General features: G+C 70.6%; 46 protein-coding genes and 1 pseudogene. 19 read left to right on the top strand and 28 right to left on the bottom strand.

Annotated features, from left to right (window positions below):
* Window positions 1-627, top strand: a 627-nt coding sequence (locus tag E1202_RS23600; RefSeq protein ID WP_328591015.1) for a C39 family peptidase, incomplete at its 5' end; no start/stop codon positions are given.
* Between the two features lie 189 nt (window positions 628-816).
* On the opposite strand, the gene E1202_RS23595 is transcribed toward E1202_RS23600, so the two are convergent.
* A complete protein-coding gene (locus tag E1202_RS23595; protein ID WP_132685318.1) occupies window positions 817-1422 on the bottom strand; it encodes a glycoside hydrolase family 25 protein in 606 nt (201 codons plus the stop codon).
* 323 nt (window positions 1423-1745) lie between these two features.
* On the opposite strand from E1202_RS23595, the gene E1202_RS23590 reads away from it, so the two are divergent.
* Together E1202_RS23590 and E1202_RS23585 are read left to right on the top strand one after the other, a co-directional pair.
* Entirely contained in the window at window positions 1746-2552 is an 807-nt protein-coding gene (locus E1202_RS23590; RefSeq protein ID WP_132685317.1) for an SAM-dependent methyltransferase, read from the top strand.
* A 48-nt stretch (window positions 2553-2600) separates the two neighbouring features.
* A complete protein-coding gene (locus tag E1202_RS23585) occupies window positions 2601-3251 on the top strand; it encodes a GNAT family N-acetyltransferase (RefSeq protein ID WP_132685316.1) in 651 nt (216 codons plus the stop codon).
* A 1-nt stretch (window position 3252) separates the two neighbouring features.
* Here the strand turns inward: E1202_RS23585 and E1202_RS23580 are convergent, their stop codons facing one another.
* Window positions 3253-4206 (bottom strand): hypothetical protein, encoded by a 954-nt coding sequence (locus E1202_RS23580; protein ID WP_235878943.1) that lies wholly within the window; start codon window positions 4204-4206, stop codon window positions 3253-3255.
* Between the two features lie 219 nt (window positions 4207-4425).
* Between E1202_RS23580 and E1202_RS23575 the strand changes: the two genes are divergently transcribed.
* Window positions 4426-5187: an SGNH/GDSL hydrolase family protein gene (locus tag E1202_RS23575; RefSeq protein ID WP_132685315.1), complete on the top strand. Its 762-nt coding sequence runs from the start codon at window positions 4426-4428 to the stop codon at window positions 5185-5187.
* A 49-nt stretch (window positions 5188-5236) separates the two neighbouring features.
* Here E1202_RS23575 and E1202_RS23570 read toward each other — a convergent pair whose 3' ends face one another.
* The 13 genes and pseudogenes from E1202_RS23570 to sbnA all read right to left on the bottom strand — a co-directional run bounded on the left by E1202_RS23570 (window position 5237) and on the right by sbnA (window position 19478).
* Window positions 5237-6088, bottom strand: a complete 852-nt coding sequence (locus E1202_RS23570) for an SAM-dependent methyltransferase (RefSeq protein WP_132685314.1) — start codon at window positions 6086-6088, stop codon at window positions 5237-5239.
* A gap of 186 nt (window positions 6089-6274) precedes the next feature.
* A pseudogene (locus E1202_RS32335) lies at window positions 6275-6595 on the bottom strand (hypothetical protein); the annotation flags it as partial.
* Between the two features lie 30 nt (window positions 6596-6625).
* Window positions 6626-6949, bottom strand: coding sequence for a Rossmann-fold NAD(P)-binding domain-containing protein (locus E1202_RS32330; RefSeq protein WP_328591014.1), 324 nt, complete (start codon window positions 6947-6949; stop codon window positions 6626-6628).
* Between the two features lie 77 nt (window positions 6950-7026).
* Window positions 7027-8496: a sulfatase family protein gene (locus E1202_RS23560; RefSeq protein WP_235878941.1), complete on the bottom strand. Its 1470-nt coding sequence runs from the start codon at window positions 8494-8496 to the stop codon at window positions 7027-7029.
* A 124-nt stretch (window positions 8497-8620) separates the two neighbouring features.
* Window positions 8621-9223, bottom strand: coding sequence for a class I SAM-dependent methyltransferase (locus tag E1202_RS23555; RefSeq protein WP_132685312.1), 603 nt, complete (start codon window positions 9221-9223; stop codon window positions 8621-8623).
* 124 nt (window positions 9224-9347) lie between these two features.
* Window positions 9348-10526, bottom strand: a complete 1179-nt coding sequence (locus tag E1202_RS23550) for a type III PLP-dependent enzyme (RefSeq protein ID WP_132685311.1) — start codon at window positions 10524-10526, stop codon at window positions 9348-9350.
* Window positions 10519-11292 (bottom strand): HpcH/HpaI aldolase family protein, encoded by a 774-nt coding sequence (locus E1202_RS23545; protein WP_132685310.1) that lies wholly within the window; start codon window positions 11290-11292, stop codon window positions 10519-10521. Before E1202_RS23545 ends, E1202_RS23550 begins: the two co-directional genes overlap by 8 nt.
* A complete protein-coding gene (locus tag E1202_RS23540) occupies window positions 11286-13034 on the bottom strand; it encodes an IucA/IucC family protein (RefSeq protein ID WP_132685309.1) in 1749 nt (582 codons plus the stop codon). Before E1202_RS23540 ends, E1202_RS23545 begins: the two co-directional genes overlap by 7 nt.
* Window positions 13031-14623, bottom strand: coding sequence for an IucA/IucC family protein (locus tag E1202_RS23535; protein ID WP_132685308.1), 1593 nt, complete (start codon window positions 14621-14623; stop codon window positions 13031-13033). The genes E1202_RS23540 and E1202_RS23535 overlap by 4 nt, the downstream gene beginning before the upstream one ends.
* Entirely contained in the window at window positions 14620-15843 is a 1224-nt protein-coding gene (locus E1202_RS23530) for an MFS transporter (RefSeq protein WP_132685323.1), read from the bottom strand. Before E1202_RS23530 ends, E1202_RS23535 begins: the two co-directional genes overlap by 4 nt.
* Window positions 15843-17495 (bottom strand): IucA/IucC family protein, encoded by a 1653-nt coding sequence (locus E1202_RS23525; RefSeq protein WP_132685307.1) that lies wholly within the window; start codon window positions 17493-17495, stop codon window positions 15843-15845. The genes E1202_RS23530 and E1202_RS23525 overlap by 1 nt, the downstream gene beginning before the upstream one ends.
* On the bottom strand, window positions 17495-18514 hold the full coding sequence (sbnB, locus tag E1202_RS23520) for a 2,3-diaminopropionate biosynthesis protein SbnB (protein ID WP_328591013.1): 1020 nt from the start codon (window positions 18512-18514) through the stop codon (window positions 17495-17497). The genes E1202_RS23525 and sbnB overlap by 1 nt, the downstream gene beginning before the upstream one ends.
* 31 nt (window positions 18515-18545) lie before the next feature.
* Window positions 18546-19478, bottom strand: a complete 933-nt coding sequence (gene sbnA / locus E1202_RS23515) for a 2,3-diaminopropionate biosynthesis protein SbnA (protein ID WP_268952359.1) — start codon at window positions 19476-19478, stop codon at window positions 18546-18548.
* A 420-nt stretch (window positions 19479-19898) separates the two neighbouring features.
* Here sbnA and larA point away from each other — a divergent pair, with 420 nt between their 5' ends.
* A complete protein-coding gene (gene larA / locus E1202_RS23510) occupies window positions 19899-21182 on the top strand; it encodes a nickel-dependent lactate racemase (RefSeq protein ID WP_132685305.1) in 1284 nt (427 codons plus the stop codon).
* A gap of 5 nt (window positions 21183-21187) precedes the next feature.
* Here larA and E1202_RS23505 read toward each other — a convergent pair whose 3' ends face one another.
* Window positions 21188-22345: an acyl-CoA dehydrogenase family protein gene (locus tag E1202_RS23505; protein ID WP_235878939.1), complete on the bottom strand. Its 1158-nt coding sequence runs from the start codon at window positions 22343-22345 to the stop codon at window positions 21188-21190.
* A 164-nt stretch (window positions 22346-22509) separates the two neighbouring features.
* On the opposite strand from E1202_RS23505, the gene ykgO reads away from it, so the two are divergent.
* The 7 genes from ykgO (at window position 22510) to E1202_RS23470 (ending at window position 29815) form a co-directional block, all read left to right on the top strand.
* Window positions 22510-22632, top strand: coding sequence for a type B 50S ribosomal protein L36 (gene ykgO, locus E1202_RS23500; protein ID WP_132685321.1), 123 nt, complete (start codon window positions 22510-22512; stop codon window positions 22630-22632).
* 13 nt (window positions 22633-22645) lie between these two features.
* Window positions 22646-23452 (top strand): class I SAM-dependent methyltransferase, encoded by an 807-nt coding sequence (locus E1202_RS23495; protein ID WP_132685303.1) that lies wholly within the window; start codon window positions 22646-22648, stop codon window positions 23450-23452.
* A 274-nt stretch (window positions 23453-23726) separates the two neighbouring features.
* The gene (locus E1202_RS23490; RefSeq protein ID WP_207918890.1) at window positions 23727-24470 is read left to right on the top strand and encodes an enoyl-CoA hydratase/isomerase family protein; all 744 of its coding nucleotides are present in this window, start codon (window positions 23727-23729) and stop codon (window positions 24468-24470) included.
* Between the two features lie 63 nt (window positions 24471-24533).
* The gene (locus tag E1202_RS23485) at window positions 24534-25790 is read left to right on the top strand and encodes an acyl-CoA dehydrogenase family protein (protein WP_132685301.1); all 1257 of its coding nucleotides are present in this window, start codon (window positions 24534-24536) and stop codon (window positions 25788-25790) included.
* Window positions 25787-27139: a phosphotransferase family protein gene (locus E1202_RS23480; RefSeq protein ID WP_132685300.1), complete on the top strand. Its 1353-nt coding sequence runs from the start codon at window positions 25787-25789 to the stop codon at window positions 27137-27139. The genes E1202_RS23485 and E1202_RS23480 overlap by 4 nt, the downstream gene beginning before the upstream one ends.
* Window positions 27132-28787 carry a class I adenylate-forming enzyme family protein gene (locus E1202_RS23475; RefSeq protein ID WP_207918889.1) on the top strand — a complete coding sequence of 552 codons (1656 nt, stop codon included), beginning with the start codon at window positions 27132-27134 and terminating at the stop codon, window positions 28785-28787. The genes E1202_RS23480 and E1202_RS23475 overlap by 8 nt, the downstream gene beginning before the upstream one ends.
* A 5-nt stretch (window positions 28788-28792) precedes the next feature.
* The gene (locus E1202_RS23470; RefSeq protein ID WP_235878938.1) at window positions 28793-29815 is read left to right on the top strand and encodes a phosphotransferase family protein; all 1023 of its coding nucleotides are present in this window, start codon (window positions 28793-28795) and stop codon (window positions 29813-29815) included.
* On the opposite strand, the gene E1202_RS23465 is transcribed toward E1202_RS23470, so the two are convergent.
* Window positions 29812-30429, bottom strand: a complete 618-nt coding sequence (locus tag E1202_RS23465) for an MOSC domain-containing protein (protein ID WP_132685298.1) — start codon at window positions 30427-30429, stop codon at window positions 29812-29814. The genes E1202_RS23470 and E1202_RS23465 overlap by 4 nt on opposite strands.
* A gap of 93 nt (window positions 30430-30522) precedes the next feature.
* Complete coding sequence (locus E1202_RS23460) at window positions 30523-31254, bottom strand: dienelactone hydrolase family protein (protein WP_132685297.1); 732 nt, start codon at window positions 31252-31254, stop codon at window positions 30523-30525.
* A gap of 376 nt (window positions 31255-31630) precedes the next feature.
* On the opposite strand from E1202_RS23460, the gene E1202_RS32325 reads away from it, so the two are divergent.
* Window positions 31631-31936 carry a helix-turn-helix domain-containing protein gene (locus tag E1202_RS32325; RefSeq protein ID WP_235878937.1) on the top strand — a complete coding sequence of 102 codons (306 nt, stop codon included), beginning with the start codon at window positions 31631-31633 and terminating at the stop codon, window positions 31934-31936.
* Window positions 31917-32735 carry a tetratricopeptide repeat protein gene (locus tag E1202_RS23455; RefSeq protein ID WP_235878936.1) on the top strand — a complete coding sequence of 273 codons (819 nt, stop codon included), beginning with the start codon at window positions 31917-31919 and terminating at the stop codon, window positions 32733-32735. Before E1202_RS32325 ends, E1202_RS23455 begins: the two co-directional genes overlap by 20 nt.
* Here E1202_RS23455 and E1202_RS23450 read toward each other — a convergent pair.
* Entirely contained in the window at window positions 32662-34119 is a 1458-nt protein-coding gene (locus E1202_RS23450) for an MDR family MFS transporter (RefSeq protein WP_235878935.1), read from the bottom strand. The two genes, E1202_RS23455 and E1202_RS23450, sit on opposite strands and share 74 nt — an antisense overlap.
* A gap of 207 nt (window positions 34120-34326) precedes the next feature.
* Between E1202_RS23450 and E1202_RS23445 the strand changes: the two genes are divergently transcribed.
* The gene (locus E1202_RS23445) at window positions 34327-34917 is read left to right on the top strand and encodes a hypothetical protein (protein ID WP_132685296.1); all 591 of its coding nucleotides are present in this window, start codon (window positions 34327-34329) and stop codon (window positions 34915-34917) included.
* Between the two features lie 55 nt (window positions 34918-34972).
* On the top strand, window positions 34973-36064 hold the full coding sequence (locus tag E1202_RS23440) for a baeRF2 domain-containing protein (RefSeq protein WP_132685295.1): 1092 nt from the start codon (window positions 34973-34975) through the stop codon (window positions 36062-36064).
* A gap of 226 nt (window positions 36065-36290) precedes the next feature.
* On the opposite strand, the gene E1202_RS23435 is transcribed toward E1202_RS23440, so the two are convergent.
* Complete coding sequence (locus E1202_RS23435) at window positions 36291-36704, bottom strand: ribonuclease domain-containing protein (protein ID WP_132685294.1); 414 nt, start codon at window positions 36702-36704, stop codon at window positions 36291-36293.
* Window positions 36705-36826: 122 nt separating this feature from the next.
* The gene (locus E1202_RS23430; RefSeq protein WP_132685293.1) at window positions 36827-37762 is read right to left on the bottom strand and encodes a hypothetical protein; all 936 of its coding nucleotides are present in this window, start codon (window positions 37760-37762) and stop codon (window positions 36827-36829) included.
* Window positions 37763-38003: 241 nt separating this feature from the next.
* On the opposite strand from E1202_RS23430, the gene E1202_RS23425 reads away from it, so the two are divergent.
* A complete protein-coding gene (locus E1202_RS23425) occupies window positions 38004-43499 on the top strand; it encodes an ATP-binding protein (protein WP_132685292.1) in 5496 nt (1831 codons plus the stop codon).
* 88 nt (window positions 43500-43587) lie between these two features.
* Here E1202_RS23425 and E1202_RS32675 read toward each other — a convergent pair whose 3' ends face one another.
* From E1202_RS32675 to E1202_RS23405, 5 genes are all read right to left on the bottom strand, one after another.
* A complete protein-coding gene (locus tag E1202_RS32675; RefSeq protein ID WP_268952358.1) occupies window positions 43588-43710 on the bottom strand; it encodes a hypothetical protein in 123 nt (40 codons plus the stop codon).
* Window positions 43711-43816: 106 nt separating this feature from the next.
* Window positions 43817-44239 (bottom strand): GreA/GreB family elongation factor, encoded by a 423-nt coding sequence (locus E1202_RS23420; RefSeq protein WP_132685291.1) that lies wholly within the window; start codon window positions 44237-44239, stop codon window positions 43817-43819.
* Between the two features lie 467 nt (window positions 44240-44706).
* Window positions 44707-46104 carry a glycerophosphodiester phosphodiesterase family protein gene (locus E1202_RS23415; protein WP_235878934.1) on the bottom strand — a complete coding sequence of 466 codons (1398 nt, stop codon included), beginning with the start codon at window positions 46102-46104 and terminating at the stop codon, window positions 44707-44709.
* Between the two features lie 131 nt (window positions 46105-46235).
* Entirely contained in the window at window positions 46236-48146 is a 1911-nt protein-coding gene (locus E1202_RS32860) for an amidohydrolase (RefSeq protein WP_132685289.1), read from the bottom strand.
* Between the two features lie 76 nt (window positions 48147-48222).
* Window positions 48223-49722, bottom strand: coding sequence for a PucR family transcriptional regulator (locus tag E1202_RS23405; RefSeq protein WP_132685288.1), 1500 nt, complete (start codon window positions 49720-49722; stop codon window positions 48223-48225).
* Between the two features lie 178 nt (window positions 49723-49900).
* Between E1202_RS23405 and E1202_RS23400 the strand changes: the two genes are divergently transcribed.
* Both E1202_RS23400 and speB read left to right on the top strand, forming a co-directional pair.
* Window positions 49901-51274: an MFS transporter gene (locus E1202_RS23400; RefSeq protein ID WP_132685287.1), complete on the top strand. Its 1374-nt coding sequence runs from the start codon at window positions 49901-49903 to the stop codon at window positions 51272-51274.
* 14 nt (window positions 51275-51288) lie between these two features.
* The gene (speB, locus tag E1202_RS23395; RefSeq protein ID WP_132685286.1) at window positions 51289-52251 is read left to right on the top strand and encodes an agmatinase; all 963 of its coding nucleotides are present in this window, start codon (window positions 51289-51291) and stop codon (window positions 52249-52251) included.
* A 43-nt stretch (window positions 52252-52294) separates the two neighbouring features.
* On the opposite strand, the gene E1202_RS23390 is transcribed toward speB, so the two are convergent.
* Both E1202_RS23390 and E1202_RS23385 read right to left on the bottom strand, forming a co-directional pair.
* On the bottom strand, window positions 52295-53806 hold the full coding sequence (locus tag E1202_RS23390; protein ID WP_132685285.1) for an acetyl-CoA hydrolase/transferase family protein: 1512 nt from the start codon (window positions 53804-53806) through the stop codon (window positions 52295-52297).
* Window positions 53807-54027: 221 nt separating this feature from the next.
* The coding region (locus E1202_RS23385; RefSeq protein ID WP_132685284.1) for a hypothetical protein at window positions 54028-54370 on the bottom strand (343 nt) is incomplete at its 5' end.

Below are 54370 nucleotides of genomic sequence, written 5' to 3'. Positions count from 1 at the left end.
GCTCTGGCCCCCGCCGCTGTCCCCGCAGCGCCGGCCGCCCCGAAGGCCGACGAGAAGGCTGAGCAGAAGGCCGAGAAGAAGTCTGCGGACGTCAAGCCGCAGGCGGTCACCAAGGAACTCCCCGTCAACTACGCGGCACAGCTGACCGGCTACTGGTGCGGCCCCGCGGCGACCCGCATCGCCATGTCGTCCAAGACCGGTGACCTGCCCTCCCAGGCCGAGCTGGCCAAGGAGCTGCGCACCACCGAGAACGGCACCGACCACGTCGGCCAGGTCGCGGACGGCCTGAACAAGCTGCTGGCCCCGACCGGCACGCACTACGTCGCCAAGGACCTCAGCAGCCGCAAGATCTCGCCGGAGATGACCAACGAGCTGTGGAACGACACGGTTCGCAACATCGACAGCGGCAAGGCCATGGTCGCCAACATCGTCGCCGAGCCCGGCAACCAGCCGCCCGGCTACCCGTCGAGCCAGACGATCTACCACTACGTGTCGGTCGTCGGCTACGACGCCGAGAAGAAGAACGTGAAGATCGCCGACCCGGCGAACTTCAGCGGCAACAAGGAGTACTGGCTGAGCCTCGACCAGCTGACCTCCCTGGTCCAGCCCCGCGGCTACGTCGCCTGATCGCAGAGCGATCACCGGCGCCCGCTTCGGGTGCTGAACGACCACTGCGGCGGTCCCTGCGGAAGGGGGCCGCCGCAGTCATCGTCGGGCGGTCCGCGGTTCCCCCGGCCCGATCTCCGCGAAAAGTCCTCGCGGGAAGCGAAAATCCCCTCGCCATCGGTTCGATGACGAGGGGATTCCCGGTGGTGCTCAGAGCGTGAAGGCCGCCCGGGTGTAGCCGCCGACGGTGGCGTTGCGGTCGACCCCGCCGGGGATGCCGGGAACCTGTCCGGCGTCGCTGTGCTGGTGCAGCGCCAGGCGCGGGTGGCCCCAGCCCGGGTTGCCCGGGTCGCCGTTGTAGCGGGCGATCCACAGCAGCACGTCGTCGCCCGCCCACAGGTTCGGGTCGACGATGTTCTGGAACCAGTTCAGGCTCGCGTACACCAGCACTCCGCGGACGCCGGTCGCGATGCGCAACAACCGGACGAACTCGGCGATGAAGGCGTTCGGATCGGGGATCTCGGGGTCCTCCATGTCGAGCATCGGCCACATGTTGCCCGGCTCCTTGAGCCCGTGCTGGCCCATCCACCAGGCGAAGTGCCCGACCTGCGGGTCGATGTCCCCGGGACGGGCGAAGTGGTAGCCGCCGGTCATGATGCCCGCGCCGCGCGCTCCGGCCACGTGGGCGCCTGCCGCGTCATCGACCCAGGTCCGGCCTTCGGTCAGCTTCATGCTCGCGAAGGTGATGTTGTTGCCGCGAACGGCGGCCCAGTCGTCGACGGCGTTGTGGTGGCTGATGTCGATTCCGTAGTCCATGGGGCCCCATCTAGTCGTGCTCGGGTTGCGCAACGCTCGCGGAGGTGGCCGTCGGCGTTCCCCAGCCGGACGCTCGGCTGAGCTGGTGATCAACCCACGCTGCGCACACGGTCTCAAGAAAAGATCGTTCTGTGGGGTGAATGACTGGAATTACCACGTTTGGAGCACCCGTACGCCGCAGTGCCGGTTGGTGCTCCTGGCCCACAGTCGCGGAAACGGGCGATCTTGTCGTGGCACGTGCGGCGTTCGTGGTCCACTGGGACGTGGACGGCCGGTTGATCTTTGGGAAGCATCGGGGGCCGTTGGCCTTCGGGAGGAGCGGCATGAGCGACGGCGTTGGGGACCTGCGCACGGACGTGGCGCACGGCGCGCGGATCTACGACTACATCCTGGGCGGCAAGGACAACTACGCCGTCGACCGCGCCGCCGCCGAGGCCTCCCAGCAGGTCTGGCCCGCGCTGCCGGTGCACATGCGCGCCAACCGCGAGTTCATGCACCGCGCAGGCCGATTCCTGGCCACCGAGTGCGGGATCGACCAGTTCCTGGACATCGGCACCGGAATCCCGACCAGGCCGAACCTGCACGAGGTCGTGCAGGAGGTGAAGTCGGAAGCCCGCGTCGTCTACACCGACAACGATCCGATCGTGCTCGCCCACGCCCGCGCGCTGATGGCGCAGAACGGGCGGGGGAGGACGGCTTACGTCGACGCCGACCTGCGCGATCCCGACACGATCCTGAACTCGCCGGAGTTCCGGGAGACCCTGGACCCGAACCGGCCGATCGGCCTGATGCTGATCGCGGTCGTGCACTTCATCGAGGACGACGACGAGGCGCTGGACGTGGTCCGCCGCATCGTCGACGTGCTGCCCTCGGGCAGCTACGTGGCGGCCACGATCGCCACCGACGAGTACGCCCCGGAGCTGCTGGCCGAGGTCCGCCGCGCCTACCGCGAGCACGGCGAAACCCTGAAGTTCCGCTCGCGCGCCACCGCGCAGCGCTTCTTCGACGGCCTCGACGTCGTCGACCCCGGGCTGGTCCAGATGCACAAGTGGCGCCCCGACGACCTCGAATCCCTCAACATCCCCGAATCCGACATCGCCATGTACGCCGCGATGGCCCGCAAACCCTGAGTCGGCGAAAAGACCGCGCCCGAGCGGCATCGGCGGCATCATGGGTGGATGTTGATCGACATCTTCCCGCCGTTCGGGCTGAGGGTGACCACGCCGAGGCTGGTGCTGCGGCTGCCCTCGCAGGACGAGCTCGGTGAGCTGGCGGAGCTGGCCGCTCGCGGGGTGCACGACCCGGGGTTCATGCCGTTCAGCGTTCCGTGGACCGATCACCCGCCCGAGCAGGTCGCGCTGAACGTGGTCCAGCACAACTGGGCGAAGCTGGCCGAGTGGAGCCCGCAGGACTGGTCGATCGGTTTCGGCGTGTTCCTGGACGGCGTCATCGTCGGGCAGCAGAGCGTCCACGGCCGGAACTTCGCCATCACGCGCGAGGTGAGCACGGGATCGTGGATCGGGCGGAGGCACCAGGGGCGGGGGATCGGGGCCGAGATGCGAGAGGCGGTGCTGCACTTCGCCTTCGTCGGCATCGGAGCCCGGCACGCCCGTTCCTCCGCCGCGGAGGGCAACGAGGCGTCGCTGCGGATCTCGCGCGGCCTCGGCTACGAGCCCGACGGCGTCCAGCGCAGCGCGCTCCGCGGCGAGCTGAGGGTCGAGCACCGGTTCAGGCTCACCCGCGAGTCCTGGGAGGCCCACCGCTCGGTTCCGGTCGAGATCGAGGGGCTGGCTGGCTGCCTGCCGATGCTGGGCGTGGAATCGCCCTGAGTCAGGTGCGTGCGGGTCGGTTGGCGAGTTGCTGGGTCGAGGGCTCCACCGGCTGGGGCGGGTTGGCATGGGCCTGCTGGGTGCGGCCGGTCTGAGACGCGTTCGGCGGGGCCGCCGGGGTGAGCTGCGTCTGCGCGGCGCTCGCCTGCGAGGCGCTGGGGGACGCGGCCGGGGTGAGCTGGGTCTGCTGCGCGGCGTGGGAAGGGCCGGGGGTGACCGCCTGGTTGAGCTGCGTCTGCTGCGTGGAGTCGGTCTGCGCGCCCTGGGCCGACGCGCTCGACAGGTTCGAGCTGACGATGCGCTGCAGGTTGCGGTGCGCGTTGTTGAGCTCGTGGCGCATGCCGTGGATCTGCTTGGTCAGCGTGTCGCCCTCGGTGAGCGTGTTGGTCTCGACCGCGCGCAGCAGCACGCCCAGCTGACCGTGCAGGCGCTGGTGCACCTCGGCGAACGTGGCGACCTGCTGCTGCATCTCCAGCGGCGGCTGGGTGCGCGAGATCGCCTTGATCATGGTGTCCTGCCAGCGCTGCCCGGCCTGGCGGTAGTGCCGGTCGGCGGCCGTCCGGTAGTGCGGGGCGACCTGCGCGTCCAGGGACATGCGGATGAGCTCGTGGCAGCTGTTGACCAGTTCGCGGGCGGCGGTGGTCAACGCGTAGGCCCACTCCCACTGCTCGGCCTGCGTGCTGGCGTGGCGCTCCTCGCGCGCTTCGTCCAGCTGGCTCCGGGACAGCTTCACCTGTTCCCAGGCGCGCTCGGCCTGCTCGGTGGCGGTCGTGGCGGCGCGGCCGGTCTTCTCCGCGTTGGCCTCGACCGCCGCGGCCAGGCGGCGCACGGTCTCGGAGCGGCGGGTGGACTCCTCAGCGGTCTTCCGAGCCGACCACAGCAGCCAGCCGGAGACGCCGGCGGCCACGAGAGCCAGGACAGCCGGGATCCACGTCACCCAAACCTCGGTCCCCATGTGCCCGACGATGACACATGAGCGGTTGCTCCGGTCGGGCGCATGAGGAAAAACTCCCGATGACTACGTGCGGTCGCGGCACGTGACTCTGCGAAATCGGAATTCACCGGGGAAGACTCTGGCGCATGCCGGTGAAAAGCGGTAGGGGCCGCCTTCTTTCGCCTCGGGATGGTTTGCTGTGCCGGGACATGGAAGTGATGTTGCAGAGCGAAGGTGGACATGTACGCGCGGTACGTGGCGATCGGGGACAGCCAGACGGAAGGCGTGGGCGACGGTGATGACGAGCGCGGCCTGCGCGGCTGGGCGGACCGGCTCGCGGAGAAGATCGCGGGCCTCGACCCGGATTTCAGCTACGCCAACCTGGCCGTGCGCGGCAGGCTGATCGGCGAGGTGCGCGCTCAGCAGCTCGGACCCGCGCTGGAGCTCAAGCCTGATCTCGTCACCGTGGTCGCGGGGCTCAACGACGTGCTGCGCAGCGAGTACGACGGTGACGCGGTCGCCGCGCAGCTGGACGAGATGATCGGTGCGCTGAGCGGATCGGGTGCGCACGTGGCCACCGTGACCTACCCCGACATCGGCGAGATCGCTCCGATCGCCCGCCGCTGGCAGCCTCGGCTCACCGAGTTCAACGCGCGCGTGCGCGAGATCGCCGCCAAGCACGGCGCCACCGTCGTCGAGGCGGACCGGCACCCGGTGTGCGCCGACCGGAGGATCTGGAGTCACGACCGGCTGCACCTCAACCCCGCGGGCCACGCGTTGCTGGCCGACGGTTTCGCGCACGCGCTGGCGCTCCCCGGAGCTGACGATGCGTGGAGCCGCCCGCTTCCGGAACGTCGAGCGCCCGGAATCCTGCGGGTGGTCTCAGGCGAGATCCGTTGGGTCGCCGTGTTCTTGGCACCGTGGCTGTGGCGGCGGATCACCGGGCGGTCGTCCGGCGACGGCCGGACCGCGAAGCGGCCGCACCTGCTGCCGATGCGCTGAGTCCGCCGGAGCGTCCGATGTGAACGCCTCGGCGCCGGGTGCTCCCGCGTCAGTTCTTGCGACCCACCACGCCGGCGATGCAGTTCTCGGCCTGGTTCAGCGGGCGCGACCTGGGGCCGTTCGGCCACCAGAGGTCGCAGAGCTCGACGTCGGCCGGGGAGTTCAGGCCGGGCGGTAGGACGTCCAGCCCCGGGAGCAGCGCGCGGATCTCGTCGCGGGTGCGGAAGCGGCCCGAACCCATCGGGCTGTGCAGGAAGAGCTCCTCCATCTTGCGGGCGAGCTCGCTGTGCTCCGGGGTCTGCGGGTCGAAGAAGTGCGCCACGACGACGTAGCTGCCCGGGGCGAGCGCGTCGATGTAGGCCCGCATCAGCTCCGGGCCGTCGTCGCCGAGGTAGTGGTGGAGGGTGCCGACCTGCAGCAGCGCGATCGGCTCGGCGAAGTCGAGGTGCCTGCGAACGGTGTCGTGGGCGAGCGCCTCGCCGGGGTTGAAGATGTCGGCGGAGGCGAAGCGGGTGTGGTCGTTCTCCTCGAGCAGCGCCTTGCCGTGCGCGATGACCACCGGGTCGTTGTCGATGTAGACGACCTCGGTCGCGGGATCGACCCGCTGCACGATCTGGTGCGTGTTCTCCGCGGTCGGCAGGCCCGAACCGCAGTCGAGGAACTGCCGGACGCCGGCCTGGTCGGCGAGGTACTGGCATGCCCTGTTCAAGAACCTGCGGTTGGACCACGCCATGTCCTTGACCTCCGGGGCCGCCCGGCCGACTTCGTGCAGGACTCGGCGGTCGACCTCGAAGTTGTCCTTGCCGTTGAGCGCGGCGTCGTAGACGCGGGCGATGCTGGCCTGGGTCGTGTCCACGCCGACGGGTGCGGAACTCGGTGCCGTCGAAGGCGTCTCGGACATGCCTGCTCCTGCTTGCTCGGTGGCCACGATCACGAAGTTACCGCACGGTTTGCCCTACGGGGCAACAGGTTTCGGCGTGCGAAACGGCGGATATCCGTCCTCTTCCCGTTTGCCCGCGACGTCCTCGTCCGGCGCGCAAATAATCTCACATGGAATCTTCTTGAAGGCAAGAGACCTTGGTGCGTGTCACCTGGACGGCGCGTCCCTTCGGCGAGTTCGAGCAGCGGGCGGATGTGGGCCGAACCGCCCCTCGCGGTCAGAGCCCGGCGCCGGCGTTCCGGTGATGTAGCGGCTGACGTCGGAGGCCAGGTGCAGGACCGTGCTGGTGACGTCCTCCGGCTCCAGGGAGGCCACCGGGAGGCGGTTGACGCCGCGGACGACCTGCTCGAAGTCCTCGCGGGTCGGGTTCTCCAGGTCGGGCCGGAAGAGGCCGTAGAGGGCATCGTTGTGGATCAGGTCGGTGCCCACGGTCGTCGGGTGCACCGTGTTGACCCGGATGCGCTGCGGTGCGAGCTCCCAGGACCTTCATCATCATGATCAGGCCGGACTTGGCCGCCGAGCAGTGCGCGGTGTTGTCGTTGACGTGCAGTGCGGCCAGCGAGCTGCGGTCTCGGCCAGCGCGGTGGAGTCCCGCACGTCGGCGTTGCGCGCGACGACGCGATGGCCGACGGCCTCCACCTGCCGGACGGTCTCGGCCAGGTCGTCGGCGGTGGCCAGCGGGTACCGGACCGATCCGACCGGGGCAGGCGCGTCGGTGGCGATGATGTCGGCGCCTTCGCTCGCCAGCCGGACGGCGTGGCTGCGGCCCTGACCGCGCCCGGCGCCGGTGATGAAAGCGACCTGGCCGTCGAGCTTGCCCATGGTTGGTCTCCCCGGTCCTCGTGTCGACCGAGCCGACGGTCTGGCGAACGATCCCGGAAGTCGTTCCGCAGCGGACTTCACCGCGCGGTGGCCGCCTCGGTGCACTGCGCTTCGCCGCGGCAGGCGGCGAGGCCGGTGAGGATGCGGTGGAGCTCGTCGCGGCGCTCGGGCGGCAGGCTCGGGTAGGTGTTGGTCAGCTGGAACGGGTCGGTCCGGGCGTCGTAGAACTCGCGCTCGCCGGTGACGTACTCGACGTAGGTGCCCTCCGGAGTCCTGATCGCGGTGTAGGTCGGCGGGATGCGGTCGGGCTTCTCCTGGCGATCGGGATCCTCCTGCGAGACGCGCGGCTCGTGGTGCTCGATCAGCGCGACGTTCCTGCCCGTTCCGGGGCCGCCGCGCAGCAGCGAAGCGAAACCGGTGCCGTCGATGTCGGGACGCCCTGGTGCGCCTGCGAGTTCGGCGAAGGTCGGGCGGAAGTCGATGTTCTGCACCGGATCCGCGATCGTCCGCCCGGCCGGGACACCCGGTCCGGTGGCGATCAGCGGGACCCGCACGTCGGTGTCGAACGCCGTCTGCTTGCCCTCGGGCAGCGCGTGCTCACCGAGGTGGAACCCGTTGTCGGAGGTGAAGAGGACGTGCGTGCGCTGTGCCTGCCCGGTCTCGGCGAGCGTGCGCCGGAAACCGCTGAGCATCTCGTCCACCGCCTGAAGCGACTGCGCTCGCTTGCGGAACTTCACGTCCGCCGCCTGCGCCTTCGCGGCGGGCAGCGGCGGAAGCGCGCGCAGCCACGCCGGTTTGTCCGAGCGGTCCGGTTCGTCGAAGGACGGAGTGCGCGGCGCGGTCAGCCCCGGGAACTCCTCGGCGTGCCGAGGAGCCGGGGTGAACGGTCCGTGCGGCGCGAACGGTGCGACCTCCAGGAAGAAGGGGGTGCCCTGGGCGGCGCTGGAGCGGATGATGTCGTTGCCGCGCTTGGCCAGCACGTCGGTCAGGTAGTCGCCGGGCCGGTGACCGTGCGACCGCACACGGCCGTTGACGTTGAGCTGGTAGTCGTACTCGTCGTAGCCGTTGCCCGCCACGGCCCACTCGTCCCAGCCCGGCGGAACGAAAGGCCGCTCGCCGCCGAGGGTTCGGCCCGGCCGGTAGCCGTTGAGGTACTTGCCCATGAAACCCGTCCGGTAGCCGGCCTGCTGCAACTGGGTACCCAGGGTGTCGCGCTCGTCGCGGCGGTGGAACACCGCGAACCCTCCGTCCGGCGGCTCGTTGGTGAACACACCGGTGTTGTGCGGGTACTTCCCCGACAGCAACGACGTGCGGGACGGGCAGCACAGCGAACCGGTGACGGTGGAGTTCGAGAACGTCACGCCCTCCCGCTGCATCCGCAGCACCTCCGGCATGAACCGCACCAGGTCCTGGTCCATGTCGTCGACCAGCACGAACACGATGTTCGGTCGCGACGGTTCAGCAGCGGGTGGCGGCGGGGGAGCGGTGCACGCGGCCAGGACCAGGCCGATGGCGGCCCCGCAGACGGCCAGCCGCGGACGCGGCATATCGATCATCCTCCAGGGGACTTCGGCGCCGCGCACAGCATGCCCGGTGATCGTCGCCCGGCCAAGCCGATGACCAGAAGTCGAACGACGCCGGGCCCGTAGAGGAATGCGGCGGAGCCGACTCCTAGCGGACGGCGGTGAAAGCCGTGAGGGAGGTCAGGTCGCGACGGGAGACGTCGGAGAAGACGCCGCGCAGCGCTCGCTCGATCCGGTCGATCTTGTCCTCGGAGAGGGCGTTGCTGCGGGTGAGCAACGACGGTTTCGTCCCGCCGTGGCAGGCGATCAGCAGCCGCCCGCCGGGGCGGGTCACCCGGTGCAGCTCGGCGACGCCCGCGTCGAGGTCCGGCCAGATGGCCACGTTGTTCACCGAGACGACGCGGTCGAAAACCGCGTCGGGGAAACCGGTGTCGGCGGCGGCGCCCAGCCGGAGATCGATCCTGCCCGCGTCGATCTCGTCGGAGTGCGGACGGCTCGCGAGGTCGCGCATCTCCGCCGAGGGGTCGACGCCGCAGATCCGCCTCGCGCGAGTCCGCGTCAGGAGGCGGATCAGTCCGCCGGGCCCGTAGCCGACTTCGAGGACCTCCGCCCCGGCCGGGACGTCGAGGAGATCGAGCACCTCCTCCTGGCGGTTCGCCCAGAGCATGAAGAGCCCGGCCATCCGGCCCCGCGCACCGCGCGGGAGCGCGAACGGCGAGCGGCTCGGTTCACCCAGGCTCCGCGACGTCATGGCTGCCACGTCCACCCTTCCGCTTCAACCCGGGTTGAAGCCCTGCACGGGAGGTCCAGGACCAACGGTACCCACGAGCGACGGACCTGGCCGGGCGGGCGAGCCAGGCCCATCGCGCGCGGGATCAGAAGAAGACGTGCTCGGGGTGCGGGTGGCTGAGGAAGTCGTGGTGCGAGATCTCCCAGCCGTAGGCTCCCGCGTGGCTGAACACCAGCACGTCACCTGCGCGGAGGCGCTCCACCGGCACGTCGCGGGCGAGGACGTCCTTCGGGGTGCACAGCTCGCCGACGACGGTGACCGGCCCGCTCACCTCCGGACGCGGCGCCGTCGTCTCCCAGCGGTCCACCGGCAGCACGGTGAAGGGGTGGCTGTGCTGCCAGGACGACGGCAGCCGGAACTGGTGGGTCCCGCCGCGCACCAGCGCGTACTGCACGCCGTGGTTGCGCTTGACGTCGAGCACCTCCACGGCGTAGCTGCCGCACTCGGCGACCAGGTAGCGCCCGCACTCGAAGTCGATCTCCCGGATGTGCGCGGGGAACTCGGCGAGCACCGAGGGCAGGCGCCGGGTGAACGTCGGCCAGTCGAACTGCCGGTCCAGCCGGGCGTAGTCGACGCCGATGCCGCCGCCGACGTTGATCACCTCGCAGCGCAGCCCGAACTCCCGCTCCCACCCCGACACCGTGCGCCCGTAGTGCGCCAGCAGCTCCAGGTGGGCGTCGGCGGAGAGGTTGTTGGACAGCGAGTGCAGGTGGAACCCGGCGAGCCGCACCCCGGGCAGCTCGCGTGCGGCGGTGACGCAGCCGGGCAGGTCCTGCTCGTCGATGCCGAACTGGGTGGGCTTGCCCGCCATCGCCAGGGTCGCGGTCGGGAACGGGCCCGAGAGGTTGACCCGCAGCAGCACCTCCGCCGTCGTGCCCAGCCGGGTCGCCGCGGCCGAAACCCGGTGCAGCTCCAGCGGGCTCTCCACGTGCAACCGCTGCACGCCCTGCTTGAGCGCCTGCTCGATCTCCGCGGGCGTCTTGGTGGGACCGCCGAAGATCACCGGGACGTCGGCGCCGACGGCGCGCGCCTTGTCCAGCTCACCGCCCGAGGCGATCTCGAACCCGGCGACCAGCGGAGCCAGCGCCCGCAGCAGCGGATCGGCGCTGTTGGCCTTCATCGCGTAGAACATCCGGCAGCGCCGCGGCAGGGTGGCCGTGATCGCGCGGACGTGATCGGTCAGCCGGTCGAGGTCGTAGGCGAACAGGCACACCGGGTCGCCGCCGACGCGTTCCCGCACGAGTCCTTCGAGTCGCTCAGTCATGGTTCTCCCGGTGTCGGTCGAGGTGGGCGCGCAGCGCGCGGGCGGCCAGGCCGCGTTCTTCGCCGAGCACGAAGGTGCGCACCCCGGCCGCGCGCCACCGCTCGTGGTCCTCGGGGGTGCGCGGGATCGCGCAGTAGGGCACTCGGTGGGCGTCGCATTCGGCGTGCACGCGGGCCAGCGCCTCCTGGACCAGGGGATGCCGCGTCTGCCACGCGACGCCGTAGGACTGCGACAGGTCCGCCGCGCCCTCCAGCACCAGGTCGACGCCGCCACCGGCCAGGATCGACGGCAGCTCGTCGACGCCCTCGGCGTCCTCGATCATCGCGATGACCATGGTCTCCTCGTTGGCCCGCCGCACGTACTCGGTGAGCTCGATGCGCCCGAACCCCGGGACCCGGCCCCCGTTGAGGCTGCGCATGCCCTCCGGTGCGTAGCGGGCGGCGCGGATCGCCGCGTCCACGTCGGCGCGGCAGCGCACGTGCGGCACCACCACGCCCAGCGCACCCGCGTCCAAGGCCTGCAGGATCGCTCCGGGGTCGGCTTCGGGGACGCGGACGAACGGGACCAGGTCGACCGCCTCGGCCGCCCGGATGAGGTTCTCCAGCTGCTGCGGGTCGACCAGGGAGTGCTCGGTGTCGAGGATGACGAAGTCGTAGCCCGCGCAGCCGATCATCTCCACCAGCGGCGGTGACGGGATGGAGCAGAACAGCCCGTAGCTCTCGCCGCCCTCGGCGAGCCGGCGCTTGACGGTGTTGGGCTTCAGCACCGCTCCACCTCCGCCAGCGGGTTGGGCACGGCGTGCAGCCGCAGCTCGGTGTCCGGGTGCAGCCTGCGGGTGGTCAGCTGCTCCACCTCGATCGCCGGGGTGAACAGGTCGAACAGCTCGAAACGCGACTCCAGCTCCGGGAACCGGCGCTGGTAGGCGCGGACCTCCTCGACCACGACCCGCCAGAAGTCCTGCTCGGCGAAGTCGTAGTGGTCGGCGAGGAAGAGGGCGAGCTCGCCGAGGTTGATGAAGAAGAACGCGTCCAGCAGGAAGTCGGTGACGAGGCTCAGCTCGTCGGTCTCGACGAACGAGTTGCGGTTCTGGTGGTGCGCGGGCGTTCCCGCCAGCTCCGGTGCGGGTTTCGCGAGGTGCTCCCGGGAGAAGCGCACGCCGTCGTGGAAGTCCTTGAGCACCACGCGTTCCGGCTTCCCGTCGACGTGCACCAGGGCCATGTTCTGCGCGTGCGACTCCAGCGCGACCCCGTGCGCGCACAGCAGGTGCACCAGCGGCAGGGCGCTGACCCGCACCACCTGGCGCACCCAGTCCTCGACCCCGGAGTCGCGCACCCACGCGTCGATCAGCGGTGTCCCGTCGCGCAGGCAGGCGGTCAGGCCGGTGAACGGGATCGCCCGCTCGCCGGTTCCCAGGTGCGGGTGCAGGCTCTCGCGCCAGATGCACGCCAGCGCGCCGTAGGTGTCGGCCTGCAGCAGATCTGCTTCCGGCGTCACCGACACGCCCAGCTCCTCGCCGAGCAGGACCGGCCGCAGCTCGCCGGACAGGTAGTCGTCGCCGGCGACGACCTCGCGCAGCCAGTCGGTGATGCGCGGGGCGTTGCGCACTGTGTGCGCGGCCAGACCGCGGCTGGTGGAGGTGTTCACCATCGACATCGACAGCTTGAGGTACGGGCGCTCGGGTGCGTCCCGGCAGGTCAGGGTGCGGATCGACTGCTGGGCGAGGAATTCGTGCGGGTCGTCGCCCAGGGGGATCAGCTCACCGCGCCCGAGCTGCTCGGAGAACGCCCGCGCGATGCGCTCCCGCCACTGCCACGGGTGCACCGGGACCAGCACGTAGTCGTCCGGGTCGCGGCCCGCGTCCTCGATCCGGCGGTGGAAGTCCTCGACCGCGGTGCCCAGCTGCTCGGTCACGTAGTCGCTTCCGAGGGACGCGGAGCCGCTGACCTCGGTGATGCCGCGGTGCGCCGCCAGCCACAGCGGGCGCAGCGGGTTGGCGAACTCCGGGCCGAAGGCGATGTCGTCGGCGACGTCGAAACCGAGGCGGGACTTGTACGTCGGGTGGTAGCGGTGGCCGTCGGTGATGGCCGATTCCAGGACGTCGTGGTCCGCAGTCGGCGGTGGGTCCTCGCGGAGGTGCTCCGACAGCGCGTCCTTGAACAACGTCTCCTCCAGCTCGCGGGCGAAGCCGGGGAGGTGGTCGGGGTCGGCGTCCAGGGACTTGCGGACCTCCGAGAGGAACCGGGTGACCGACTCGGCCTCGACGCCGTCGCGCAGCACCGGCGAGGTCAGCCCGATCCGGCCGAACCCGAACCTGCGCACCGCGCGGAAGGAGTAGCGCACGGGTTGGCCGGCGTGGTCGATCCCGGTGACGACGTGCTCGTCGCCGTCCCGGTCGGTGCGCACAGCACCTTCGTAGAGCAGGGATTCGACCAGCTGGCGGAACACGCGGCGCCGCACGTCCGGGGCGCGGGGGTCGCTCAGCGCTGCCTGCACGAGCTCGGCGGTCATCGGCTCACCTCGTGAATCGGGTTGGGGATGTCGACGTAGAGCGGGTTCTCACCGCGTTCGGCGAACCGGCTGAGCAGGTTCGCCTTGGCGGGCAGTGTCGGCGCCTCGCGCAGTTCGGCCGCGTAGCGCCCGGAAACGCCGCGCAGGAACTCGCGCACGACCTGCCACAGCACCCGCTCACCGGCGGGTGTGCACCGGCCGAGCACCGCGACCACGTGCCCGAGGTGGTTGGTGACCAGGTGGTACCGCAACCGGTGCCACGCTTCGGCGTCGTCGTAGAGCACCGGGCTGGTCGGGGGCAGGATCCCGTCCGGGACGCGATCGCGGTCGGCGCTGGTGCCTTCCATGTCGCGCACGTAGAACCGGCTGGGCCACCCCTCTTCGGTGTGCAGCAGGCTGTTCTGCACGTGGGCTTCGAAGCCGATGCCGTCCTCGGTGAACACCGACAGCAGCGGACCCAGCGAGACCCGCAGGTAGCGGCGCACCCACTCGGCGACGTGCTCGGCGGTGAGCGGGCCCGCCCGCGCGACGAGGTCCACCAGCGCCGGCCGCCCGTCGACCCGGTCCTCCAGCAGCGCGGCGAGCACGCGCGGAGCGATCTCGGTGCCCGCGAACGGGTTCCGGCGGAACAGCACGGCGAAGTCCGCCGCCAGGTCGCCGACCGCCGCCGGGTCGAGGGTGCGGTACCCGGTCTCCGGCAGCACCTCGAACCCCTCGTGGTCCCAGTGCTTTTCGAGCGCCGCCACCAACCGGCCGGCGTCGGCCGCGCGGTGCAGGTGCTCGACGGGGTTGTTGCGCACGAAGTTGGTGATGCGCACGTGCAGCGGCAGCTTCCACGCGGTCGGGAACCCCGGGTCGCAGACGGTGCGCACCGAGGACGTCGCGTACACCCGCGCTCCCACCGGGCCCAGCGGAGTCAACCGCCCCGCCTCGATCAACTCCCGCACGCGGGGCTGTTCCCGCAGGTAGGCGTCCTGCCACGGGTGCACGGGGAGAACCGAGAGGTCTTCCTGCCCGAGCCACGGACCGTCGCCGACCCGCTCCTCGAGCAGCAGCTCGGGGGCCGCGGCCCAGTGGTGCAGCCGGAACGACGCGCCGAGCTCCGGGGCGTAGCGCTCCAGGTCCTCGTCGCTGATCCCCTCCGCGCTCTTGGGCGTCGGGTGGAACGGGTGCCCCAGCAGCAGCGACTGCTCCGCCTGCCGGGTGATCTCCGCCGGACCGGTCGCGCTCGCGAACGAGGGCCGGTCCAGGTAGCGCGCCGTCCGGGCGACGCTGTTGGCGACCTGGCGCAGGAAGCGCTCCACCGCTTCCTCCGGTGCCGTCGCGCAGCGACCGGCCAGCTCCTCGGCCACCAGCGCCACGAACTCCTCGTGCTCGAGCACGACCCCATCCCGCGACACCTCCGCCCCGTAGACGTGGTGACCGATCTCGGACCGGTGCCGGACCTCCGCGCACAAGCTGCTCGGACGCCCGGACCCGGTCCGCAGCGGGATTCGCACCGAGCCGGCGCCGAACTCACCGCCGACTTCCCTGACCAGCGCGTTCAGCAGCCGTTGCCGGGCCGCCGCACGTGCCACAACGTCGTTCACCTCAACACCTTCTCGTGAGTCTCAACCGGGGCGGAGGTGCTGGTGGCAACCTCCGCCTTCGTTCGGCCGGCCAGGGCCAGCAGTGCGGCGGCGCCCAGCAGCGCGCCGATGAGGGAGAACACCGCCGGCGGCGGCAGCAGGACCGCCAGGACGGCGCCCGCGAGCGGGCCGAAGACCTGACCGAGGTCGAGCACCCCGGTGCTGAACCCGAACGCCGTGCCCGAACCGCGCTCCGGCACGTGGTGCGCGTTGACGTGCAGCACCGATTGCACGAGCGCCGCGAAGCAGAAGCCCTGCACGATCCGCAGCGGGATCAGCGCTTCCACGCTCACCAAGCCCTGCAACGCCACCGCGAGCGCGCAGCAGGCCGCCGCCACGGCGAACCCCAGCTGCGCGGGCCTGCGGTCGTTGCGTCGGCCCCACCAGGGGCTTCCCGCGCACGACGCCGCCCAGGTCAGCGCCTGCAGGGCACCGACCCACACCGTCGCGGTGGCCACCGACCCGGACATCCGCTCGACCTGCGGTGCGAAGACCACCACCAGCGCGTAGATCGCGGCCTGCGCCGCGAAACCGGCCAGCAGCATCAGACGGCTCTCCCTGCGCCTGAGCAGGAGTCCCGCGATGACGCGCGGCGAATGGCGTTCCCGCGCCTGCGCCGGTGGTTCGGCCAGCGAGCACGCGGCCAGCACGCTCGAGAGCACGAGCATCCCCGCCACCGCCGCGAACAACGGACCGAACCCGATCTCGGTGGCCAGCAACCCGCCCACCAGCGGTCCCAGCAGCGAACCCGCCGCCGTGGCGCCGAAGAGCATCCCGAGCGCGCGCCCGCGCCGGTCGGTCGAGGCCGCCGCGGTCGCGTAGGAGGCGGTCGCGCTGACCACGCCGCCGCACGCGCCCTGCAGCAACCGGCAGGCCAGGAACTCCTCCGGTGTGCTCGCCAGCGCCATCAGCGCGATCGCCAGACCCAGCCCCGCGTGGGCGCGCACCACCATCGCCTTGCGGCCGAACCGGTCACCGACCCAGCCCCACAGCGGCCCGCTGACCAGCTGGACCACCGCCGGAGCCGCCACCGAAACCGCGGTCCACCAAGGTATCTCGGCTCGGGGCGTGCCGAGCCCGGCCAGGTAGAACGGCAGCAGCGGGACGACGATCGTCAGCCCCGCGGTCGCCGCGAACTGCCCCAGGCACAGCACGGGATAGGTCCTGCCTGGCGAGAACATCACGCCTTCAACCCCCCGACCAGCGGATTCGGCACCGACCCGACACCGGCGGGCATGCTCACGCCGCTGGAGCTCCCCTGCCGCAGCAGCGGTTCCAGCACCCGTCGGCTGGGCCAGGAGTCGGCTCCCAGCAGGCACTTCCGCAGCACCTCGCGCACCTCGGCGGGCTGCGAGGGCAGGAGCCCCCGCACCGCCTGGTGCAGCTGCGCCCACAGCTCCCGCTCGTCCACTCCGAAGTGACGGCGCAGGGCGTCGGCGATCCCGTAGAGGTTGACCTGGAACCCGAGGGTCTGCAGGTAGCCGACCAGCGATTCGGCCGAGTCGAGCCGGAGCGACTGCGGCGCACCGGGTTTGATGACGTACTGCGGATCCGGCGTACCGGCCGCGCGCATCCACTCCGGGAACAACCGCAGGGTGTCGTGGTCGCGCAGCACGAACTGCTCCACCCGTCCCTCTTCCAGCCGCACCACCACGTTCTGGCCGTGCAGCTCCGGCAGCACCCCGCGGCTCAGGAAGCCGAACGCGATCTCGCAGAACGAGCGCGCCAGGTCGGCGAAGAACCGGACCGGGTCGAACCGGTCGGAGATCGCCGGTGCCAGCACGTCCCACTCGTGCGCGGCCATCGCCGCCATCGGCAGCACCAACCCGTCGAGCTCCGGGTAGATCCGGACCTGCGCGGCGAGCTGTCCGGGGCGATCCCCGAACTCGTCGTCCGGGTCGTGCCACCCGGCCCAGACCCGCTCGTCGCACAGCGCGACCCGTTCGCCCAGCGCCGGAACCCGGTCGAGCAGATCGGCCATGCAGCGCTGGGCCCGCTCGGCGTTGGCCAGGTAGCGAGGCGGCAGCAGCCGCGTCGCGCCCAGCGTGGCGACTCCGAGCGGGAGCTTGACGTGCCGGTCCGTCTCGGGTTCTGCGACCAGGGTGCGCAGCGAGGAGGTGGGGTGGAAACCGCCGAGCCCGCGAGCCAGCGGAACCACCGCCCCCTCCGCCATCTCCGCGCCGAAGGACTCCGCCAGGACGTGCTGGAACTGCCACGGGTGCACCGGGATCGGCTGGTAGTCCTCCCCGGCCTCGTCGAGCACCCGCTGCTCGGCGGAGGAGAGGACCAGCTCGGCGAGGTGGTGCGAGAGCGGGTCGGAGCCGTGGACGAGGCGGTCGCGGCGCACCGCCACCCAGTCCAGCCCCCACGGCTCACCGCGCATCGGGCCGTACCGCTCGACCTCCTCCGCGCGCCACCCCGCCGCCGCGCGGGAGGTGGGGTGGAACGGGCGGTTGCGCGTCGCCGCCAACCGCTCACCGGCCAGCAGCCGACCGTCCCGCGGAGTCAGGTCGAGGGACGCGCGCTGCTCGCGCAGCACGTCCGCGTGCTCCACCGCGGCCCGCAGGTCCGCGGCGACCTCGGACGAGTCCTCGCTCACCAGCGAGAGGAGCTCGGCCGGCGTCAGCGACCGCGTCCCCTCGAACAGGACCGGACCCCCGGCGTGGCGATGGCGCTGCAGCGCGCCGCCGGAGACGATCCGGAAGCGCACCGCGCCGGCCGCCAGCGTGATCCGGCCCCAGCCCGGCGGCTCCTCGGTGAGCTCGACGAGCTCCTCCTGCAGCAGCACGTCGATGAGGTCCCGCATGACCAGCTCGGCCGATCCGCCCTGCATCAGTACAGGTCCAGCCAGGTGCCGACGCCCTGCTCCTTGGCGCGCTCGTAGACCGCGCCCGCGCAGGCGATGTCCTCCACGGCCATGCCCATCGGGTTGAGCACGATGATCTCGTCGTCATCGGTGCGGCCCGGCCGGGTGCCCGCCAGGATCTCGCCGAGCTCGGCGTGCAGCTGCTCGCGGGAGAACGAGCCCTCCAGCACCAGCTGGTTGATGATCTTCTTCTCGCGGTTGCTCTGGTCCCAGTCGTCCACCACGACCTTGTCGGCCTTGAGGAAGACCTCCTTGTGCACGTCCATGATGGACACGTTGCACAGCAGCGCACCGGGCTTGAGCCAGTCGGAGACGATGTAGGGCTCGCTGGTGACGGTGCACGGCACGACCAGGTCACCGGCTCGCACGGCCTCTTCGGCGGTTTCGGTCACGTGGGCCTTGACCGACGGGTGCTCGCGGCCGATCCGCTCGGCCAGCGCGTGCGCGGCCTCCGGTCGCTGGTCGTGCAGGTGGACCTGCTCGATGCAGTCGAACTGCTCCAGCAGCGCCGTGATCTGGGTGCTGCCGATGAGTCCGCAGCCCACCAGCGCGACCTCGGAGAACCCGGCGCGCGCCAGGTGCCGGGCCGCCAGGCAGGTCACGCCCGCGGTGCGCCAGGCGCTGATCAGGCTTCCTTCGAGCACCGCCACCGGGTAGTTGCTCTCGGGGTCGTTGAGCACGATGACGGCGCTGGCGCGCTCCTTGCCTCGCTCGGCGGGGTTGTCGTGCTTGCTGCCGATCCACTTGATGCCGGACAGCCCGGGATCGCCGACGTGCGCGGGCATCGCGATGATCCGGTCGGCGATGTGGCCCTGCTTGCCCGCCACCCGCAGGTACGGCTTGAGCGGCTGCACGGTCTTGCCCTCGGAGTGCGCGATCAACCCGTCGTTGAGCGCTTCCACGTAGAGCTCGGACGCCGCGCCGCCGACGGCTGCGATGTCGCTGCGGCTCAGGTAGAGCATCTTCGGGGATTCCTCGGTGGTCACCGGTGTTTCTCCTTCGTGTTGCGGTGTTCGGTCAGTTCGAGCAGCGCCGGCGGGCGGCGTCGAACCAGTCGTCGTCGTAGATCAGGTCGAGGTAGCGGTCCCCGCGATCGGGGAAGACCGCCACCACCCGGCACGGGCGGGGGAGTCGCGGCAGCGTGCGCTGCACGGCGGCGACGACCGCTCCGGTGGACCCGCCGGCGAAGATCCCCTCGGTGGCGAGCAGTTCGCGGCAGCCCACGGCGGCCTCGAAGTCGTTGACGTGCACCACTTCGTCGATTTCGTCGGGGCTGAACAGCTCCGGGACCCGGCTCGCGCCGATGCCCGGCACGTCGCGCTGCCCGGGCGGGCCGCCGAAGATCACCGAGCCGACGGCGTCCACCGCGACCACCCGCATCTCGGGGAAGTCCTCCCGCAGGCGCCGCGAGCAGCCGAGCAGGCTGCCGGTGGTGCTGACCGCGCCGAACAGGTAGGTCGGCGGTCCGTCGAGCTGACGGCTCAGCTCGTCGCCGGTGCCGTGGTAGTGCGCCTGCCAGTTGCGGTCGTTGGCGTACTGGTTGATCCAGATCGCACCGGGCGAGTTCGCCACGATCTCCTGCACGCGGAGGATCCGGGTGTGCAGGTAACCGCCGGTCTCGTCCGGCTGGTCGACCATCTCCACCTCCGCGCCCAGGTGCCGGAGGATCGCGACGTTGGCGGGCACGGCCTTGGGGTCCAGCACGCACGTGAACCGCAGCCCGTGGATGCGCGCGGCGATGGCCAGCGCGATCCCGAAGTTGCCGGAGCTGCTCTCCACCAGGTGGGTTCCGCGCTGGATCGAACCGTTGCGCAAACCCGATTCGACGATGTGCCGTGCGGACCGGTCTTTCATGCTCCCGCCCGGGTTCATGAGTTCGAGCTTCGCGATCACCTCGACATCGGGTTGAGGGAAAAGCCGGTTCATCGCGACAGCAGGAGTGTTTCCCACGCATTCGAGAACCGACCCGATTACGGATTCGGTCTGGGTGTCGACGGCCACGTTTCTCCTCAGATCGACGACCGAAAGGCACAGCTACGAGCGGAAACGCTAACAAAGGCAAGGCTAACTTAACAGGATTGATCTGCGAGAGCCAGCGCACATCGGGGTGGCGCAAGCGGTTGCGGATCGTCCGTTGCGAAAAGCTCCGAACGGCCTTTTCGGCGATTCTGAGCAGCGCTGTTCCGGTGCTTGAGGCATGAAAGCGGAACAAGGTTTTCCAGATCATCGGGGAGAACTGGATTCGAATGCTCCGGATGGTTGGAGAATTCGGCGTTGACCGCGGTGGAGCCGCCCGAGGGGGCCGGGCTCCCCGCTGCGACGTTCGCTGGGTCAGGATCGGGGGAGACCCGAGTGGACCTGGAGCGATGAATGCCGGAGACGTTGTCCGTTGAACTGGCCTACGGCAGGACGGGGCTCACCGTGGAGCTGCCGTCCGAGCGCACGACCGTGGTCGCGCCCGCCCATCCGCCGGCTGCGCCCGAACCGGCGGCGGCGCTGCGCCGAGCGCTCACCGAACCGGTTGCCGGTCCGCCGTTGCGGGAGCGGGTGCGGGCCGGGCAGCGGATCGCGGTGTCGCTCTGCGACGCGACCCGGCCGCAGCCCTGCGAGGCGATGGTGCGCGCGCTGCTGGCCGAGTTGGAGGGCATCGCGACGCGGGAGGACTTCACGCTGCTCGTCGCCACCGGGACGCACCGCGGCAACACCGATTCCGAACTGCGGGCCATGCTCGGCGACGAGCTCGTCGAGACCATGCGCATCATCAACCACGACTGCCGCGACCCCGAAGTGCTCTGCCCGCTGGGTACTTTCGGCGACGGCGTGCCGGTGTCGCTCAACCGGCACTGGGTGGAGGCCGACGTCCGGATCACCACCGGCTTCGTCGAACCGCACTTCTTCGCCGGTTTCAGCGGTGGCCCCAAGCTCGTCGCCCCCGGCCTCGCCGGACTGGACACGGTGCTCACGCTGCACGACGCGGCGCGCATCGGCAGCCCGCAGGCGACCTGGGCGGTCTGCGAGGGCAACCCGGTCCACGACGACGTCCGCGCCATCGCGGCGGGCACCGGGGTGGACTTCGCCTTCGACGTGGTGCTCAACCGCGAGCAGCGGATCGTCGAGGCCTTCGGCGGAGACCTGCTCCCGATGCACGCAGCCGCCCGCGAGGTCGTGCGCGAGCTGTCGATGCGGCCCGTTCCGCAGCGCTACGACGTCGTGGTCACCACCAACTCCGGGTATCCGCTCGACCAGAACGTCTACCAGGCGGTCAAGGGCATGACCGCCGCCGCGACCGTCGTCAAGCCGGGTGGGCTGATCGTCTGCGCCGCCGACTGCAGCGACGGCTTCCCCGATCACGGCTCGTTCCGCGAAGTCCTGGCCTCCGAACCCACGCCGGAAGCGTTGCTGCGGACCATCTCCGGGAGGACCGAGACCGTCCCGGACCAGTGGCAGGTGCAGATCCTCGCCCGCGTGCTCGCCACGGCCCGCGTGGGCGTGCACACCACCAACCTCACCGACGAGCAGCTCCGCACGGCCCACCTCTACCGCGTCGACGACATCGCCACCGCGGTCGCCGAGGAACTCGCCGCGAGGGGTCCGCAGGCCCGCGTCTGCGTCCTCCCCGAAGGGCCGCAAACGATCCCGTACGTCGAGGGCTGAGCGCGTCAGATCATGTCGGTGATGTTCGGCTCGACGCCGAGCAGCGCGCGGCCGAAGACCTCCGCGCACGCCGCCGGATTGGCCACGGCGTGCCGGGACGCGGTGTGGATGTCGCGCACGAGGGCCTGCAGCGGGCTCGTCTCGGAGAACGCCGTGGCGCCGTGCGCGGTGACGAGCTCGTCGACCGCCTGCCGGCACAGCTGCGCGGCGTGCCCGGTGTGCTGGCGGATCCTGGCCCGGGTGAGGTCGTCGGGGAAGGTGCCGGCCTCGGCGTGGCCGTCGACGGCGGAGGCGGAGTTCTGCGCGATCAGCTGGGCCAGGTCGATCTTCATCGACGCGTCGGCGACGGCCAGCTGGAACGCCGTGGAGTCGCGCTGGCGCTCGTAGTGGGTGAACGCGATGCCCTTGGTGCCGGCACCCGCCACGACGTGGTCCAGCGCGGCGCAGGCCATCCCGAGGTAGGGCGCGATCATGTAGGTGACCAGCGTGGACATCAGCGCTGAGCGGTAGCGGGATTCCGCCGGACGTCCCGCGGGGTACCGGCCGCGGATGGCGGAGGAGAACCGCAGGACCCGGTGCTCGGGGACGAACAGGTCGCTCCCGACGAGCAGGTTGCTGCCGGTGGCCCGCATGCCGGTGGTGAACCAGGTGTCCTCGACGGCCAGTTCCGCCATCGGCACCAGCGCGAGGGACGCTTCGCCGTCGACGCCGGGGAACCCGATCATCGCCCACTGCGAGTGCAGGCATCCGGAGGCCGGGCCCCAGCGCCCGGTCAGCAGCCAGCCGCCGTCGACCGCTCGCGCCGTGGACTTCGGCGCGAGCACGGTGCACACGCGGGTGTCGGGACCGTCGGCGTAGAGCTCCTCCTGCGCGAGCGGCGGGAACATCCCGCTGAGGAACGCGCCGGAGCCGAGGATCATCACCACCCATCCGGCTGAGGGGTCGGCTTTCGCGACCTCGCACGTCGCCTCGATGGCGGCGCGCAGCGAGCACTCCCCGCCGCCGAAGCGCGCGGGCACCAGCGCCCGCATCACTCCGGTGCCGACGAGGCAGGAGATCGTCTCGTCGCTGAGCCTGCGCTCCCGGTCGTTGCTCTCGCGGTTGCCTTCGAGCAGCGGGCGGGCTTCGGTGACGAGACGCAGGACGTCCGTGGGTGCGGTCACGTGGTCTCCTCCGCGTGCGGCGCCGTCATGAGGTCCGAGGACGCGCTCGAAGGCCGAGGCGCACCCGGTCCAGCACGCCGCAGATGCTACCGCCTGCGTGATGACAATGGTTGTCATTGTCGTTAAGGTGGAGCGCAGTGCCCGAGGGGAAAGGTCGTGGAACGGTGAAGGTGCGCAAGTCGTTGAAGTCGTTGAAGCAGAAGCCCGGAGCTCAGGTGATCCGCCGGCACGGCAAGACCTTCGTGATCAACAAGAAGAACCCGCGCTACAAGGCCCGCCAGGGCTGAAGGAGGAACGGCCATGGCACGACAGGGCGAGGTCGGCACGCGGGACGCGTTCGACGCCGCTGCGGCGGACTTCGCCGCTCTCGGCCGTCACCTCTGGGAACCGGTGGGCGCGGACGCGGTGTCGGCCGCCGGCTCGCAGCCGGGTGAGCGGGTCCTCGACGCCTGCTGCGGGACAGGCGCCTCCGCGATTCCGTCCGCCCGGCAGGTCGGCCCCGGAGGGCTCGTCGATGCGGTCGACATCTCCGGCCCCATGGTCGCCGAGCTGCGCGAACGTTCCGCCGGGCTGTCGCAGCTGAAGGCCCACGAGGCCGACGTCACCAGCTGGGGCGGTTCCGGGTACGACCTCGTCCAGTCGGTGCTGGGCATCTTCTTCTTCCCGGACATGGAAGCCGGAACCCGGCACCTCATCGGCACGGCCAGGCCGGGAGGTCGGGTCGCGTTCACGATCTGGCGTCGCGGCGCGATGGACCCGGCGGGAAGGCAGCTCGCCCTCGCCGTCGCGGAGGCGGCCGGTGCCGAGCCACCCGGCGAGCGGCCGAAGCGTCCAGGCGACCGCATCAACCAGCCGGACACGTTCGCCACCTGGCTGAACGACCTCGGTCTGTCCGAAGTGGACGTCGCCGTCCACGAACGCACCTTGCCGATGACACCCGAGATCGCCTGGCTGCTCGTCCTCGGCTCCGGCTACCGGGGAGTCCTCGGCGACCTCGATCCGGATCATGTCGACCGAGCCCGGGACCGCTACCTCGCCCGCCTCGACGACGTGGGCCTGACCGAGCTCGACGCCACCACCCTCGTCGGCACGGGAATCGCCCGCTAGTCACAGCGCATCGCGAACCGCCCGAACCACGGCATCAGCCCTGGTCCAGGCCATGTCCGAGTGTCCCGCATCATCCAACCGCCGAACCTCGCCATGGTCCCGCGGGGCACGGCGTTTGGCCTGCGCGGACTCGTCGGTCCGGGGGGGCTTTGTGGTTGGTTACTTTTTGGTGTTCCGGGTGTTAACTTAGCGATCGATAAGTGCATCGGAGTTCGGCGGAGGGCGTGTGAGCACAGTGGACAGTGACACCGTTCTGGCGGAGCAGCGTGGGTCCGTGTTGACGTTGACGCTGAACCGGCCGCAGCGCAAGAACGCCATCGACCCGCCGACCTGGGGTGCGCTCCACGAGGCGCTGCGCGGCGCGGAGCTGGACGACGCCGTGCGGGCCGTGGTGCTGACCGGGGCCGGTGGGGACTTCTGCGCCGGCGCCGACCTCTCCGCCGACCAGGGCGGGCATCCGCTCGGCCGCATGCACCGGATCAACGACGTGGCGCTGACGCTGCACGAGCTGTCCAAGCCGGTGATCGCCAAGGTGCGCGGGGTCGCGGTGGGGGCGGGCTGGAACCTGGCGCTGGGCTGCGACCTGGTGGTCTCTGCCCCGGACGCCCGGTACTCGCAGATCTTCGCCAAGCGCGGCCTGTCGCTGGACTTCGGCGGCTCCTGGCTGCTGCCTCGCCTGGTCGGTCTGCAGCAGGCCAAGCGGCTGGCGCTGCTCGGCGAGATCATCGGCGCCGAGGAGGCCCTCGAGCTCGGGCTGGTCACCTGGGTGAAGAGCGACGACGAGCTGGACGGCTTCGTCGACGAGCTCGCCGACAGGCTCGCCGGTGGGGCCTCGGTGGCGATCTCGCAGAGCAAGGCGATGCTCAACGCCGCAGGTCAGCAGACGTTCCGCGAGGCGCTGGAATCCGAGGCGCGAGCCCAGTCGGTCAACTTCGCGACCGCCGACGCGCCCGCGGCGTTCCGGGCCTTCTCGAACAAGACCGAGCCGGAGTTCACCGGCGAGTGGTTGGTCGACTGATGCCCTCTTGTGCCAGCCGGGACGTGTGCTTAAGGTCACTGAACGGGCGCTAAGGAGGCTTGCATGGACTTCTCGATGCCCGGTGAGCTCGTCGCCCTGCTCGGTGAGCTCGACCAGTTCATCGAGTCCGAGATCGTCCCGCTCCAGCAGCAGGACGACAACGAGCGCTTCTTCGACCACCGGCGGGAGTACGCCCGCACCGATTTCGAGGCAGGTGGCACGCCCCGCCCCGAGTGGGAAGCGCTGCTGCGCGAGATGTCCCGGCGCGCCGATGCGGCAGGATGGCTTCGCTACGGGCTGCCGGTGGAGGTCGGCGGCGGTGGCGGCGGCAACTTCGAGATGGCCGTGATCCGCGAGCACCTGGCGGCGAAAGGCCTTGGTCTGCACAACGATCTGCAGAACGAGGCATCGGTGGTCGGCAACTTCCCCGTCGTGCACATGATGCTGGAGTTCGGGACCGAGGCGCAGCGGCAGGAGTTCCTGCAGCCGATGCTCACCGGCGAGGCCCGGCTCGGCTTCGGTCTCACCGAACCCGACCACGGCAGCGATGCCACCTGGCTGGAGACCACCGCGGTCTGCGACGGCGACGACTGGATCATCAACGGCGGCAAGCGCTTCAACTCCGGCATGCACTCCGCCACCCACGACGTGATCTTCGCGCGCACCTCCGGTGAACCGGGCGATGCGCGGGGCATCACCGCGTTCGTCGTTCCCACCAGCACGCCCGGTTTCTCGGTGGACTTCCACTGGTGGACCTTCAACATGCCCACCGACCACGCCGAGGTGTCGCTGCGCGACGTGCGGGTTCCCGCCTCGGCGATGTTCGGCGAGGAGGGCAGGGGGCTGGAGCTGGCGCAGTGCTTCGTGCACGAGAACCGCATCCGCCAAGCCGCTTCTGGTGTCGGGGCCGCGCAGTTCTGCATCGACCGCAGCGTCGCCTACGCCCGCGAGCGCGTCACCTTCGGCCAGCCGCTGGCCCGCAGGCAGGCCATCCAGTGGCCGCTGGTGGAGTTGCAGACCGAGGCCGAGATGGTGCGCGGGCTGGTGCGCAAGACCGCCTGGGAGATGGACCGGCGGCCGAACTTCGAGATCAGCGACAAGGTCTCGATGTGCAACTACCGGGCGAACCGGCTGGTGTGCGACGCGGCGGACCGCGCGATCCAGGTGCACGGCGGGCTCGGCTACACCCGGCACGCTCCGTTCGAGCACATCTACCGCCACCACCGGCGCTACCGGATCACCGAGGGCGCCGAAGAGGTGCAGATGCGCAAGGTCGCGGGCTACCTGTTCGGCTTCGCCGGTCCGGGAAAGCGCGCATGAGCGCTGCGGAGCTCGGCGGGCGACTGGCCCGGCGGCTGAGCGAGGTCCGAGGCCACCCGGTGCGGGTGGCGCGGTTGGAGCGGGCCAGCGGTGGGGCGAGCCGGGAGACGTGGTTCGTCGAGCTCGACACCGGCCGCCTGGTGCTGCGCCGAGACCCGCCCGGTCTGGCCCGTCCCGACGGCATGGCTCGGGAGGCGGTGACGCTCGAAGCCGCTGAGCAGGCCGGGGTTCCGGTGCCGCACGTGATCGACCACGGCACCGACGACGCGGTGCTGGGGGCGCCGTACGTGCTCACCGAGCACGTCGATGGCGAGACGATTCCCCGGCGCCTGCTGCGGGAGGACGCCTACGCCGCCGCGCGCGCCGGACTGGCCCGCGAGCTCGGCAGGGCAGCCGCGCGCATCCACCTGATCCCGGTGCCGGAGGGCTTCCCGGAGCACGACCCGCTGGAACAGCTCATCGCCGATCACGACGCCCTCGGCGATCCGATCCCGGCCGTGGAGGTCGCCTTCCGCTGGCTGCGGGAGAACCGGCCGACCGGGTCGCGGAGGTCCCTGGTGCACGGGGACTTCCGCAACGGAAACCTCATCGTCGACGAGACCGGACTGCGCGCGGTCCTGGACTGGGAGCTCGTGCACGTCGGGGACCCGATGGAGGATCTGGGCTGGCTGTGCACCAAGGCGTGGCGCTTCGGATCGCCCTTGTCGGTGGGAGGTTTCGGCTCCACGGACGACCTGTTCGACGGGTACGCCGAGATCGCGGGGAGGCGTCCCGACCCGGACATCGTGCGCTGGTGGGAGGTCTACGGCACGGCCCGGTGGGGCGTGATCTGCCGAGCCCAGGCCGAACAGCACCTCAGCGGCGCGCACCCGTCGATGGAGCTCGCCGCGATCGGCCGCAGGGTGTGCGAGCAGGAGCACGACCTGCTCACCGAGCTGGGAATCCCGGAATCAGCCGCCGAACCGCAGGCGGAATCCGAGCCCGCGGACCTGCACGGGCGGCCGACCGCCGTCGAGCTCGTCGCCGCGACGCGGGACTTCCTGCGCGACGAGGTGCTCACCACCTTCGATGGCAGGATGCGGTTCCAGTCGCTGGTGGCGGTCAACGTTCTGTCCACTGTGGAACGCGAGCTGCGGTTCGGCGCCGAGCAGCGGCGACGGCACCGCGAGCGGCTTGCAGACCTGGGATTCGCCGATCGCGCCGCGCTGGCCGCCGCGCTGCGGTCGGGCGAGGTCGACCCGTGGGACGAGGACGTCGCCGCGCTGCTGTGGTCGGAGGTGCGGGACCGGCTCGCGGTCGCCAATCCGAAGCACGCCAAGGGAACGACCAGGGGAGGCAACGGTGTCTGACGAGCTGCGCGAACGCCTGCTGGACGAACTCATCGGACCCGGCGGTGACTTCGAGATGACCGACGCCGTGGTGCGCGGAACGCCCATGCGCGTCTACGCCAAACCGCTGCGCACCCTGCGCGATGCCGCCCTGCTCAGCGCCTTCCACGGCGACAACGACTTCCTCATCTACGAGGACCAGCGCTGGACCTTCACCGAGCACCATCGGCTCGTCGCGGGACTGGCCCGAGCGCTGCGCGAGGAGTACGGGCTGACCAGCGGAGACCGCGTCGCCATCGCGATGCGCAACTTCCCGGAGTGGGTGCCGATCTTCTGGGCCGTCCAGGTCGCGGGGCTCGTCGCCGTCCCGCTCAACGCCTGGTGGTCGCGCGACGAGCTGCGCTACGGCATGACCGACAGCGGCGCGAAGCTCGTGTTCGCCGACCCCGAGCGCACGGCGCTGCTCGACCGCGACGTCCCGGTCGTCGAGGTGCGCGGCGGTGAACCGGGACCGGGCGTGCGCCCGTGGGCGGACCTGATCGCCGGGTTCCCGGACGACGTGCAGCCGCCCGCGGTCGTCATAGAGCCTGACGACGACTCCACGATCCTCTACACCTCGGGCACGACGGGACGCCCCAAGGGTGCGGTCGCCACGCACCGCAACCACGTCACGAACCTGCTCAACACCGTCGTCACCCGCAAGGTCGGTTCGGCCATCACCAACGGCGGGACCTTCCCCGAACCCGATGCGAACGACCCGCAGCCCGGGGCGCTGCTGACGTTCCCGATGTTCCACATCGCCGGCATCACCGTGCTGTGCTTCGCGACGCTCGCGGGAGCGAAGCTGGCGACGATGTACCGCTGGGACCGGGCGCAGGCCGAGGAGCTCATCCGCGACAACGGTCTGACCAGCGCCGCCGGCGTTCCCACGGTGATGCGGGACCTGGTCGAGAACAGCGATTCGGTCCGCGGCCTGGAGGGTGTCACGATGGGCGGCGCTCCGATCCCGCCCGACCTGGTGCAGCGCATCGGCGGGCTCGGCAGCAGCGCCGCCAGCGGGTACGGCCTCACCGAGACGACCTCCACGGTCGTCGGCAACTCCGGCGAGGACTACCAGGAGCACCCCGACAGCGTGGGAAAACCCATGCCGGGCGTGGAGATCCGGGTCGTCGACCCGGCGACCGGCGATGACCTCGCGGACGGCGAGATCGGCGAGCTGTGGTTCCGGGGTCCCAGCGTCGTGCGCGGCTACTGGAACCTGCCTGAGGCCACCGCGGAGTCCTTCACCGACGGTTGGTTCCACACGGGCGACCTCGGCTACGTCGACGACGGCTGGGTGTACGTCGTGGACCGGCTCAAGGACGTGGTGATCCGGGGCGGCGAGAACGTCTACTGCGCCGAGGTCGAAGCAGCGTTGCACGAGCACCCTGCGGTCGCCGACGTCGCCGTCATCGGGCTGCCGCACGCCACCCTGGGGGAAGAGGTCGCGGCCGTGGTGAACCTCAAAACCGGGGTGGACGTGGAGGAACTGCGAGCGCACGTCCGAGAACGGTTGGCGGGGTTCAAGGTGCCCGCGCACGTGGTGGTGCAGGAGGAACCGCTGCCGCGCACGCCGACGGGCAAGGTCCTCAAGCGTCGGCTCCGAGAGCAGATCGTCCAGCAGGGGTGAGCGCGGTGGAGCTGCCAGGCATCGAACACGACGCGGTCACCCGCTGGCTGGCCGAGCGCGGCGTGCCCGCGCCGGTGGAGTTCTCGCTGGTCTCGGGCGGGAGGTCCAACCTCACCTACCGGGTCACCGACGCCGAGGGCGTGGTGCGCGCCCTGCGCAGGCCGCCTACCGGGGGAGTGCTGAGCACCGCCCACGACATGAGCCGCGAGTGGCGGTTCATCTCCGCGCTGCACGGCACCGGCGTCCCCGTTCCGGAACCGATCGCGTACTGCGAGGACGTCGAGGTCACCGGCGCCGCGTTCTACGTGATGGACTTCGTCGACGGCACCGTGCTCGCCGACCGCCCCTCGGTCGCCCCGATGTCGTCCCGGGCTCGGCACAGGGCGGGGATGGCGACCGTGGAGTGCATGGCCGCGCTGCACAACCTCGACCCGGACGCCGTCGGGCTCGGCGACGCGGCCCGACGAGACGGCTACCTGCAACGTCAGCTGCGGCGCTGGCAGAAGCAGGTCCACGCCTCAGGAGCCCCGGACCTCGGCCTGCTCGACCAGGTCCACGACGCGCTCGCCGCGAACGCGCCCGAGCAGACCACCGGCATCGTGCACGGCGACTTCCGCCCCGGGAACCTCTCCTACGACCTCGACGGCGAGGTCCTCGCCGTCCTCGACTGGGAACTGGCGACCCTGGGCGAACCGCTGGCCGACCTCGGCTGGCTCATCGCCACCTGGGAAGAACCCGGCGACGACCTCCCCGCCGTCACCCCCGGCCCCACGGCCGAGGACGGCTTCCCGGCTCGCGACGACCTCATCGACCGCTACGCCGAGCTGACCCGCCGAGACCTCTCCGACCTGCCGTTCTACGTCGCCTTCCAGCGCTGGCGCTCCTGCTGCATCACGGCAGGAGTCCGAGCCCGCTACCAGGCCGGCCACATGGGCGACGACGGCTACGACGCAGGAGCCCGAGCCGACACCGAACAACGCCAAGCCCAACTCGCCTGGCAAGCCGTCAAGGATCTCGGCCTGGTCTAGTCGAGGGCTTCGCGGACCGAACGTGGAATCGACTGCAGCAGAGCAGGTTCGAGCATCATCGCGCGGAACGCGAAGGTGACCGTTGCGCTGTGGTCAGGCCGGTGGACGATTTCCACCGAGTCACCGGATCGGACGTCCCCCGGCTCGATGACGCGCAGATACGCTCCGGGTTTCGCCGCCCGCAGGAACTGCGCGACCCAGCCGCCACGCCCCATCCAGCCCTGGAACGTCGCGCAGGGGATGCGAGGGCAGGACACCTCCAGCAGGACCTCCGGGCCGATGCGCCAGCGCTCACCGATGAGCGCGCCGTTCACGTCGAGACCGCAGGTCGTCAGGTTCTCGCCGAAAGCGCCGTGGGGGAGGGGAATTCCGAGATCGGCCTGCCACTCGTCCAGGTCCTCCCGGGCGTAGGCGTAGACGGCTTGGTCGGGGCCGCCGTGGTGCTTGACGTCGTGCGCTCGATCGCCCGCGAGCCCGACCGCGCCGGTGCCCTTGGGGCCGGGTGCGCGGACGGCCACCGGTCCCGTGACGGGCCGCTTGTCGATGCCGGTGGTGCTGACCTTCTTCCAAGGGTTGGGCCGAGGTCGGCCGACGTTGACGGACAGCACCTTCATGCCCCGACCGTACGGCCGGGTCGATCTCGGAGCGACTCAATTTCGTGCGAGGGACGAGGCGGGAGGTTTGGCAGACCTCCCGCCTCGGGCGGGTTAGGCGGTTCCCCTGAGGTGCCTGGTGAAGAAGCGGTTGGCGGAATCGCCTTCCCACGGCGGGACGCCGGTGTGCCCGCCCATGTTGGCGTGCAGCGACTTCTCCTCGGAACCGAAGGCGTCGAAAAGCTCCAGCGACTGCTCCCGGTCGTTGCCCTCGTCGTCCCACTGCAACAGGACGTGCAGCGGGATCCCGACCTGCCGCGCCTCGTCGAACATGCTGCGGGGCACGAAACTCCCGGCGAAGAGCACCGCGGCCGCGATGCGCGGCTCGACCACCGCCAACCGGATCCCGATGGCCATGACGCCACCCGAATACCCCACTGGCCTGTATACCTCGGGCACCGAGAGGAGAGCGTCCAGGGTGGCCTGCCACTCCGGAACTGCCTGGTCGACGAGTGGCGAGACGAGCCGCTCGACGATCTCGTCCACGGGCTCGGCGGCCGCCAACGCCCGGCGCAGGTCGACGCGTGCCTCGTCTGCCTCGGCGGTACGCGGCCGGTCACCGCTCCCGGGAAGCTCGATGGTCGCAGCGGTGAATCCCGCCGCCACGGAATGCCGCGCCCGATCCGCGAGCCGCGGGTACATCTTGCCCACGCCACCTGGGTGGCCGATCAGGATCAGAGGACCGGAACCGGATTCGGGCGTCCACAGGATGCCGGGAATCCCGTCGAGGATGAATCCGCGCTCGGCAACACCGTCGTCGAGGCGCTGTTCTGAAGTGAATCGCATGGTCGTGCCTTTCGGAAGAGCCCACCAACGGCGCTCCCGGACGACCTACCGCCCGACCGTGACCCCGCAGAGGAGCACCCACGTCACAACATCCACGGGTACCACCTCCTCAACTCTCACACGGCTTCCCGAAAAATAGCAGCGCCCGCAGCGAACAACCAACCGATTTTCGCGTGCTCGGCATCGGCGCCGACACGAATGCCGAATGCTGAGCTCGCGGACCGGCTCGTCCGGAGGAAGATGCCGCGAGTCTGTGGAAGTAGACCAGCGGACTCAGCCCGAGTTCCTGCGTTCAGGTTCAACCGAACTTCCCTGAACACGGATGGTGATCAGTAGGCTTTGGCTGTTCACAGGGGTTCACTGCGAGGTGGAGCTGATGGCGAACGGTGCGGAGTTGCGGGCTGCGCGGGAAGCTGCGGGGCTGAGCCTGTCGCGGATGGCTCAGCGGACACATTTCGCGAAGTCGTACCTGAGCATGGTCGAAACGGGGAAACGGACAGCGGCGCAGGACGTGATCAGCGCCTACGAGCAAGTTCTCGGTGTCCGCGCACGTCCGAGCCGGTCGGCGGGTGGGGGGTCGCTGGCGGAGGAGCTCGAAGCGCGCGTCGTGGAGCTGCGGCATCTTGATGACGTGGTCAGCAGCAGGGGTTCTCCTGCCTGCCGTGGTGAAGGAGCTCGGTGAGGTCGAGGCGCTGGTGGGCTCGGGGAGCTTCTCGGAGCGCGTGGGGCGGCGGCTGTTCACGGCCTTCGGGGAGCTTGCTCAGCTCGCCGGGTGGATCGCCAGTGACGCCGGCCGTTGCGCCGACGCGCAGCGGCTGTACCTGTCGGGCGTGGAGGCCGCCGAGGTGGCGGGCGATCGCGTGCTGGGGGCGCAGCTGTTGTCCAGCCTGAGCTATCAGCTCGCCAATGTCGGGAACCCGTGTGACGCAGCCCTTGTCGCTCGGACGGCGGTTCGAGGAGCCGACGGCGCGTCGCCGGTGGTGCGCGCGCTCCTGCTGGAGCGACTGGCGTGGGCCTCGGTGAAGGCGGGAGACGTCGAGGGGACCTGGCGCGCGTTGGACGCCGTGAACGACTCGTACGACCGCCGAGGCGATGCCGGGTCCGAGCCGGAGTGGGTCTACTGGCTCAACCAGGCGGAGATCGACGTCATGGCCGGTCGGTGCATGATCGAACTGGGTCGTCCCGCTGACGCCGAGCCCCTTCTGGCCAACGCCGTCGCGAGCTACCCGGTCGAGCGCGCCAGGGAGGTGGCGCTGTACCTGTCGTGGCTGGCCGAATCGCATGCGAGGACCGGTGACCTGGACGCCGCGCGCGACGTCGTGGAGCGGGCGCAGCGCCACGCGGCCACCATGCCCTCGTCCAGGACCGAAGACCGCCTGGACTCGGTCGTGCGGATGCTCTGGCGGGTCAGACCGTCGTGGCGGCTTCGTCGGGTTCTTCGACCTGCGCGGTGTGGCGCTTCGGGTGGTCGGCGGGCATGAGGAACGCCAGGACCACGAGGGCTGCGGCGATGAGGAACAGCAGGCCGAAGACGACGTGCACCGCTGCCATCAGACCTGGTCCAGCGGGGGTGCCGTCGGGGCCCACAGTGGTGCGGGCGTTGACGATGGCGCCGCAGACCGCCACGCCCACGGCCGAGCCGAGCGAGCGGGCGAACATGTTGATGCCGGTGACGGCGCCGCGCTCGGTGAACGCGGCCGCGGACTGCGAGGCGATGAGCGTCGGCACCGCGGTCAGGCCCATGCCCAGGCCGACCACGAAGGTGAACGCCCCGATCATGAACACGGTCGAGCTCTCGCCCAGCAGCAGCGTCAGGCCGGTGCCCACGAGCACCAGGGCCGAACCGATCATCGACGTGTAGCGGAACCCGAGGTTGAGGTACACGCGCCCGGCGTTGGTGGCGGCCAGCGGCCAGCCGACCGTCATGGCGGCCAGGGCGAAGCCGGCGATCAGCGGGCCGACCCCGAGCACGCCCTGGGCGTAGATCGGCACGTAGGTGGACAGGCCCAGCACGATGACGCCCACCAGCAGCGCGACGGCCGTGGGGACGCCGATCACGCGGCGGCGCAGCAGTCGCAGGTTCAGGATCGGGTGCGCCGAGCGCAGCGCGTGCGCGGCGAAAGCCGCGAGCAGCAGCACGGCCGTCACGAAGATCAGCACCGACGGCACCGACATCCACGCCCAGCTGGTGCCGCCTTCGAGCAGGCCGAGCAGCACGAGCGTGCTGCCGCCGGTGAGCAGCGCGGCTCCGAGGTAGTCGATCGGTTCGCGGTCGCCCTCACGCGCGGACTCGTGGTACTTGAGCACCAGCATCGCCGCCGCCGCGAAGCACAGCGGCAGGTTGATCCAGAAGATCCAGCGCCAGCTGATGAACTCGCTGAACACACCGCCCAGCGTCGGGCCGACGACCGACGAGATCGCCCACACCGAGGCCAGGTAGCCCTGCGTCTTCGCACGCTCCTCGAGCGTGTAGATGTCGGCGGCGATGGTCAGCGAGACCGGCATCACCGCGCCCGCGCCCAGGCCCTGCAGCACCCGGCCGACGATCAGCGCGGGCATCGACCAGGCCGCACCGCACAGCACCGACCCGATCAGGAAGAACCCGACTCCCGCGAGCATCAGGCGCTTGCGGCCGAGCACGTCGGCGAGCCTGCCGAACAGCGGCGTGCTCACCGCCTGCGCGAGCAGGTAGGCGGAGAACAACCACGGGACCTGGGCGAAGCTGCCGAGATCGCGGGCGATCGTGGACGACGCGGTGGCGATGATCGTCGCGTCCAGCGCCACCAGGGCCGTGGACAACATCAGCGCGAGCAGGACCGGGCCGCGCTCGGAGCGCAGCCCGACACCGGAAGACGAAGCGGGCACGACTCCATAAGCTACCGGGAATCGGAATTATTCCGGGCGCCGCGAAGATTCCCGATTTCCCCGGGTTCGCGGAGATTTCTGTGAAGAGCGCAGTTCTGTTTCGGACTGTCCGGGCATGAGGGACAACGATGGAGGACGGTTCGGAGCAGCACTGTCCGACGCCGCGTCGCTTTTGCGGGCCGATGCGAGTGGCCATAGTCTTCGGCGATGGTCGTGCAGCGGTTGCAGGCAGTGGCCATGGTGGTCGGGCCGGTCGTCTTCGCCGCATCACCGTTCTTCTGGGTCGACGGCCATTACGGTGTCAACGGCGGGATGTTGATCGCGCTTTCCACGGTGCCCTGGGTTTTCGGACTGATCGGCGAGTACGAACGGTTGCGCGAACGCGTGCCGGTCGCGGCAGGGCTGTGGCTCCTGCTGTTGCTGGTCGGGATGTTCGGCACCATCGCGTTCGGATTGCAGGGCTTCTTCGAAGGCGCATTCGGCTTGCACGATCGGATCGGATTGGAGCGGTTCGCCGATTACCCACCGCAGAGCCTGCTCGTCCTGTGGCTGCCGGGACCTTCCTTCCCCGCCGCCATGTTCGCGTTCGGTGCGCTGCTGCTGTGGACCCGCATGGCCCCGTGGTGGGACGCCTCCCTGATCTGCCTGGCTGCGATCGCCTTCCCGCTCGGGCGAGTTCTCCGCTTGGAGTGGGTTGCCTACGTCGTGGACGTGCTGGTGATCATCGCTTTCGCCCACCTCGCCTGGCGGGCCTGGTTGCGGACGACGGAACCGACCGGGGATCGAGATGACACCTGACCGCCGGCGACGTTCCAATGGCAGCGAGGCGCTTGCCGAGTGAGCGAGGTGACCGATGGATCTCCAGTTCCTGCGTCCGGTGTTCGAATGCGAGGGTGATGTCGCCTCCGTGCACCTCGACACCAGCCGCGGTCCGATCGACGCGGACAAGCAGATCGAGCTCCGGTGGAAGGCCGCTCGGCGCTCGCTCGGCGAGCAAGGTGCTCCGGCCGAGACCGTGGCCGCCGTGGACGACGTGGTCGGGGGAGCGAAGGACGTGGCGGGACCGCAGGGCGAAGCGCTTTTCGCCTCCGGTGGGCGGATCCTCGCCGCCCACACCATGGCGGAACCGCCGCGCAGCGACAGCGCGGTGCACCTGCCGGTGGCCGACCCGCTTCCGCTGGCCATCGACCGGGACCACCAGCTGGCGCACGTCGTCGTCGCGGTCGACCGCGAGGGAGCTGACGTCGACGCCTACCCGGCGGCCGCTGCGGCGCCGTCCTTCCAGCGCACCTTCAACGGCTCCACGCTGCACATCAGCCGCGTGCGCGCGGGCGCCGTCTCGCACGCCGCCTACCACCGGCGCTCGGTGAACCTGTGGTCGGAGAACACCGAACAGGTCGCCGAGGACATCCGGGAGGCGGCTGCGGAGGTCGAGGCCGCGGTCATCCTGATCGCGGGAGACCCGAAGGCCATCGGCCTGCTGCGCGAACATCTCACGACGCGCCCACCCGCCGGACGGTTCGTCTACGTCGAAGGCGGGCGGACCGACCAGTCGGCTCTCGACGGGCTGCGGGCGAGCGTGGACGAGGCGATGCACCAGGCGATGCTCGAAAGCCATCAGCAGGTCCTCGACCAGCTCGACGCGCAGTTGGCCGGAGGTCAGGCCCTGCAGGGCCTGAACCCGGTGATGGAGGCGCTGTCGCAGGGCAGGGTCGAAACGTTGCTGCTGGCATCCGATCGGAACGGCGATCCGGACCTGACGGCGTCGCGACGAGACCCGCTGGCCGTGGTGAGCGATGCGGCTGCGCTGGGTGACGACGCGGCGTTCGTCGCACCCGCGAGCGCTCTGCTGCTGCGTTCGGCGGTGCACGGCAACGCGCAGTTCACCGAGCTCCTGCCCGGCACCAGCTGCGAAGACGGGGTCGCGGCGCTCGTGCGCTACTGATTCCGGGGCGGCTCCTGGCTCCTCGTTGCTCATGAGCCGTTCGAATTCGGTGATTGGTGCTGGAGGCCGTTTTGCGACTGCGCCTCGCCGTGCGCGGGAGAAGCGCGTCATGACGGAAGGGGGTTCACCGGATTCCGCAACGCGTGCTTTTCGCGTCGATGAATGCCTTGCCGCGTTCGCAGGCCGACCGTCCACCGGGTGGCCGATGGACGGTCCGGCGTGCCGGTTACAGCAGGTGGAAGGTTTCGTAGTGGTCGGGGGAGAAGTACACCTCGTTGGTGGTCGTGTCCAGGATCAGGCGGTAGGCCTGGCGCTGGGCGCCGCACTCGCGCGGCGTCACGTCGAATTCGAGGTAGCTGTGGCCCTCGGGGAGCTGTCCCTCGTAGTTGTTGTAGGTGCCGCCGGCGAAGTTGCACTGCCCGTCCGGCCAGTCCACCCAGCCGCGCTCCGACGGGTAGTTCAGCGAGGCCCAGATCTCGTTCGAGCTGCGAGCCTCGTCGCAACCGTTGACCTCGCAGGCCTGCGCGACGGCGGCCGTGGCGGTCGGGGCGATCACGGCACTGCCGCCGCCGAGCAAGCCGAGCACGGCGAAAGCGGCGATGAGCAGCTTGATCACGGGGTTGATCCGATCGTTCGTCACACGTCCTCCCGAAAAGTTGCCAGCGCCTCCGGAATCTAGAGGCGTCTTAGACTTTCGGGGCAGATCTGCGACAACTGGACAACCGGATCAAGAACACGTGAACAGCAGTGGTCCGAACCACATCAGTCCTGCCCCCGCGACGTCACGGCGTCGACCTGGGTGTGCATGAGGGCGAGGGTTTGGTCGAGGGTGAGGCCGGAGTTCACGGCGTGGTCGAGGTAGGTGAGGATGCGCTGCGCGTCCTCGCCGAGGACCGCGTTGGTGCTGTCCGCCGTGGCCGCGTCGAGGGTGCCGAGGCTCGCGCGCTGCTGGGCGCCGCGCACGGCGCGCCGGAGGATCGTGGTCTCCTGCGCGTTCGGGCGCCGGCGCTCCTCGGTGAGGCGGGCGAGGATGCGTCGCACGGTCGGGTCGTTCTTGACCGTCGCGGTCCGCGCGGCGTAGGCGGCCACCATCTGCGACCTGCGTCGATCGTCCGGAGCGCTCGGGCCGTTCTCGGCGTGGGCGGGCGGCGCGGCGACGTCGAGGGCGTCCATCGCGCGCTGCACGCGGGCGTCCCGGGCGCGCGCTCGGGCGATCGCGTCCGGACGTCCCTTGCCCGCGCGCTCGCGCACCTGCTCACGGGCCTGCCGACCGGCGGCGGACAAGCTCCGGGGCCGGGTGACCAGGCCGTCGTTGATCTGCTGCTGGCGCTTGAGCCGCAGGTGCATGTCCAGCGACTGCCCGGCCCGGGGTGGTGCCAGCCGGGCGTTGCGCTCGAAGTCGTCGTCGGAGTCGCGGAACCACTTCCGCAGCCGCCGGACCAGGAAGTCCTCCGGCGACTCCCGGTCGCCCCGCCGGGGCTGGAAGCCCTCCTGGCCCTCCGGGAGGTTGTCGAGCGCGACCTTGATCGCGTCCACGCACCAGCCCGCGTCGAACCAGCGGTTGAGGATCGCGATGGCCTCCGAGGTCACCGGGTGACCTGGGAAGAGCTCGCCGAACAGCTTCCTGGTGGCCAGCTCGACCTGCTCCCGGTCCGCCGGGATGACCCGGCCCGGCCAGGTCTGCGGGGTGAAGGCCATTCGGTTCCTCCAGGGGCTGCGTGTGCGTCACCAGTGTCCACCAACGGTTCCGGTGATCGACGCCGGATCGTGACCGCGGGCCTACCGGCGGCGTCCGCGGGGCTTCCGTTTGGTGGGTCTCGACTATTTTCGGGGTCCACCACGCCAGGCTGGCTACATATCCCTACTTCCCGGTAACCGGGAGGGTGTTCTTGAACGTCGGGAGCGCCAGCTCCCGTGAGGTGATTGGGAGGTCTTGTCGGTGTTCCGTCGTGTGGCGATCGTCAACCGCGGGGAAGCCGCGATGCGGCTGATTCATGCTGTGCGGGAGGTCGAGGCCGAGACAGGGGCCCGGATCGAGACCGTCGCCCTCCATACCGACGCGGACCGCTCGGCGGCCTTCGTGCGGGAGGCGGACCTCGGCTACGACCTCGGCGCCGCTCGGGACCGGCCCTACCTGGACCTGGGGGTGCTGGAGCGGGCGCTGGTCGAGACCGGGGCGGACGCGGCCTGGGTCGGCTGGGGCTTCGTCGCCGAGGACCCGGCGTTCGCCGAGCTCTGCGAGAAGCTCGGCGTGACCTTCATCGGCCCGAGCGCCGACGCGATGCGCAAGCTCGGCGACAAGATCGGCGCGAAGCTGATCGCCGAGGAGGTCGGTGTCCCGGTCGCGCCGTGGAGCCGAGGCGAGGTCGCCGACCTGGACGCGGCCGTCCGCAGCGCGGGTGAGATCGGCTACCCGCTGATGCTCAAGGCCACCGCGGGCGGCGGCGGACGCGGCATCCGCGTGATCCACGACGAGCGGGAACTGGCCGACGCCTACGAGCGCACCCGGCTGGAGGCCGAGCGGGCGTTCGGCAGCGGCGCGGTCTTCCTGGAGCGGCTGGTCACCGGCGCCCGGCACGTCGAGGTCCAGGTGATCGCCGACGGCCAGGGCACGGCGTGGGCGCTGGGGGTCCGCGACTGCTCGGTGCAGCGGCGCAACCAGAAGGTCATCGAGGAATCCTCCTCGCCGGTGCTCAGCGCCGAGCAGAGCGCCGAGCTCAAGGCCGCGGCCGAGCGGCTCGCGCTGGCCGTGGACTACCGGGGCGCTGGGACCGTGGAGTTCCTCTACCACCCCGGTGACCGGCTGTTCGCCTTCCTGGAGGTCAACACCCGGCTGCAGGTCGAGCACCCGATCACCGAGGCCACCACCGGCGTCGACCTGGTGAAGGCCCAGCTGCACGTGGCCGCGGGCGGCAAGCTGGAAGGGGAGCCGCCCGCCGAGTCCGGGCACGCGATCGAGGCCCGGCTCAACGCCGAGGACCCGGAACGCGACTTCGCACCGGCACCGGGCAAGATCGTCCGGCTCGACTTCCCCGCAGGACCCGGCATCCGCGTCGACACCGGGGTCGACGAGGGCGACAGCATCCCCGCCGACTTCGACTCGATGATCGCCAAGATCATCGCCGTGGGACGCGACCGGGACGAGGCGCTGGGCAGGCTGCGCCGCGCGATGGCGCAGACCACGGTGATCGTCTCCGGCGGCGCGACCAACAAGAGCTTCGTGCTCGACCTGCTCGACCGGCCCGAGGTGATCGACGGTTCCGCCGACACGGGCTGGATCGACCGGGTCCGCGCCGAAGGCGAGCTCCAGTCGCACCGGCACTCCGCGATCGCCCTGGCCGCGGCCGGCATCGAGGCGTACGAGGACGCCGAGCTCGTCGAGCGACAGCGGTTCCTGGCCGCCGCGCACGGCGGCCGGCCGCAGGCGCAGCACGAGAGCGGCAGGCCGCTGGAGTTCAAGCTGCGCGGCAACTCCTACCGCGTGCAGGTGGCTCGCATCGGGCACGAGCGGTTCCGGATCGGGATCAGCGCCGGCAACGGCGGGCCGGTCCACACCGCCGACGTCGAGGTCGAGCGCTTCGACGACCACGTCGAGCAGCTCACCGTCAACGGCGAGCGCTACCGCCTGGTCACCGACACCCACGGTCCGGTGTGCCTGGCCGAGGTGAACGGCGTGGCGCACCGCGTCAGCCGCGACGAGGGCGGCGTGCTGCGCTCGCCCGCGCCCGCGCTGGTCGTCGCGACCCCGCTGGAGATCGGCGCCGAGGTCGAGGAAGGCGCGGCGGTCCTCGTGCTGGAGAGCATGAAGATGGAGACCGTGCTGCGCGCCCCGTTCCGCGCCAAGCTGCGGGAGTGCCTGGTGCGCACGGGAAGTCAGGTCGAGACGGGCGCACCGCTGCTGCGGCTGGAGCCGCTGGGCGACGCCGACGAACCCGGCGACGAGCAGGCCGCGTCCGAGACCGCCGATCTCGAGCTGCCCCCGGGCCGGGAGGGGATCGACGCGGGCGAGCGGGCGACGCGCAGCCGGCAGGACCTGCGCAGCATGCTGCTCGGGTTCGACGTGGACCCGCAGGACGAGCGCCGGGTCCTCAACGACTACCTGCGGGCCCGCGAGGAGCTGGTCGAGGCCGGACGGCGTCCGCTGGCCGAGGAGATCGAGCTCCTCGAGGTCTTCGCCGACCTCTCCGAGCTGAGCCGCAACCGGCCGGTCGGGGAGGAGACGGCGGCGGACTCGCGGGTGCACAGCTCGCGCGAGTACTTCCACACCTACCTGCAGAGCCTCGACGTCGAGCGCGCCGGGCTGTCCGAGATGTTCCAGCGGCGCCTGGTCAAGGTGCTCGCGCACTACGGCGTCGACGAGCTGGACCGGACCCCGGAGCTGGAGGAAGCGGTCTTCCGGATCTTCCTCGCCCAGCAGCGCGCCTCCTCGGACGAGGCGGCGGTGTCGACCCTGCTGCGGCAGTGGCTCGCCGAGGCGCCGCCGTCCGGCGCGAACCGGCAGCCCGCCGGACTCGCCCTGGAACACCTGGTCGCGGCCACCCAGCTGCGGTTCCCCGCGCTGTCCGACCTCGCCCGCACGGTGGCGTTCCGCTGGTTCGCCCAGCCGATGCTGCGGCGCCACCGCGCGGAGGTCTACGCGGGCGTGCGCAAGCACCTGAGGCACCTGGACGAGAACCCGGCCGCACCGGACCGGGCCGAGCGGATCTCCGCGATGGTCTCCAGCGCCGAACCGCTGGTCCGGCTCGTCGGGCAGCGCATCGGCCGCGAGGGCACCGACCCGGCGCCGCTGCTGGAGGTGCTCGCCCGCCGCTACTACGGCAACCGGGAGCTCGACGACGTCCGCGCGGTCGAGGTCGCCGACTGCACCTTCGTCACCGCCGAGCACCGCAGCGCGGGTTCGCTCGTGGTGAGCACGGCGGTGGACTTCGCCGCGCTGCCCGACGTCGTGCGGGCGATCGGTGAGCTGGCCACCGACGGCGACCTGGTCGCCGACGTCTACCTGGTGTGGGACGGCCAGCCCGACGACACCGACGCGATGGCGGCCCGGCTCGGCGAGGTGCTCGCCGCTCAGCAGCTGCCCAGCCAGGTCAACCGGATCACCACCACGGTGGCCGGCCCCAGCGGTGCGGTGATGCACCACCACTTCACCTTCCGCCCGTCGCCGGAGGGCTTCGCGGAGGAGCGCCTGATCCGCGGGCTGCACCCGCTGCTCGCCGACCGGATGCAGCTGGAGCGGCTGCGCGAGTTCGACCTCGACCGCCTGCCCTCGGCCGACGAGGAGGTCTACCTGTTCCGGTGCGTGGCACCGCAGAACCCGGCGGACGAGCGGCTGGTGGCGCTGGCGCAGGTGCGCGACCTGACACCGCTGCGGGAGTCCGACGGCAGGCTCGTCGCGCTGCCCGCCGCGGAGGGCGTGCTCACCGCGTGCCTCGACGCGATCCGCAAGGCCCAGGCGACCAAGCCCAAGGCGAACAAGCGATCCGGGACCAACCGCATCGTCATCTACGTCTGGCCCCCGAACGAGCTGTCCATGGACGAGCTCGACGTCGTCGCGCAGCGCGTGCTGCCCACGACGGCCGGGGCCGGGCTGGAGGAAGTGCTGTTCCTGGTGCGCCAGCCCGACCCGGAGACCGGCGAGCTCGGCGAGGTCGCGGTGCGCATCGGCTACGACGCCGGGGCGGGGATGCGGTTCTCCGTCGAGCAGCCGTCGGTGGAGCCGATCCAGCCGCTGGACTCCTACCGGCAGAAGGTGCTGCGGGCGGCCAACCGCGGAACCGCGTACCCGTACGAGCTGACGAAGATGCTCGCCGGTGCGCACGGCACGTTCGTCGAGCACGACCTCGACGAGGACGGCGTGCTGGAGCCGGTGGACCGGCCGAAGGGGCAGAACTCGGCGGCGATCGTGGCGGGCGTGGTCACCACGCCCACGCGCCGGCACCCCGAGGGGATGTCGCGGGTGGTGCTGCTGGGCGACCCGACCAAGGCGCTCGGTGCTCTGTCGGAGCCGGAGTGCTCCCGCGTGATCGCCGCGCTGGACCTCGCCGAGCGGATGCAGGTGCCGCTGGAGTGGTTCGCGCTGTCCGCCGGTGCGCGGATCTCGATGTCCTCGGGCACCGAGAACATGGACTGGGTGGCCGCCGCGCTCAAGAAGATCGTCACCTTCACCCAGGGCGGTGGTGAGGTCAACGTCGTGGTGGCGGGCATCAACGTCGGTGCGCAGCCGTACTGGAACGCCGAGGCCACGATGCTCATGCACACCAAGGGAATCCTGGTGATGACGCCGGATTCGGCGATGGTGCTCACCGGCAAGCAGTCGCTGGACTTCTCCGGCGGTGTCTCGGCCGAGGACAACTTCGGCATCGGCGGCTACGACCGCGTCATGGGACCCAACGGGCAAGCCCAGTACTGGGCGCCGAACCTGGCCGCGGCCAACGAGGTGCTCATGGCCCACTACGAGCACACCTACATCGCCCCGGGCGAAGCCGGGCCGCGCAGCGCGGGCAGCAGCGACCCGCGCGACCGCGACATCTCGACCTACCCGCACGAGCTCGCCGACAGCGACTTCAGCACGGTGGGGCAGATCTTCTCCTCCGAGCACAACCCGGACCGCAAGAAGTCCTTCGACATCCGGACCGTGATGCGGGCGGTGTCCGACCAGGACCACCCGGTGCTGGAGCGCTGGGCGGGGATGGCCGACGCCGACACGGCCGTCGTCCAGGACGCCCACCTCGGTGGCAGCCCGGTCTGCCTGATCGGTGTCGAATCGCGTTCGGTCGCGCGGCGCGGGTTCCCGCCCACCGACGGCCCGGACGCCTACACGTCGGGCACGCTGTTCCCGCGTTCGTCGAAGAAGGTCGCGCGGGCGATCAACGCCGCCAGCGGGAACCGGCCGCTGGTGGTCCTGGCGAACCTGTCCGGGTTCGACGGCTCGCCCGAGTCGATGCGCAAGCTGCAGCTGGAGTACGGCGCCGAGATCGGCCGGGCCATCGTCAACTTCGACGGCCCGATCGTGTTCTGCGTGATCTCCCGCTACCACGGCGGCGCGTTCGTCGTGTTCTCCAAGGCGCTGAACCCGAACATGACCGTCCTCGCGGTCGAGGGTTCCTACGCCTCGGTGATCGGTGGCGCGCCGGCGGCAGCGGTCGTCTTCGCGGGTGATGTCAACGAGCGCACCGCGAACGACCCGAGGGTGCGGGAGCTCGAAGAGCTCGTGGCGGCCGCCGCTGGTCCGGAACGAGCGGCGCAGAGCCTGAAGCTGGCCGACGTCCGGGCCGAGGTCCGGGCGGAGAAGCTCGGCGAGGTGGCTGCGGAGTTCGACCGGGTGCACAGCATCCAGCGCGCGGTGGAGGTCGGCTCGGTCGACGCGATCGTGAGCGCCGACGAGCTGCGTCCGCGGATCATCGACGCCATCGAGAAGGCGGCGCAGCAGAGCTGAAGCGGCAGGGCGCGGTCGTGGTCCGAACTGATGGACGGTTCGGACCACGACCGCCCCGCTTCCGCACGGAGACCAGCTGGCTGCCGATCTACGCCCCGATCTCCCAGGAGGCATCGAGGTCCACCCGGACGACTGGATCGCCTGCGCCTTCACCCGGGAGTTCGGCGACGACGGAGTCCACCCGGACCACACCGTCGCCGCCGTCCTCCATCGCGCCTCCGGGTAGGCGGTGGACCTGTCCTGGTCCTCACCGCAGCACCCGGAGGCGGTCCGCGACAACGACTTCTACCGCGCTCTGTTCCCGGTCGGCTGACGGGTCACGGGCGGTGCGGGACCGCCTTGAGCAGGGTGACCCGCTCGGTGCCGCCGTTGGGGACGTCGTAGGTCCGCTCGTCGCCCTGCCGGGCTCCGGTCAGGGCGGCGCCGAGCGGCGACTCGGGGGAGTAGACCGCGAGACCATCGGTGTCGGTGCCGTCGCGGGTGCCGAGCAGGAAGGTCTCGATCTCGCCGTCGTCGTAGCGGACGGTGAGCTGCATGCCGGGCTCGGCGACTCCGTCGTCCGGCGGCGGGTCACCGACCACGGCGTTGTCCAGCAGATCCCTGATCTGCCGGATGCGAGCACGCCGGTGCCCCTCGTCGTCCAGCTCGGCGGCGGAACGGTGGGAGACCAGTTCGGCGAGCTCGGCCCGCAGCCGGTCATGAGCGTCCTGGGTCATCCAGTGGGGTTGCGTGGTCGTCATGGTCTTTCCTCGTGTCGACGGGTCGGTTTGGGGGCGCCTGGATCAAGGCGTTGGCCGCGCGATGCGTGAGGGTGCGCGCCCGGGTCTCATCGATCCGAGGTGCGCGGCATCGGGAGAAGGCTCGGCGGGGCGTCGGCGGGATGATGTCCGCTCGCGCCGCTCAGCCGTGCAGGGTGATTACCGTCGGCGGCGTACCGGTCTGGGCCGGACGGTCGCGCGGTCTTCGGAGGGCGAGTCGATCACCGCTGAGGCCCGTGGACCACGACGGGTGCGTGCGATAGCGCCGCCCATGACCAGCCCTCCCGTGACGTGACCTCACCGTTCAAGCCCGATCATGGCAGACGTTCAGACCAACGCGACTGTGGAAAACGTACAAATCGTCCAGTGACACTTGTGCGGTTCCTTCAACCCGCCGACACGACGAGAGGCCGGCCCCGTCGGAGCCGGCCTCTCATCGCGATCTCGGGTTACCGCAGGTCGAACTGGAAGAGGTCGAGGTTGAAGCGGGGCGCCACGTCGTCGTCGACCTTCGCGACGAACTCGTGCCTGCCCGCCTCGAAGTGCCGGGTCTCCAGCGGCTGCAGGTCGAACGCCCTGGTCTCGTGCGTGGTGTTGCCGATGTCGTGGCGACCGGTGGTCCCGTCGGCCCAGTCGATGGCGATGCGCCCGGCCGGCGCGCCGTTGGAGGCCAGTCGCGCCGACACCTGGTAGTCCCCGGACCTCGGGAGGTCCACCGAGTACTTGATCCACTCGCCGGACTGGACGGAGCTCACCGCGATCGCGCCCTCGACGTCGCACACGTCGAGGCCGCCTTCTCCGCCGCAGGTGTTCGGGTCGAGGTCGTGGTAGCCGACGCCCTCGCCGCCGGGCGCGTGGTCCTCGGCCTGGAGCCGCACCGTGCGGTTGCCGGGCTGGGACTCCCAGCGGCTCATGTCACCGCCGTTGCGCCAGTGGTGCAGGCCCTCGATCTCGTCGGTCTGGATCATCGACGCGTCGTGCTCCTCGACCACGGCCTGCCAGCCGAGCGCCGGATCGCGCCGGGACGCCTCGTCGGTGTAGGTCGCGGCGAGCTCCTGCCACATCGTGTTGATCCACACGCGGCTGTCCTGCTGGATCCGGTCCAGCAGCGCCGGCTGCACCTGCGGGTCGGTGAGCTGGTCGAACACGACCTCGTAGGCCACCGGCTGGCGTCCGGGGAAAGTCCCGACCACGTCGGCGTTCTCGTCCTTGATGATGTGCATGTAGAGGATCTCGGGGTCTTTGGCCATGAAGTCAGCGGCCTCCTGCACGGTCGGGCTGCCCTTGAACAGGCCGTGATCGACCGTCCCGGTCGCCCGCAGCACCCGGTACATGTCCTCGCGGATGCCCCAGCTCTTGTCCAGGTTGACCATTGCACGGCCCTTGATCGCGAGCATGGCCTCGTCCAGCGTCGGGACCGCGTGCGAGGTCAGGGCCGCCTGCTCGCCGCCGAGGTGCTCCTTCAGCCGCAGCTGCTTGATCTGCGCCAGCGTCAGGTCCGAGACCTCGCCGGTCCCGTTCGTCGTGCGGTCGACGGTTTCATCGTGCATCAGCACCAGGTGGCCGTCGGCGGTCTTGCGCACGTCGATCTCGACGATCTCGGCGCCGTCGCGGACGGCCTCGTCGATCGCGGCGAGGGAGTTCTCGGGGTGGTCGCGCCAGGCCCCGCGGTGCGCGGCCGCCAGCAGCGGTGCGCGGTCGGAGTGGTCGAGCAGGTCCCGGTGGATCCGCTCGATGGGGGCGGTCTGGTTCGCCGAGACCGAGGGCGTCACCGCGAGCCCGGTGGCGAGGATGCCCAGCGCGGCGGCACCCGCTGCCGCACGGCGGCGGGCCGAAGTCGTGTCCACTGAAAGTGCTCCAATCTGACGAAAGCGACACAACCTTCGGCTGAACCGATGAACCGATCGTGAACTGGTCGCCCTTCGGCCCGGACGCAGTGGTGAACAGTGCGCCCCGTTCGGGTGAGCCGAATCTCGGGTCAGAGCCAGGCCAGAGCGGCCACGACGAGAGCCTGGGTGCCCGTGATCAGCGTCGGTTGGATCACCGGCGCGAAGGTGGGCGAGTGGTTCGCCGGGATGTCGTGGGAGCCGCCGTCGAACAGATCCGGATCGATGCCGCCGATGCCCCAGTAGGTGTAGGGGGCGTCGAAGGCGGTGGCCAGGTCGCTGAAGTCCTCGCTGGCGGCCCACTGGCCGAGGGGCCCGGCCCGGTCCCCGAAGTAGCCGGCGAACGCCGCGGCGACCGCGTCGGTGGACGCGGCGTCGTTGCCGGTGACCGGGAAGCGCTCGAACAGCTCGAATTCGGGCTCGCGGGGCGACTTCGAGGCCTGGCACTCGGCGGTGACGATGCGCTTGATCGCGTCGAGCACCTCCGAGCGGGTCTGCTCGCTGTAGGTGCGGATGTTGAGCTGGATCTCCGCGCGGTCGGGAATGATGTTGCTCTTGGTGCCCGCCCGGACGCTGCCGACGGTGAGCACGGTCGGCTCGCCGGGCGCGATCTCGCGGGAGACGACGGTCTGCAACCGCACGACGATCATCGAGGCCAGCACGACGGGGTCGATCGCGGACTGCGGCATCGACCCGTGAGCGCCGCGCCCGTGCACGGTGATGCGCATGCTGTCGGCCGCGGCGAGCGTCGGGCCCGCGTTGGTGGCCACGGTCCCCGCCGGCATCGGCAGCACGTGCTGGGCCAGCGCGACATCGGGCCGGGGGATGAGCGCGCGGAGGCCCTCGTCGACCATGCCCCGGGCGCCGTCGGCGACCTCCTCGGCGGGCTGGAACAGCACGACCAGCGTGCCGTTCCACCGGGCGGTGGCCGAGGCCATCAGCTGCGCGGCCCCGAGCAGGCAGGCCATGTGCACGTCGTGCCCGCAGGCGTGCATCACCGGTTCGCCGTCGGCGGTCGCGGTGCTCGCGTAGGGCAGGCCGGTCGCCTCCCGCACCGGCAGGGCGTCCATGTCGGCCCGCAGCAGGACGGTGGGCCCGTCACCGTTGGCCAGCACCCCGACCACGCCGGTGCCGCCGACCTTCTCGTGGACCTGGTAGCCGGATTCCCGGAGCCGCTCGGCGACCAGCGATGCCGTGCGGGTCTCCTGGTGGGACAGCTCCGGGTGCGCGTGGAGATCCCGGTAGAAGTCCTCCTGCCAGGACAGCGCGGTGTCCAGATCGGCGAGCACCGCTGCGGCTCGTGGCGTGTCCACGCCGGTCTCACTCCTGGTCGTGCGTGCGGAACCTCGATCAGGGTGCGCCGGCGCAGGTCGGCCCGCACCACCGCGCCGCGGCGTGCTGGGCACTCGCAGGCTGTAGCGGACCCCGAGCATCCGAATGGTGAAGCACACCGCCGCGGCCACGAGCGCGCTCGCGATCCCGTAGATCCCCAGGTTCACGGCGAGCACCGTCAGCGCGGCGCCCACCAGCGCCGGAACGGCGTAGAAATCGCTGGTCAGCACCGACGGAACCCGCTTGATCGCCACGTCGCGCAGCGTCCCGCCGCCGACGGCGGTGAGCGCCCCCAGCAGCACCGCCTGCACCCCGCCGAGCCCGTACGCCAGCGCCTTGCTGGCACCGGTCACGCAGAACACGCCGAGCCCGACCGCGTCGAAGATCGTGATCAGCTTCGCGAAGCGCTCCAACTCCACGCTGATGAAGAACGCCACGAGCGCCCCACCAGCGGCCACACCCAGGTAGAGCACGTCGCTGAAGGTCGCGGGCGGCAGCGACCCGATCAGGATGTCGCGCAGGATGCCGCCGCCGAGCGCGGTCATCATGCCCAGCGTGAGGACCCCGACCAGGTCGAGCCGCACCATCCGCACGGCGGTGAGCGCACCGTTGAGACCGAACGCGAACGTCCCCGTCAGATCCAGCGCGAGCAGCAACGGCGGTTGAGACATGACCACAGTCTGACCCCGAGCCCCACCCCGCACGCAGGTGGACGCACGCGGAGCGGCTCGGGACACCTGGCGGCCCTCACTCCGAGACCAGTTGGAGCGCGCGCAGTGCCAGCCACAGCTCCGCGATGTCACCGGTCTCGCTCAGGTCCCTGTGGGTGAGCTCCTCGATCTTCCGGATGCGGTAGAGGACGGTTTGCCGGTGGACGTGCAGCGCCGCGCTGGTGCGCTGCCACGAGCGCTGGTTGCCGAGGAAGGCGTGCAGCGTTTCCAGCAGGTCGGTGCCGTGGTCCTCGTCGTAGCGGAGCATCGGCCGCAGGACCCGGTCGACGAGGGCCTGGGCGTCGGCGATGTCGGACAGGCCGATCCACGGGGTGGCGGTGTCGTGGCGGACGACCGCGGTGGCCGTCCGATCCGCGACTCCCAGCGACCAGCTCGATTCCCGAGCAGCCACCGGGAGCCGAGAGACCGAGCCGATCTGACGGCTGATCCCGACCCGCGCGGTTTCGCCCAAGGTCGTGGTCAGCACCTGGTCGAGGTCGTCCGCGTCGTCGACCAGGACGTGGGTTCGCCCCGAGCGGTGCCTGCAGACGTGCGGAATGCCGTGCCGCCACAGCGCGGTCGGCAGTTCCTGGAGCCGGCCGTCGTCGCTCTGCGCGGTGACGAGCACGCTTCGAGCGGGGTCGAGGTCGAGATCGACCAGCTGCCGGTGCCCCACCTGCTGGTCGATGCGGCCGTCGAGGAGCTGGTTGAGCAGTTCCGCTCCGAACCTGCGCTGCTGCTCCAGCGCCAGCTGCGTCTGGGACAGCTCGAGCGCGGCGACCGTGGCGGCGTGCTGCAGCAGAACCCCGTCGAGCGCCGCGTTCCGGCGCCGCACGACCATCAGCGTCGCGCACTCCTGGGTCGGCACGCCGACCAGGAGGAGTTCGCGGTCGTCCGGCAGCGCGACCCCGAACGCGCCTCCGGTGAGGTGGCGCGCGGAACTGTCGCCGCGGCGCACCGCGTTCGCGGCGACCGGGTCGGGCGGCTTCACGCCCGGGTACCAGGGTTCACCGGTTTCGCGGTGCAGGAGGTGGACCTCGCAACCGAGTTCGTGCCCGAGCGCGGTGAGGAAGTCGGGGCGGCCGTGCTTCCGCGATGTCGTGCGCCTGATCGCGTCGTAGATCCGCTGCGTCTTGATGAGGCGCTGAGACTGCTCCAGCAGAGTCGCCTCGGCGACCGCGCGGGAGATCGCGACGAAGGGCAACGGGTACCGGATCCACAGCACGGGGAACCGCAGCCGCTCGCTGGCTCGCTCGATCCGCCGGCGCAGCGGCGGGCAGTGCATGCGTTCGCCGACGCCCAGGGCGCTGGCGCCCGCGGCGACGAGCCGTTCGAGCAGCTCGACCTGGTCGTCGGCCTTGCGGGGGAACGACATCCCGTTGGTCATCAGCATCTCGCCGCCGGTGATCCACTCCCACGGCGCGGGCAGATCGGAGGTGTGGGTCCAGGCGACGGTGTTGCTCAGGCCGTTCGAGCCCGAGTGCAGCCGGAGTCCCAGGTGCGGGATGTCGAGGAGCTCGCCGACGGTGATGCCCATGCCCAACCGTAACGGCGCTCGCGCGTTCGTCCGAAACCGTTCGTGCGATCGCTCAAGACGGCGATCGGGTTTTGAGCAGATGTCGGCTTCCGGGCCGGTTCCCCGGCGCGTAGAGCTGTGTGGCGAACCGACTTGCCCACACCGCTGTGGCCGCTGCAAGTGGCGGGAGGAGGTCCGGATGGCGACCTCGAAGCATTCCATCGACGACGCCCCCCTGACGACGTTCCACAAGAAGTTGACCGCCTACTCATCGGGCGGACCGTTCATCGACGGGTACGCGCTGACGATCATCGGCATCGCGTTGATCACCCTCGAACCGTCGATGGCGTTGAGCACCACCGAAGTCGGATTGGTCGGGGCGGCGAGCCTCGTCGGCGTGTTCGTGGGCGGCGCCGTCTTCGGCTACGTCACCGACAAGGTCGGACGCCAGGTCATGTACATCGCCGACCTCCTGGTGCTCGCGCTGACATCGATCCTCACCGCGTTCGCCACCGACGTGTGGCAGGTCCTGGTGCTGCGCTTCGTGCTGGGTGTGGCGATCGGCGCCGACTACCCGATCGCCACGTCGTTGCTGACCGAGTTCCTCCCGCGCCGGGTGCGCGGCCGGATGATCGGCTCGACGTTCGTGGTGTGGGCCGTGGGCGCCGCCGCGGCCTACCTCGTGGGGTTCGCCCTGCGCGACTTCGGCCCGGACGCCTGGCGCTGGATGCTCGCCAGCCCCGCGCTGTTCGCCGTGATCACCCTCCTGCTGAGGCTCGGAACACCGGAATCGCCGCGCTGGTTGCTCAGCAAGGGGAGGACGGAAGAAGCGCGCGTCGCGATCAAGACGGTCTACGGCGATGCCTACGACGTCACGGACCTGCCCGACGAGCGAGCGGTCGCGACGTCCTACTGGACTGTCTTCCGGCGTCCCTACCGCAAGCGGACCGCGTTCGTGGCGGTGTTCTGGACCGCCCAGGTCATCCCGATGTTCGCCGTGTACACCTTCGGGCCTGACCTGCTGGAATCGTTCGGGCTGACCGGTGACGCGAACACCTACGGCGGGTCGACGCTGATCGCGGCCCTGTTCGTCGTCGGCGGGATCCCCGGGCTCTACCTGGTGGAGCGGATCGGCCGTCGCCCGTTGCTGCTGTGGTCGTTCGTCGTCGCGGGAGCGGCGTTGCTGATCCCCGCCGTCATCCCGGGAGTGCCCGGGTGGTTGTTCTTCGCGGCCCTCGCGGTGTTCGCGATCAGCTCAGGAGCTTCGAACTTCCTCCAGGTCGTCTACCCGAACGAGCTGTTCCCGACGGAGGTCCGCGCGACCGCGGTCGGTGTCGGCACGGCGCTGAGCCGGATCGGATCCGCGCTCGGGACCTACCTGATGCCCTTCGCCCTCCAGCTCGGAGCGCCGACGGCGCTGCTCGCCGGGGCGGCGGTCACCCTCATCGGATTCGTCGTCACCGCGGCGTGGGGAACCGAGACGCGTGGCCGGTCGCTGAGCGAGACCTCGGCCTCCGGAAGCGAGATCGGCGGCACCGCCCACCCCGAGCTGATCCAGGAACCTCGACAGTGAAGGAGCACGACGAGATGACAGCCGAACCGATCGGTGCCGTCGATTCGACCAAGGTTCCGCGCTTCGCCGGCCCGGGCACGTTCGCCCGGATCCCGGACGTCGGGGCGGTCGGAGATTTCGACATCGCGATCCTGGGGGTGCCCTTCGACGGAGGCACTTCCTACCGTCCGGGCGCTCGTTTCGGGCCTATGGCCGTGCGGCAGGCGGCGCGCAACCTCCGCGCGGGTTTCCACGTCGATCTGGGCGTGGCACCGCTGAAGCAGTTCCAGGTCGTCGATGCCGGGGACGTGCCGTGCAGCCCTTACAGCATCGACGACGCCGTCGGGCAGATCGCGGCGCACGCGACCGAGGTCATCGGCGGCAGCGACCGCGGGATCGTCGCGATCGGTGGCGACCACACGATCGCGTTGCCGATGCTGCGCGCGGTGACACGCGAGCACGGCCCGGTGGCGCTCGTGCACTTCGACGCGCACCTCGACACCTGGGACACCTACTTCAACGCCCCGGTGACGCACGGGACCATCTTCCGCCGCGCTTTCGAAGAGGGTCTGCTGGTGGAGGACCACTCGATGCACCTGGGCATCCGCGGTCCCATCTACGACCAGATCGACCTCGACGACGACAAGGCCTTCGGGTTCCGCACGATCCGGGCCAACGACCTCGACGTGATCGGCATCGAGGGAGCCGTCGACGCCGTCCGGCAGCGCGTCGGTGACGCGCCCGTCTACGTGTCCGTCGACATCGACGTCCTCGACCCGGCGTTCGCCCCGGGGACCGGGACCCCGGAATCAGGCGGTCTCACGTCCCGGGAGCTGCTGCGCCTGCTGCGCAACCTCAACGGACTCAACATCGTCGGCGCCGACGTCGTCGAGGTCTCACCCGCCTACGACCACGCCGAGATCACCTCCGTCGCCGCGGCGACCGTGGTCTTCGACCTGGTCACGCTCATGGTCAACGGCAGGGGAGCGGCCGGTTGAGGCCGGTGCTCCCCAACCCGCGTCCGGGCTGGGGAGCACCGGTTCACGGGCGCATCGATCCGCGCTGGACGTAGCGGTGGTGCCAGGACAGGGATTCGTCGAGCAGGTGCGGGGTGTGCAGCCCGAACGACGAGTGCTGCGCCCGCTGGAAGTAGTCGTGCAGCAGCGGTCGGAAGTCGGGGTGGGCGCAGCGGTCGATGATGCTTTCCGCCCGCTTCTTCGGCGACAGGCCCCGCAGGTCGGCCAGGCCCTGCTCGGTCACGACGACGTCCACGTCGTGCTCGGTGTGGTCGACGTGCGAGACCATCGGCACGATCGCCGACACGTCGCCGTTCTTGGCCTGCGACGGCGTCACGAAGATCGACACGTAGGCGTTGCGCGCGAAGTCCCCGGAGCCGCCGATGCCGTTCTGGATGCGGCTGCCCATCAGGTGCGTGGAGTTGATGTTGCCGTAGATGTCGGCCTCCACGATCCCGTTCATCGCCAGGCAGCCCAGCCGGCGCACCACCTCGGGGTGGTTGCTGATCTCCTGCGGCCGCAGCACGATCTTGTCGCGGTAGGCGGCGGTGTCCCGGTTGAACCGGTCCACGGCGGTCGGGCTCAGCGAGAACGCCGTCGCGGACGCCATCTGGAGCTTGCCGGACTCGATGAGCTGCAGCATCCCGTCCTGGATGACCTCGGTGTAGGCGGTCAGCCCGTCGAACGGACCGGATCCGAGGCCGTCGAGGACGGCGTTGGCGACGTTGCCCACTCCGGACTGCAAGGGCAGCAGCTCCCGGGGCAACCGGCCGCTGCGCACCTCCAGCTCCAGGAAGTCCAGGACGTGCCCGGCGATCTGCTCGGAGGTCCGGTCGGGCGGTGTGAAAGCCGCGTTGCGGTCGGGTGATTCGGTCTCCACGACCGCGATCACCTTGTCCGCCGGGCATTCCAGGTGCGGCACACCGATCCGGTCGGCCGGGTGGGTGATCGGGATGGGCTTGCGGTGGGGCGGGAGAGCGGTCCCGTAGTAGATGTCGTGCATGCCGTCGAGGTGCTCGCTCTGCCACGAGTTCACCTCGAGGATCACCCGATCGGCCTGCTCCAGCCAGGTCTTGTTGTTGCCCACCGACGAGGACGGGATCAACCGGCCGTCCGGGGTGATGCCGCTGACCTCCACGACGGCGACGTCCAGCTCGCCGTAGATGCCCTGCCACACCCGCTGCGCCACGTGCGAGAGGTGGATGTCGGTGTAGTCCAGCCGGCCCGCGTTGATCTTCGCGCGGCTCACCGGGTCCGACTGGTACGGCAACCGGAGGTCGATCCCCTCCACCTCGGCCAGCGCCCCGTCGAGCTCCGGAGCGGTCGAAGCCCCGGTCCACAGCCCGACCTTCATCGGCCGCCCCTGCTCGTGGGAGGTCGCGACCCGCTTCGCCAGCGCTCCCGGCACCTCCTTCGGATATCCGGCACCGGTGAACCCGCTCATCCCCACGTTCTCGCCGGGTTCGATCATCTCGGCGGCCTCCTCGGCCGAGACGATCTTCGAGGCGAACTGCCGATTCCGAATCCTGCCGGTCATCCACGACCTCCCGCTCAACGTTGAGACGCGCAGCGCCATCTCGGGCCGAGGGCGCTCGTTGTGACGCGGATCCTAAGCACGAGACCGAGCGGAACCGGCTGTGACGCGGCGCACGAACCGTTCCCCGAGGTTGCTCTCACCAGGCAAGACGTGGCGACGGCAGCTTCACGCGGGCGATCAGGCGGCGTTCGCTGAGCGACACCGGCGGTCGCACGGCGAACTCAACCGGCGCGCGTGCGCAGCGCCAGCACCGTGGTCATCGCGAGGACGACCACCCCTACGGACTCCACGACGATCGAGGTCGGAGCCAGCTGGTAGCCGAGGCTCGACCGCATCCCGAACAGCGACACCGGGCTCAACGCGATCAACAACGCCAACAACGTGCCCAGCACGAACAGCAGCCCCAGCCCGCTCGCCAATGCCAACCGCTGCTGCCGGGCCACGACCACCGCCACGGCCAACGCGACCGACCCCACCGCGTTCACCACGAACAGCACCCCGAGCAAGCCCCCGGTCCCGGTGAGCACGAGGACAAGATGAATCCCACCCATCCCCAGCAGGAAC

This window comes from Saccharopolyspora karakumensis (assembly GCF_004349225.1).
Taxonomy (GTDB): domain Bacteria; phylum Actinomycetota; class Actinomycetes; order Mycobacteriales; family Pseudonocardiaceae; genus Saccharopolyspora; species Saccharopolyspora endophytica.
Note: the sequence above shows the minus strand (reverse complement) of the source record. Positions and strands in the feature narration are given on the sequence as shown.

What these genes read in the sequence shown, in the direction of transcription:
- E1202_RS23595 (WP_132685318.1), bottom strand. Translation starts at nt 1,422, where the DNA reads ATGGACTACGGAATCGACATCAGCCACCACAACGCCGTCGACGACTGG.
- E1202_RS23590 (WP_132685317.1), top strand. Translation starts at nt 1,746, where the DNA reads ATGAGCGACGGCGTTGGGGACCTGCGCACGGACGTGGCGCACGGCGCG.
- E1202_RS23585 (WP_132685316.1), top strand. Translation starts at nt 2,601, where the DNA reads ATGTTGATCGACATCTTCCCGCCGTTCGGGCTGAGGGTGACCACGCCG.
- E1202_RS23580 (WP_235878943.1), bottom strand. Translation starts at nt 4,206, where the DNA reads ATGGGGACCGAGGTTTGGGTGACGTGGATCCCGGCTGTCCTGGCTCTC.
- E1202_RS23575 (WP_132685315.1), top strand. Translation starts at nt 4,426, where the DNA reads ATGTACGCGCGGTACGTGGCGATCGGGGACAGCCAGACGGAAGGCGTG.
- E1202_RS23570 (WP_132685314.1), bottom strand. Translation starts at nt 6,088, where the DNA reads ATGTCCGAGACGCCTTCGACGGCACCGAGTTCCGCACCCGTCGGCGTG.
- E1202_RS32330 (WP_328591014.1), bottom strand. Translation starts at nt 6,949, where the DNA reads ATGGGCAAGCTCGACGGCCAGGTCGCTTTCATCACCGGCGCCGGGCGC.
- E1202_RS23560 (WP_235878941.1), bottom strand. Translation starts at nt 8,496, where the DNA reads ATGCCGCGTCCGCGGCTGGCCGTCTGCGGGGCCGCCATCGGCCTGGTC.
- E1202_RS23555 (WP_132685312.1), bottom strand. Translation starts at nt 9,223, where the DNA reads ATGACGTCGCGGAGCCTGGGTGAACCGAGCCGCTCGCCGTTCGCGCTC.
- E1202_RS23550 (WP_132685311.1), bottom strand. Translation starts at nt 10,526, where the DNA reads ATGACTGAGCGACTCGAAGGACTCGTGCGGGAACGCGTCGGCGGCGAC.
- E1202_RS23540 (WP_132685309.1), bottom strand. Translation starts at nt 13,034, where the DNA reads ATGACCGCCGAGCTCGTGCAGGCAGCGCTGAGCGACCCCCGCGCCCCG.
- E1202_RS23530 (WP_132685323.1), bottom strand. Translation starts at nt 15,843, where the DNA reads ATGTTCTCGCCAGGCAGGACCTATCCCGTGCTGTGCCTGGGGCAGTTC.
- E1202_RS23525 (WP_132685307.1), bottom strand. Translation starts at nt 17,495, where the DNA reads ATGCAGGGCGGATCGGCCGAGCTGGTCATGCGGGACCTCATCGACGTG.
- larA (WP_132685305.1), top strand. Translation starts at nt 19,899, where the DNA reads ATGCCGGAGACGTTGTCCGTTGAACTGGCCTACGGCAGGACGGGGCTC.
- E1202_RS23495 (WP_132685303.1), top strand. Translation starts at nt 22,646, where the DNA reads ATGGCACGACAGGGCGAGGTCGGCACGCGGGACGCGTTCGACGCCGCT.
- E1202_RS23485 (WP_132685301.1), top strand. Translation starts at nt 24,534, where the DNA reads ATGGACTTCTCGATGCCCGGTGAGCTCGTCGCCCTGCTCGGTGAGCTC.
- E1202_RS23480 (WP_132685300.1), top strand. Translation starts at nt 25,787, where the DNA reads ATGAGCGCTGCGGAGCTCGGCGGGCGACTGGCCCGGCGGCTGAGCGAG.
- E1202_RS23465 (WP_132685298.1), bottom strand. Translation starts at nt 30,429, where the DNA reads ATGAAGGTGCTGTCCGTCAACGTCGGCCGACCTCGGCCCAACCCTTGG.
- E1202_RS23460 (WP_132685297.1), bottom strand. Translation starts at nt 31,254, where the DNA reads ATGCGATTCACTTCAGAACAGCGCCTCGACGACGGTGTTGCCGAGCGC.
- E1202_RS32325 (WP_235878937.1), top strand. Translation starts at nt 31,631, where the DNA reads ATGGCGAACGGTGCGGAGTTGCGGGCTGCGCGGGAAGCTGCGGGGCTG.
- E1202_RS23445 (WP_132685296.1), top strand. Translation starts at nt 34,327, where the DNA reads ATGGTCGTGCAGCGGTTGCAGGCAGTGGCCATGGTGGTCGGGCCGGTC.
- E1202_RS23440 (WP_132685295.1), top strand. Translation starts at nt 34,973, where the DNA reads ATGGATCTCCAGTTCCTGCGTCCGGTGTTCGAATGCGAGGGTGATGTC.
- E1202_RS23430 (WP_132685293.1), bottom strand. Translation starts at nt 37,762, where the DNA reads ATGGCCTTCACCCCGCAGACCTGGCCGGGCCGGGTCATCCCGGCGGAC.
- E1202_RS32675 (WP_268952358.1), bottom strand. Translation starts at nt 43,710, where the DNA reads ATGGAGGACGGCGGCGACGGTGTGGTCCGGGTGGACTCCGTCGTCGCC.
- E1202_RS23420 (WP_132685291.1), bottom strand. Translation starts at nt 44,239, where the DNA reads ATGACGACCACGCAACCCCACTGGATGACCCAGGACGCTCATGACCGG.
- E1202_RS32860 (WP_132685289.1), bottom strand. Translation starts at nt 48,146, where the DNA reads ATGTCTCAACCGCCGTTGCTGCTCGCGCTGGATCTGACGGGGACGTTC.
- E1202_RS23405 (WP_132685288.1), bottom strand. Translation starts at nt 49,722, where the DNA reads ATGGGCATCACCGTCGGCGAGCTCCTCGACATCCCGCACCTGGGACTC.
- E1202_RS23400 (WP_132685287.1), top strand. Translation starts at nt 49,901, where the DNA reads ATGGCGACCTCGAAGCATTCCATCGACGACGCCCCCCTGACGACGTTC.
- speB (WP_132685286.1), top strand. Translation starts at nt 51,289, where the DNA reads ATGACAGCCGAACCGATCGGTGCCGTCGATTCGACCAAGGTTCCGCGC.
- E1202_RS23390 (WP_132685285.1), bottom strand. Translation starts at nt 53,806, where the DNA reads ATGACCGGCAGGATTCGGAATCGGCAGTTCGCCTCGAAGATCGTCTCG.